The organism is Kitasatospora sp. MBT66, from assembly GCF_000710405.2.
Classification (GTDB): Bacteria; Actinomycetota; Actinomycetes; order Streptomycetales; family Streptomycetaceae; genus Kitasatospora; species Kitasatospora purpeofusca.
In genome coordinates, this window is sequence record NZ_JAIY01000008.1 from 519963 (window position 1) to 575468 (window position 55506).

The following is a 55506-nucleotide window of genomic DNA, read 5'->3' on the forward strand; positions in this document are numbered from 1 at the left end:
GACGGCGAGGACGGCGCCGTGCCGGGCGCGGGCACCCCGGGAGCGACCGGGGCCGGCACCACCGGGACCACCCGCTCGGGCACCGGCGAAGGCACCGTCGCGGGCGCCGACGCGGACGTGGTCACGGACGTCGTCGCGGGCGCCGTACGGGCCCGCAGCGCGAGCCCCGCACCCGCCGCACGCTCCCGCTCGGCGCGCTCCGCCTCCCGCCGGGCCTCCCGCTCCCGCTGCGCCTCCGCCTGCGCCGCCCGCCGCTCCAGCTGCCGCAGGACGGCCCCGGCGCGGACGAAGGCGGCCGGACTGGCCGGGTACTTGGGTCGGCTCGCGGCGAGGGCCCGCTGGGTCGCCTCGGCCTCCTTGAGCGCCTGCTCGGCGACCATCACGGCCCGCTCCTTGAGCAGCCGGGCGATCTCCGTCTCGGCCTTCGCCAGCCGGGACTTCTCGGCGGTCAGCCGCCGCCCGAACCTGGTCGCCCGCTCCTCGGCCACCTCGGCCGCGTACTCCGCCTCGGCGAGCTGCTCCTCGAACCGCTCCTCGGCCCGGAGCCGCTGCGCCGCCGAGACCTCGGCCGCCGCCCGGGCGGCCCGGTCGCGCTGCCGCAGCAGCACGGCGAAGCCGAGCGTGGCGAGCACCGCGGCGGCTCCCACCGAGCGCACCAGCACGGTGTCCTGACTGAACAGCAGCGCTCCCAGCGCGGCGACGAGGAGCACGCCGGCGGCGGTGGGGGGGAAGACCCGGCCGAGGACGGAGGAATGACGGTGGCGTCCGCGAGACATGCCAAGAAACTAGCGTGCGAATTGGGGCCGTGTCAGCCCAGGGTCGGCTTCGGCCCTTGACACCGTGCCGGACCGACCGGACGTGTCCGGGAAATCACTCAAGATCACCGGAACGGGGCCGGTCAGCGGGGGGTGGGCGCGGGCCCGTGCCCACCCGGGTCGTCGTGGTTCTCCGGCAGCCGGCAGACGTGCTGCAGCCAGAGCGCCGCCGCGATCACGGCCACGCCCGCCAGCACCGCGAGACCGGCGGTGATCGCCTGGTCCTTGCGGGCCGGCACGTCGAGTTCGCCCAGCAGCTGGATCCCGGCACCCGCGTAGATCCCGGTGACCACCGCCGACACCAGCGCGCTGGCCTGGGCGAGCACCACCGCGCGGGCCGCGCCCAGCGGGTCCACCCGCTTCGCGCCGGGCTGCCGCTCGCGTGCCGCCTTGAGCCGCGAGCGCAGCGAGATCGCGGTCGCCAGCAGGATCACCGCCACCGCGGCCAGCACCACCGGCGCCGCGCCCGGCACCGCGGGCAGGGTGTCCAGGGACGCCCAGAGCTTGGCACCGGCCCAGGACAGCGCCGTCGTGACGACGGTGATGCCGACCAGCAGACGGAGGCGAAGCAGCTTCACTCGGACGGGGTCCTTTCCCGGACGGCGGGCGACGGGCGACACGTGGCGGGCGACGACGGAGCCGCCCGCCCCGGGGCTCCGGTGCGACGGCGTCAGGCCACCGTACCGGGCCCGGCCCGGAGGGGTCCCCGGGCCGGGGCCGACACCATGGGTACGCCCGACGGCCCCGTGCGAGTTCCCCGGCCCCTCCGGCCCGTCGCGGCCGAGGAGCCCCGCCCGCGGCACGGACCCGGACCCGGCCCGGCGCCGACCTACTCCGGCAGGGTCAGCCGGATGTCCTCGCGACGGCGGACACCCTGGGCGTCCGGGCCGCCGAGGGCCGCCAGCAGCGCGCCGACCGGCCCGTGCCCGGGCACCTCGGCCTCCGGCTGGGCGTCCAGCCAGGGGGCGAGCACGAAGGCGCGCTCGTGCGAGCGCGGGTGCGGCAGCAGCAGCTCCGGGTCCTCGCTGACGACGCCCTCGTAGGCCAGGATGTCGACGTCCAGGGTGCGCGGTCCCCAGTGGACGGTGCGGACCCGGCCGAAGGCGTCCTCGATCGCGTTGCCGCGCTCCAGCAGGTCGCGGGGCGGCAGCGTGGTGCGGAGCACGACCACCGCGTTGTAGTACGCGGGCTGCTCCGAGGGGCCGCCCACGGCGTCCGTCTCGTACACGGCGGAGACGGCCTTGACGCTGAGCCCGGGCGTGTCCGCGAGGGCGTCCACGGCCCCCTGGAGGGTGTCCAGGCGGTTGCCGAGGTTGGAGCCGAGGGCGATCACCGCGCAGCGCTGGCTGTGCAGGGTGGTGTCGGCCGAGTCGACCCGCTGCTCCAGGTCGAAGGTGCTCGGCGCGGCGGTCGGGTCACTGGTGGTCATCGCACTTCCCCTAGGGCTGAGACGGGCCGCGCTGCGGCGGACACCGGGCAGGCGGTACGGGTCACCCGCGGGCCCGGTGGATGGTCACGGTCACGTCGTCGAACGGCACGGTGATCGGCGCGTCCGGCTTGTGCACGGTCACCTCGACCTCCTGCACCGGCTCGTGCTTCAGGCACTGGTCCGCGATCCGCTGGGCCAGGGTCTCGATCAGCTCGACCGGCTCGCCGGCGATGATCCCGGTGACCTCCTCGGCCACGATGCCGTAGTGCGCCGTGCGGGTCAGGTCGTCGCCGGCGGCGGCGGGACGGGTGTCCAGGAACAGCACCAGGTCGACCACGAAGGTCTGGCCCTCGGCCCGCTCACGCTCGAAAACACCGTGGTGGCCGCGGGCACGCAGGCCCCGCAGAGTGACGCGGTCCAGCAAACGAATCACTGCTCCAAGTCGGACGGGCCCCACCCGGACGAGAACGGCGGGCAGGGCGGAGACGGGCGTCGCGCCCGCCGCTGACCTTTTCGAATCTACCCGCGCGCGCCGACAACACCCGACCGTCCTACCCGGCACGAACCGTCGCCACGCACGCCGCATTGGCGATTGACGTGAACGTTAGGTGACCTGCCGGGAATTCCCCGGCCACCGGCCGGGGCCGTTTCCCCCGGATTTCCGCCCGGATCCCGGAATCAGTCCTCGTCGTCCTCGTCGGCGCTGGTCAGAACGGGTGAACCGTGGTGCGACCACAGTTTCCACCCGGCCGGAGTGCGCCGGAAGAGATTGGTCGACACGACCTTTCCGCCGACCAGCGGACCGAGCTCGCCCTCCTCCTCCGCCTCGCCGCCGGAAAGGATGTTCTCGGTGCACGTGACAAGGGCCACATCGCCCTGCACCTCCACCTCCTCGTCGGTGAGGATGAACTGGATGTACTCGGTGTTCGCCATGATCAGCATGTAGGAGCGGGTCACCTGGGCCCGCCCGCGCAGCACCGGCCACCCCGGGTGGACGCAGACGACGCCCCCCTTGTCGTCCGCCTCGCCGGCGCCCAGCCAGGCATCCTCGACCGCCTCCTGGTCGCCGTTCTCCAGTGCCTCGTAGAGCGCGCGGTTGGCCTCCAGGACCGCCTCGCGGTCCGCCTCGGTGGACCGTCGGCCCGCTGTCTCCCCGCTCAACCTGCCGTCACCTGCCATGACCCTCCCGTCTTCGCCAAGCGATCACCCCTGCCGGGCCGCGCGCTGCCAGGCCGCGACCACGCGGACGGCGTCCGCCGTCCCGGACACGTCGTGCACCCGCACCGCCCAGGCCCCGGCTCCCGCCGACAGCACCGACACCGCGGCGGTGGCGTCGTCGCGCTCCCGGGCCGGGCGCAGTTCCCCGGTTTCCGGGTCGGCCAGCAGCGTACCCAGGAACCGCTTGCGCGATGCGGCGACCAGGACGGGACGGCGGAGCGCGGTGAGGGCGTCGAGCCGGCCGAGCAGCGCCCAGTTGTGCTCGGCGGTCTTCGCGAAGCCGAGCCCCGGGTCGAGGATCAGCTGCCGCTCGTCGATCCCGGCGGCGACCAGCGCCTCCACCCGGGCGGTGAGCTCGCCGACCACGTCGGCGACCACGTCGTCGTAGACGGCCAGCCGGTCCATGTCGGCGGACTGCCCGCGCCAGTGCATCACCACGAAGGGCACGCCGGTAGCGGCCACCACCCGGGCCATCGCGGGGTCGGCCAGTCCCCCGGAGACGTCGTTGACGAGCAGCGCGCCGGCCTCCACCGCCCGCTCGGCCACCGAGGCCCGCATGGTGTCGACGGAGACCGCGACCCCGGCGGCGGCGAGTTCCCGCACCACCGGGACGACCCGGCGCAGTTCTTCCTCCTCCGGCACCCGCTGCGATCCCGGCCGGGTGGACTCGCCGCCCACGTCGACCAGGTCGGCGCCCCGGGCGCGCAGCGCGAGGCCGTGGGCGATCGCCTTGGCCGGGTCGTGCCACAGCCCGCCGTCCGAGAAGGAGTCGGGGGTCACGTTGACCACGCCCATGACCGCGCAGCGGTCCAGCCGCGGCAGTCCGGAGGGCAGCGAGTAGGGCACCGAATTGCTCATGCCCCCATTATCCGGTGGCCCGGACCGGGCCACCCGGCACCCGCCCCCGGCCCGGAGCGCACCCGTCCCGGGCCCGGGCCGCCGCTGTCCCGGACAACGGTCCGGCCCCCGCCGAGGAGGTCCTCGGCGGGGGCCGGCGGCCGTGCGCCCGGCTCAGGCGGCCTCGGTGACCTCCGGCCTGGCCCCCGCCGGCAGCAGCCCCTGGCGCCGCGGCCTGCGGCCGAAGCGCGGCATGCCGAGGGTGATGAAGGCCTCCGCCTGCATCGCCGCGAAGCCGATCCTGGGCAGGTCCCTGGTGTTCGGGAAGACCAGGAAGCGCGGCTCCCACTCCGGCTGGAACTTCGCGTTGAACTTGTACAGCGACTCGATCTGGAACCAGCGCGACAGGAACACCAGCAGCCCGCGCCAGGCGCGCAGCACCGGCCCGGCGCCGATCCGCTCGCCGCGAGCGAGCGCCGAGCGGAACATCGCGAAGTTCAGCGACACCCGGCGCACCCCCATCGCCGGGACGGCCTGGAGCGCGGCGACGATCAGCAGCTCGTTCAGGCCCGGGTCGGCAGCCCGGTCACGGCGCATCAGCTCCAGCGAGATGCCGTCCTCGCCCCAGGGGACGAAGTGCAGCACCGCCTTGAGGTCGTCGCCGCTCTCGCCCTCCTCCGGCGCCTTGTGGGCGGTGACCACCACGCAGGCGTCGTCGCCCGGCTCGCCGAACCGGCCGAGCGCCATCGAGAAGCCGCGCTCGGTGTCGGTGCCGCGCCAGCGGGCCGCCGCGTCGGCGATCCGCTCCCGCTCCTCCCAGCCGAGCTCGGAGACCCGGCGGACCTGGCAGGAGTAGCCGTTGCGCTCGATCCGCTTGACCATCTGGCGGACGTTGCGCATGGCCCGCCCGGAGAGCGAGAAGGAGGCGGTGTCGACGATCGCCTCGTCGCCCAGCTCCAGCGCGTCCAGCCCCGCCTCCCGGGTCCAGACCTCGCCGCCGACCTCGCTGCAGCCCATCACGGCCGGCACCCAGGCGTGCTCGCGGGCCTCGGCCATGAACACCTTGATCGCGCCCGGCCAGGCCTCGACGTCACCGACCGGGTCGCCGGAGGCCAGCATCACGCCGGACACCACCCGGTAGGAGATCGCCGCCTTGCCGGTGGGCGAGAACAGCACGCTCTTGTCCCGGCGCAGCGCGAAGTAGCCGAGCGAGTCCCGCTCGCCGTGCCGGTCCAGCAGGGCCCGGACCCGCACCTCGTCCTCGGCGGTCAGCTCCGGCTTCGGCTTCTCCGGCCGCAGCGCGAGGTAGGTGGTGGTGAGGGCGGTGATCAGACCCATCGCGCCGAGCAGGTAGCCGACCAGGTCCTCCATCCGGTCCGAGTTGTAGTGCACCGGCCCCTCGAAGCCGAACAGCCCGTAGAGCACGTGCTCCAGCCGCTGGTCCAGGCCCGGGTGCCCCAGCTCGTACTTGGTCCGGGTACTGACGATCAGCAGGCCGATCAGCACGCTCACGGCGCCCAGGACGACCAGGTTGACCACCGCGCGCCAGCGGGTGCGCGGGTCGGCCTTGGCGTAGAACTCGCGCCGGTGGACCAGCATGACCACGAACAGCACCAGCGAGATGACCGCCGGGCCGAGCTGGTGCCAGCGCAGCAGGTGCAGCGCCGCGCCCACCGGCAGCAGCACGCACACCACCCGCCAGGCCCGCCGCTTGCGCCGGCGCAGCGCGTGCGCGAGCAGCACCAGGAGCAGGCCGATCATCAGGGTGCCGGCCGCGGCCAGCGTCGTGGTGCCGCCCGGCAGCTGCCCGGCGAAGGTGTGCACCTTGGTGTGCCGGAGCTTGGGGAACACCGCGCTGGCGATGTCGACCAGTCCGATCAGCAGACAGGCGTAGCCGACCGCACCGGGGAGCCAGGCCCTCGGAACGGCGGCCGCTTGGGTACGAAGCGTCTGCAGGCCGCGACGGCGCTGCGGCTGCTCGGGGCTCGGCTCAACGGACACGGGAACGCTCATGGGAGTTCAGCGTAGAGGCTGTCGCGGGGTCTCCGGTCACTCCGGGGTGGGAGCCGTGATGGACCTTCATGCGTTTTCCTTCATCTGGCAAGACGCACACCAAGGAACCGGCAACGAAGGGTAAACCGGCGCCCCGGGGGCGCTGCGAAATTGAGCCGAGGGGTGGGTGCCGGGGGCCCCTCGCCGCGTGGCGCGACGAGCCCCCGCGTACGTGCTACGTACGGTGGACGCCGCATTTTAGGGCGTCGGTTGCGCGCGAGCGCCACCGGGATCCCGGGCCCGTCCCGGCGTCCGGACAGCCTAGCCGCGGTGGCCCGGGCTGACGCACCGCCAGACGATGAAACCTGCACTGTCAGTGTCCCACCGGAAGGCCGACAGCATGGAACTGACCAGCGACGCGCTGATGAACTCGCTGCTTGCCCTGGGTTCGGCCGCGCTCGTGATCACCCTGTGGCTGTGGCCGCGGCTGGCCAGGCAGCGCCCACTCCCGGTACTCGGCCGGGTCGGCCTGTTGACGCTGACTCAGGTGGTGCTGGTGTCGGTACTGGCGCTCAGCGTCAACAACTCCTTCGGGTTCTACACCTCCTGGGACGACCTGCTCGGCTCCGGCGGCACCAAGCTCGCCCTCACCAGCAACGAGGCCCGCAAGGGCGGCGCGCCGGTCGGCGACGCGCTGGTCCAGCCGACCAACGAGGGCGGCATGGAGACGGTCGGGGACCTGCCCAAGGGGCCGCCCGAGGAGGTCGGCCGGGTCGAGTCGGTCCGGATCACCGGCAAGGAGACCGGACTGTCCGACCAGATGTTCGTCTATCTGCCGCCGGAGTACTTCGACCCCAAGCTCGCCCTGACCCGGTTCCCGGTGATGCTGGCGATCGCCGGCTACCCCGGCATCACGGTCAATCTGATGAAGGAGCTGCCGGTCGTCCAGCAGGCGGTGGAGCTCCAGCGGGCCGGCAAGATGCAGCCGACCATCGTGGTGCTGTCCCGCCCGACCCTGAACCCGCCGCGGAACACCGAGTGCGTGGACGTCGCCGGCGGGCCCCGCACCGAGACCTGGTTCACCAAGGACGTCCCCGAGGCGCTGCACTCCGCCTACCGGATCGGCCGCTCCCCCGCCTCCTGGGCCGTCTTCGGCTACTCGACCGGCGGCAGCTGCGCGTTCCGGCTGGCGATGCGCTTCCCGAACGTGTTCGGCGTCACCGCCGGACTGCACGGCGACGTCAAGGTCGTCGAGGACCAGTTCACCGGCGGCAGCCTGTTCGGCGGGGACCGGACGCTGACCGAGCAGAGCGACCTCACCTGGCGGCTGCAGAACCTGCCCGCCCCGCCACTGTCGATGCTGGTGGTCTCCACCCGCAAGGAGGCCGACTACCCGCAGACGGTCCAGTTCGTCGAGCTGGCCCAGCAGGTGGCCGCCGGCAATCCGCAGTTCCAGGTGGAGTCGATGTACCTGGACGACGGCGGCCACAACTTCGACAGCTGGATCCGCGAGCTGCCGGCCACCCTGGAGTGGGTGGGCAACCACCTCGGCTGACGCCCTGCCGCTAGGACACCTGAGTGATTACCGGCGGGTCGGGCGCAGCGCGCGCCGCCGCGGGGGACGTATCGCGACCGCCCCGGCCGACCGCCGGGGCGGTCCCCGATCCGGGCAGGAGGCCCCATGCTCAGTACCCGATCGCTCTTCGAGGAGATCTACCGGAACGACGAGGCCTACCAGTTGTTCTGCAGCATCGCCGCCGGCGGCGAGGACCAGGGCGGCTGGGAGAACGAGCGGATCACCGAACTCACCCGTGACCCGGTCCTCGCCCCGAAGATCGCCCGGCACGGCGCCGACGAGCGCAAGCACGGCCGGATCTTCACCCAACTGCTGCACAAGCGCGGCCTGCCCAAGGTCGACGTCCCCGCCGAGGCCGACTACTGCATGCTGCTGGAGCGGCAGGGCGTCGGCCTCGCCCACGAGCGGCTCACCACGGACATCCCGCTGACCGAGCGCGAGATCATCACCTATCTGGCGCACAGCCGGGTGACCGAGCAGCGGGCGGCCGAGCAGATGCGCCAGCTGGTCAAGGCGTACGGGGACAACCCCGACCTCGGCCGGGCGATGCGGATGATCTCGGCGGACGAGGACAACCACCTCGCCTACTGCCACGAGGAGCTGCTGCGGCTGTCCGCGGCGGGCCACGGGCCGTACATCCGGCACGTCCTGGAGACCTGCGCCCGGGGCGAGATCCGCACCCACCGGGACGTCGGGCTGGCGGTGACGTCCCGGATGGCCCGGATCCTCGCCTGGCCGCGCTGGCAGCTGGCCGTGGTCACGGCCGGCCTGCACATGCTCTACCTCTACGACCTGCTGTACGGCTGGCGGCGGATGGTGCGGCTGCGGATGCCCGCCCGGCGCGACGCGCTGGGCACCCCGGCCCCGCCGCACGCCGGGCCCGAGCCGCTCTGATCCCATCCACCCCGGCGGCCCCCCGGCCGCCCGTGCGGAGCCGTCGCGACCCGGTCAGCGCCCGATGATGAGGCTCATCGCCTCGGCCCGGGAGGCCGGGTCGCGCAGCTGTCCGCGCACGCAGGAGGTGATGGTCTTGGCGCCGGGCTTGCGGATGCCCCGCATCGACATGCACATGTGCTCGCACTCCACGACCACGATCGCGCCGCGCGGCTCCAGGATCCGCATCAGCGCGTCGGCGACCTGGCTGGTGAGCCGCTCCTGCACCTGCGGCCGGCGGGCGTAGACGTCGACCAGCCGGGCCAGCTTGGACAGGCCGGTGATCTTGCCGCTGGGGGACGGGATGTACCCGACGTGCGCGACACCCCGGAACGGCACCAGGTGGTGCTCGCAGACGGAGGTCAGCTCGATGTCCTTGACCAGCACCATCTCGTCGTGACCGAGGTCGAAGGTGGTGGTCAGGACGTCCTCGGGCTCCTGCCAGAGGCCCGCGAATATCTCCTTGTAGGCCCGCGCCACCCGGGCGGGGGTGTCCAGCAGGCCCTCGCGGTCCGGGTCCTCACCGACCGCGAGCAGGAGTTCACGGATCGCGTTCTCGGCCCGCTTCTGGTCGAACGTGCCGACGGTGGGGGGACCGTCGAGCGTCACCGGGTCGATCATGCGGGCCTCGCTAACTCGTTGGCGAACACGGGGTTGAACAGCACGGATGCCGCGCCTCCAGGGTACAAACCCTAGTGACGCGGCATCCATTCCGGCCATGCGCGCAGTTGAGCGGTTGATCAGCCCTCGGTGGGCGGCTCGACCGGCAGCTGCGGGAGCTTGACCACGTCGGCCGGAGCGGCCTCGGTGGCGCTGGCGCCGTTGGTGAGCGCCAGCTCCTTGGGCGACTGCACCGGCGGGCGGGTGGACGGCGTCCGACGGGCGGAGCCGGTCCAGGCCGGACGGGTCGGGCGCTTGACGATCGGCGCGAAGATCTCGGCGATCTGCTCCTTGTTGAGGGTCTCCTTCTCGAGGAGCTCCAGGACCAGGTTGTCGAGCACGTCGCGGTTCTCGACCAGGATCTCCCAGGCCTCGTTGTGCGCGCTCTCGATGAGCTTCTTGACCTCTTCGTCGACCAGCCCGGCGACCTCTTCCGAGTAGTCGCGCTGGTGGCCCATCTCACGGCCCAGGAACGGCTCCGAGGCGTCGCTGCCGAACTTGATGGCACCGAGGCGCTCGGTCATGCCGTACTGGGTGACCATGGCCCGCGCGGTGGCGGTGGCCTTCTCGATGTCGTTCGAGGCACCGGTGGTCGGGTCGTGGAAGACCAGCTCCTCCGCCGCGCGCCCGCCCAGCATGTAGGCCAGCTGGTCGAGCATCTCGTTGCGGGTGGTGGAGTACTTGTCCTCCTCCGGCAGCACCATGGTGTAGCCGAGGGCCCGGCCGCGGGACAGGATCGTGATCTTGTGCACCGGGTCGCTGTACTGGCAGGCCGCCGCGACCAGGGCGTGACCGCCCTCGTGGTACGCGGTGATCTTCTTCTCCCGGTCGGACATGATCCGCGTGCGCTTCTGCGGACCCGCCACGACGCGGTCGATGGCCTCGTCCAGGATGTTGTTGTCGATCAGCTTCTTGTCCGAGCGGGCGGTCAGCAGCGCCGCCTCGTTCAGGACGTTCGACAGATCGGCACCGGTGAAGCCGGGGGTGCGCTTGGCGACGGCCGAGAGGTCGACGTCGGGCGCGATCGGCTTGCCCTTCTGGTGCACCTTGAGGATGTCCAGACGGCCCTGGAGGTCGGGGCGCTCGACCGCGATCTGACGGTCGAAGCGGCCCGGGCGCAGCAGCGCCGGGTCCAGGATGTCCGGGCGGTTGGTGGCGGCGATCAGGATGACGCCGCCCTTGACGTCGAAGCCGTCCATCTCGACCAGCAGCTGGTTGAGGGTCTGCTCGCGCTCGTCGTGGCCGCCGCCGAGACCCGCACCGCGGTGCCGGCCGACGGCGTCGATCTCGTCGACGAAGACGATCGCCGGGGCGTTCGCCTTGGCCTGCTCGAAGAGGTCGCGGACCCGGCTGGCGCCGACACCGACGAACATCTCGACGAAGTCGGAACCGGAGATCGAGTAGAACGGCACCCCGGCCTCGCCCGCGACGGCGCGCGCCAGCAGGGTCTTGCCGGTCCCGGGCGGGCCGTAGAGCAGCACACCCTTGGGGATCTTGGCGCCGACGGCCTGGAACTTGGCCGGCTCCTGGAGGAACTCCTTGATCTCGTGGAGCTCCTCGACCGCCTCGTCCGCGCCAGCGACGTCGGAGAAGGTGGTCTTCGGGGTGTCCTTGGTGAGCAGCTTCGCCTTGGACTTGCCGAACTGCATGACGCGCGAGCCGCCGCCCTGCATCTGGTTCATCAGGAACAGGAAGACCAGCACGATGATCACGATCGGCAGCATCGACAGCAGGAGGCTGACGAGGGTGCTCTGCTTCTCGGGGCTGACGGTGTAGCCCTCGGTCAGCGTGCTCTGGTCGTTGTCGTTGATCTGCGCCTGCAGCTTGTCGGCGATGCCGACGCCCTGGTCCCCGATGTAGGAGGCCTGGAACTTGCTGCCGGACTGCGGCTTGCCGGTGCCCACGGCGGGCAGCTTCGCGCCGTCCTTGAGCTGAATCTTGATCGTGTTCGAGTCACCCGTGGTGATCTGCGCCGACTTGACCTGCTTCGCGTCGATCGCTGCGACGACCTGCCCGGTGTCCACCGTCTTGTAGCCGTTCGAATCCGAAACGACCTGCATCAGCACGATGACGGCGAGGACGGCCAGCACGATCCACATGATCGGCGCACGGAAGTATCGCTTAACGTCCATCCATGCGGGGCGTTGCCGCCCCGTCCCTCCTGCCACTCAACGGCGCCGCGGGGCTGTGGGCCACCGGCGCATTCGGTCAGTCAGTGCTCATGTGAAGAGCGGTTTTATTGGACCGTACCGCAGTACGCCCCCCACGTGGCGGGAGCACGGCGATACGACGTTCTTCTATGGTCCCCCGATCCAACGGGCGGGAACAGGATCCTGTTCCCGCCCGTCGTCCGAACGGGTTCTCAGCCGCCGTAGACGTGCGGGGCGAGGGTGCCGATGAAGGGGAGGTTGCGGAGCTTCTCCGCGTAGTCGAGACCGTAGCCGACCACGAACTCGTTGGGGATGTCGAAGCCGACGTACTTGACGTCGATCTCGACCTTGGCCGCGTCCGGCTTGCGCAGCAGGGTGCAGACCTCCAGCGAGGCCGGGCCGCGCGAGCCCAGGTTGCCGAGCAGCCAGGACAGCGTCAGGCCGGAGTCGATGATGTCCTCGACGATCAGCACGTCGCGGCCGGCGATGTCGGTGTCCAGGTCCTTCAGGATCCGGACCACACCGGAGGACTTGGTGCCCATCCCGTAGGAGGAGACCGCCATCCAGTCCATGGTCACCTGCGAGTGCAGGGCACGGGCGAGGTCGGCCATGACCATCACGGCCCCCTTGAGGACGCCGACGATCAGCAGGTCCTTGCCTGCGTAGTCCCGGTCGATGCGCTCGGCCAGCTCCAGGAGCTTCGCGTCGATCTCGTCCTTGCTGATGAGCACCTTCGCGAGGTCAGCGCCCATGTCGTTCTGGTCCACCGGGGATACGTCCTCAAACGTGTCGGGGTCTGGATGGCCGGTGGCCGGCTCCCCCGGGCATACCCGCCCGTCAGTCGCCCTGCCGCCGAAAGACCAGCGTGCCACACCGCCGGGTGGCTTCGACGCCCCCGGGTAGGTGCAGGGGTCCCTGACCCCGCCATCCGGTGACCAGCAGGTCGATCGTCTCCAGGTGCCGGGCGAAGAGGTCCCCGGCCGGACAGCCCGCCCGCAGCGCGGCCCGGCGCAGCACCCGGCGGCGTACGGCGGGGGGCAGCTCGGAGAGTTTCCCGGCGTCCAGGGTGCCTTCGCCCGTACGGATGTCGCGCTCGGCCAGCGCGGCCCACTGGTCCAGGGCGTCGGCGTCGTCGCGGAACAGCCGGGCGGTGCGGGCGAGGGCCTCGACCACGCCGCCGCCCAGGTGCTTCTCCAGCACCGGCAGCACCTCGTGGCGGACCCGGGAGCGGGTGTAGGCCGGGTCGCAGTTGTGCGGGTCGTCCCAGACCTGGATCGCCTGGGCGGAGCAGGCCTGCCGGGTGGCGGCCCGGTCGAGCTCCAGCAGCGGGCGGCGGTAGCGGCCCTTCTGGGCCGGCATGCCGGCCAGCGAGCGGGCGCCGGACCCCCGGGCCAGGCCCAGCAGGACGGTCTCGGCCTGGTCGTCGCGGGTGTGGCCGAGCAGGACGGCGACCGCGCGGTGGCGCTCGGCGGCCGCGTCCAGGGCCGCGTACCGGGCGTCCCTGGCGGCGGCCTCGGGGCCGCCCTCGCGGCCGACCCGGACGGCGACCGCCTCGACCGGGTCGAGGCCGAGCTCGCGCAGCCGGTCGGCGACCTGGCCGGCCCGCTCGGCGGAGCCCGACTGGAGGCCGTGGTCGACGGTGACGGCGCCGACCCGCAGACCGATCTTGGGGGCCTCGAAGGCGGCGGCGATGGCGAGCGCCATGGAGTCCGCGCCGCCGCTGACGGCGACCAGGACCAGCGGCGAGCCGGGCGCGGCGGGGGTGCGGGGCAGCCCGGAGGGGTGGCGGTGGGCGTTGCCGATCAGCGTGGTGCCGACGGCGGCCGACAGCGCGGCGGCGGCCACCGGCACGCCGGGGACGCGCTCGCGCGGCTCGCGGGCCGGCGCGGTGAAGGTGGAGCCGGCCTCGGCGGCGAGGTCGGCGAGGGTGCGGCGTACGGCCAGGCGTATCGCGGCTACAGCGGGGTGTGGGCCCACGGCGGACGACTCCTCGACGGAGGGGGGACAGGACTGCGGTGGGCGCGGCGGGGACCGCGCTTCCATGAGCACCCTGTTACCGGGCGCTCACAGATGGTGGCAGAAAGGAGGCACCCGCTACGCCACCCGCGCCACCGGTACGACCACCGTCCCACGTTCGGGTGAATGAAGAAACGTATCTTCACCCGCCATGTGCACGACTGGACCACTCGTGCGAACGGATCCGACCGCCTCCCGGCCCCGCCTCCCGGTCCCGCCCGGACGGGGCCGTCAGCGGCCCACCCGGGCGACCCAGGCGGCGGGGTCGTGGATCTCGTCCTTGGTCGGCAGGGTGTTCGGCGAGGTCCAGACCCGGTTGAAGCCCTCCATGCCGACCCGCTCGACCACACCCCGGACGAAGACCGCCCCGTCCTGGTACTGGCGGAGCTTGGCGTCCATCCCGAGCAGTCGGCGCAGCACCAGGTCCAGCCGGTTGGCGCCGCGGTCCCGGCGCTGCTGGAACTTCTCCCGGATCTCGGCGACGCTCGGCACCACGGCCGGGCCCACGCCGTCCATCACCACGTCCGCGTGCCCCTCCAGCAGGGACATCACGGCGGTCAGCCGGCCGAGGATCTCCCGCTGGGCCGGCGACTGGACGATCTCCAGCAGGCCGGCCGACGGGGCGTCGCCGCCGCGGCCGCCGAGGCCGGGCAGACCGGCGCCGAGCGAGCCGGCCGCGTCCCGCAGCCGCTCCACCAGCGCACCGGGGTCGACGTCCGTCTCGGCCAGGAAGGACTGCACCTCGGACTGGATGTGGTCGCGCAGCCAGGGCACCGCGGTGAACTGGGTGCGGTGGGTCTCCTCGTGCAGGCAGACCCAGAGCCGGAAGTCGGCCGGGTCGACGTCCAGCTCCCGCTCGACGTGGACGATGTTGGGCGCCACCAGCAGCAGCCGGCCCGGACCGGGGCCCTCGGGGCCCAGCCGGGGCTTGTCGAACAGCGCGGCCGGGCTGTCCGGCGCCTCCAGCGAGGGCTCGGCCGGGGCGAAGGTCTCGTACTGGCCGAGCACCTTGGTCGAGAGGAAGGCCAGCAGCGCGCCGACCTCGATACCGGTGGCCTTCTCCCCCACCGTGCCGAGCACGGCGGAGGCCGAACCGCCCGTCCGGCGCGCCTGGAGCTTCTCCACCAGCGGCTGGACGATGGTGCGGAAGCCCGCCACATTGGCCCGCACCCAGCCGGGGCGGTCCACGATCAGCACCGGGGTCGCGGCGGCCTCGGCCAGGCTGCTGGACCGCATGCCGGTGAACTCCCGGACGTGCTCCTCCGCCGCCAGGGCGTGCCGGCGCAGTTCGGCGACCACCGCGGCCGCCTCGGCCCGGCTCACCTCCGGCCCCGGCCGCACCAGCCTGGTCGCGGTCGCGACCGCGAGATTCCAGTCGACCATGTCGGCCCCGCCGCTCGCGCTCGTCATGCCCTTTACCGTACGTGCTCCCGTGCGCCTGGGGGAGCCGGAACGGGCGGTCAATGGCGGCCCGGTGGCCGACCCGTGGCCGCTCAGTGGCAGCCGCAGGCCGCCAGCCTGGCCACCACCCGGTCCATCGCGGCGCGGGCGGTGTCGACGGGGGCGCCGGTCCGGGTCATCAGGGCGAAGGCGAGCAGCCGCCCCTCGGCGTCCACCACGGTGCCCGCCAGGGTGTTGACGCCGCTGAGGCTGCCGGTCTTGGCGCGGACCAGACCGGCCGCGTCGGCCGCCCCGGAGCCGGCGCCGAAGCGCTTGCCGAGGGTGCCGGTGAAACCGGCGATCGGCAGGCCCGTCAGCACCGGACGCAGCGTCGGGTGCTGCGCCGAGGCGGCCAGGGCGAGCAGCTTGACCAGGACCGCCGGCGGGATCGCGTTGCCGGGGTGCAGACCGCTGCCGTCGTTGAGCACCACGCCGGTCATCGGCACGCCGAGCCGGGCGAGCTCCTGGGTGACGGCGGTGGCGGCGCCATCGAAGGCGGCCGGCTGGTGGGCCGCGATCGCGGCCTGGCGGGCGATCGCCTCGGCGAGGGTGTTGTCGGAGGTGGTCAGCATCCGCTCGACCAGCCGGGCCATGGTGGGCGAGTCCACCCGGCCGAGCACGGGGGCGTCGGCGGCGGCCGGGGCGGTGGCGGCCTTCGCCTTGCCCTGGACGGTGACGCCCTGGGCCTTGAGCAGACTGGCGAAGGACTCGGCGGCCGCGCCGGCCGGGTCGGTGACCCGGGCGGGGGCGTCGGCGAGGCTCTTCGGGTCGGTCTTGCCCTCGTCCACCATCAGCGGCGTCACCGCGGCGATGTTCTCGCCGTCGTGGTTCTTGTGCAGCAGCGGGCCGGAGTAGAGCGAGACGTCGTAGTCGAGCGCGACGGTGGTGGTGCCGGCGGCCTTGAGGGCGGCGGCGGTCTGCCGGGCCAGTGCGTCCAGCGAGGCGGGGGCGGTGTCCGGGTCGGCGGGGACGCCTGCGACCTGCACCTGGTCGGCGGGGAGCGCGGTCAGCGTCGGGTCACCACCACCCACGAGGGTGATCCCGCCCGTCGCCGCGTTCTTGACGACCCGGGTGGCCAGCCGGGTGTCCCCCGGGATCAGCGAGAGGGCCGCGACCGAGGTGGCCAGCTTGGTGGTGGAGGCGGGGGTGGCGGCGGTGTTCTCCCCCTTGCCGTAGAGGAGTTGGCCGTCGGCGGCGTCCGCGACGGCGAGGCCGACGGTGCCGAGGTTCTGGTCGGTGAGCACGGTGGCGAGCGCCTGCTGGAGGCCTTGCGCGGTGGGCAGTCCGGCACCCGGACCGGCCTCGGCGGCGGTCAGCACGGCACCGGCCGGGGCGGGGCGGGCGACGGCAGAGGGCTTGGCGGACGCGGGGGCGGAGGTGGAGGCAGATGCGGACGCGGAGGCGGGCGAGGAGGCGGGCGGGGTGGAGGCGGCGGTGGACGGCGGGGTGGTGGTGGGGCGGCCGGAGGTACTGGCCGGGCTCCCGGGCCGACCGGACTCCTCGCCGCGGTCCCCCTTGTCCCCCTTGTCGCCCCGGTCGCCCTTGTCCCCCCGGTTCTCCTTGTCGTCCCTCCGGCCGTTGCTCTCGTCCTGGTCGCCCCGGGTGCCGCCGGCCCCCGGTCCGCCCGGCGAGGCCGATCCGGACGGCGGCGCGGACGGCAGCGCGGACGCGCCTCCCGCCCCCAGTACCGTCGCGGCGACCAGCAACGACGCCCCGAACAGCCCAGCGGCCGTCCCCCCGCGCCGGCGCCCCGACACAGCCCCTGCTCGCACCGACCCGGCCCCTTTCCTGAGCACTCACTCCCGTAGGAGACACTTGGATTCTGTCAGTCCCTACCTTGGAGGAACCGTTGGAGTTCGACGTCCTTATCGAAATCCCTAAGGGCTCTCGTAACAAGTACGAGGTCGACCACGAGACCGGTCGCCTTCGGCTCGACCGGATGCTCTTCACCTCGACCCGCTACCCGGCCGACTACGGCTACGTCGAGGGCACCCTGGCGGACGACGGTGACCCGCTGGACGCCCTGGTCATCCTGGACGAGCCGACCTTCCCCGGTTGCCTGATCAAGTGCCGTGTCATCGGCATGTTCAAGATGACGGACGAGGCCGGCGGCGACGACAAGCTGCTCTGCGTCCCGGCGACGGACCCGCGCTGGGAGCACCTGCAGGACATCCACCACGTGTCGGAGTTCGACCGTCTGGAGATCCAGCACTTCTTCGAGGTCTACAAGGACCTGGAGCCCGGCAAGTCCGTCGAGGGCGCCAACTGGGTCGGCCGCGCCGAGGCCGAGGCCGAGGTCACCGCGTCGATCAAGCGCCTGGCGGAGCAGGGCGGCCACTGAGCCGTCCGCCCGTCTCGTGCGTCCGGCGGTCCGTCCGCCCGGGCGCTTCGAGGTAGGCGAGGCAGTCGAAGGCCGGGGTTCGCGGAGTGATTCCGCGGGCCCCGGCCTTCGCCGTTCCCGGGACCGGGTGAGGATGGGTTCCCGACACCCTGTCGGTATAACGCGGCCTTAGGTTAGGCTAACCAAAGCAATCGGGGACGTACTCGACCACTGGAGGCCCGCATGCCCACTCCCGAGCAGCCCGTAGTCCCGTTCTCCACCGTGCTGCGCACCGCGAGCAGCGCCGAGCACGAGGCCGCCGAACAGTCCTCGTTCATGAGCCGCCTGCTCGGCGGGCACCTCGGGATCGAGGCCTACGCCGACCTCACCGGCCAGCTCTGGTTCGTCTACCGCGCCCTGGAGGAGCGGGCCGAGGAGCTCGCGGAGCACCCGGTGGCCGGGCCGTTCGTGGACAGCACGATCCTGCGCACCGCCGCCATCGAGCGCGACCTCGCCCACCTGCGGGGGCCGGACTGGCGCGAGGGCCTCGTCCCGCTGCCGGCCACCGCCGCGTACGTCGCCCGGCTGGAGGAGCTGGCTCGCGAGTGGCCGGCCGGCTGGATAGCGCACCACTACACCCGCTACCTCGGCGACCTCTCGGGCGGTCAGATCATCCGCGGCATCGCCGAGAAGACCTGGGGCTTCGAGCGCAAGGGCGACGGCGTGCGGTTCTACGTCTTCGAGCAGGTGGAGAACCCGGCCGCGTTCAAGCGCGACTACCGGGCCAAGCTGGACGCCGCCGGACTGGCGCTGGACGAGATCGAGCTCCGCCGGGTAGTCGAGGAGTGCAAGCGCGCCTTCCAGCTGAACGGCGCGCTCTTCCAGGACCTGGACACCCGGTACCCGCTGAGCGCCTGAGCACCCGGAAGATCGAACGCCTCGAACGCCTCGGAGCAGGAAGTCGGTCCGGCCGACTTCCTGCTCCGAGGCGTTTCGTCGTGTGCTCCCGGGGCTCCGACAGGTGTGCGACGAGGGTGCTTCCTGGTACTGATGGGGCGTGCGCTTTGACAACGTCCCGATACCGCCGTCCATCGATGCCAGGCCCCGCGATGTGCGCGGCTACCCCGTTCCGGCGATCACGCCGTGGGAGGGCGACCAACCCCAGTTCGCGCTGACGGACTACGGCCGCAGCGCCGACTGCGCGCGCGGGCGGCTCTGTTCGGTCTGCAACCGGCTGATGCCCAAGGGGCCGGTGTGGCGGGTGGTCGGCGAGACCGAGAGCGCCGCGATCGCCGAGGCGCTGGCGGCCGGGCGGCCCTACCGCAACCTCACCCCGACCCTGGAGGGCCCCGGCCACCGCGCGTGCATGCTCTACGCCTCGATGGTCTGCCCGTACCTGGCCCGGCCCAACGCGCGGCGCAGGCAGTCGGCCGAGCAGCCGGACAGCCTGACCGAGCACGTGGTCCGGGGTGCGGTCCGGGGCACGACGGGCGCCGTGGTGGGCTTCGGCGACTACGAGTACGGGATCACCGACACCCGGGTGCTGTTCCGCTTCCTCGACGTGGTGGAGTTCCTGCCCCACGACAACGCGGACGAGCATCTCGCGGACCTGAGAACGGAGTTGGACCGCCTGGCCGGTGACTGACCCGGCCGGGCGGTCCAACGGTTCTCAGGCGGGCGGCACGCTGCCCGTCGGCATCAGCCGCGGTAGGCCGGCAGGCCGACCCGGCTGGTGACCACGGTGGGCTTGGCGGCGCCGCTCACCGGGAGGGTGACGATGCCCTTGGGCGTGCGGGCGGCGATGGTCCGGCCGTCCGGCGAGAAGGTCGGCTGGGTGTAGTCGGTGGTGGCCTTGGGGGTGAGGTCCTTGGCGGTCTTGTCGTGCACGCCCTGCACGAACAGGTGGTCGTGGCCCTGCACCGAGCGGACGAAGACGACGTCCTCGCCGTCGGGCGAGAGCGCGGGCTGCGAGCCCTTGGTCAGCACGTCGCTCTGCGAACGCAGGTAGTCGTCGTGGATGTAGACGGTGCCGGTGCCGGGGTTGGCGTAGACGGCGGTGCCCGCCTTGCTGCTCGCGTTCGGCCAGATGTTGCCCGTCTCCGGCAGCTCGGGACCGTCGAAGCCGCCCGAGACGGACAGGTCGGTCGGCTGGCCCTGGACAGCGTTGGCGGGAATGGTCTCCAGGCGGGAGACGCCGTTCTTCCGGGCGACGAAGACGATGTTGTTCCGGGAGAGCAGCCCGCCCTCGGCGTAGCCCGGGATCGTCTGCCAGGTGGGGTGGTTCCAGTTCTGGCCGCCGGGGTTCTTGGCCACGGTGACCCGGTTGCTGCCGTCCGCGTCGGAGATGACGAGGTTGCTCGAACCGTCGATGAAGACGGCCTTGTTGCCGTCCGGGGACCAGGAGAGGTCCCGCACGACGGTGCGGAAGTCGACCGTCTTGCCGTCGATCTGCACGTAGCGGGTGCCGTTGCTGACGGTCAGCACGTTGTGCTTCAGCCCCTTCGCACCCGCGGCACCGAGCGAGGCGGCCTGGGCGGCCGGGCTGACGGTGGCCACGAGGCCGAGCGTCAGGGCGGCGACGGCGGCGAACTTCGCGGCGCGGGACGAGGACTTGCGGAACGAAAGGGCCTTGCTCATGATCTGTTCCCCCTGGAACGACGTGATGATCCGGTGCTGCGCCAGAGCTTCGTCCGCCACCCCGGCGGACTGTCGTCCGCTTGTTCGGCCCCTCGCTGCTCTGTGCGATGAGAGAAGCCTGTCAGCCGTCCTTCGCTGATCTGTGCGCCAACCGTCACGGATGTGAAACAGCGTCACTCGAACCACACAAATGCGACGGAGCAGGAAGTCGGAGCGCCCGACTTCCTGCTCCGAGGCGTTTCATCGAGCCTGGTCGGGGGTGCCGTCCGTGGGGGTGCGGGGCCTCCGGCAGCCGTGGCAGGTGATCGGCGGCGGGGGCGGGCCGATCCTGAGGGCCGCGACGACGCCGGTGATCACGGTGGCGATGGCGAGGGCGAGGAGGGCGGCGAAGGCGGCGCCGATGAGGAAGGTGCTCATGCCGGCCCGGCTTCGCGGAGGAGGGTGAGGAGGTTGAGGAGGGTGGCGACGGAGGTGTCGCCGAAGTCGACGAGGAGGCGGCCGTCGACGGTGGCGCCGTTGACGGCGGCGGAGCCCCACAGGATGCCGAAGGGCCTGCCCCGCTCGTGGAGTTCGCGGAGGAGGGAGGTCACTTCGGGCTCGGTGTAGGTGCGGAGGTAGGGGTCGTGCGATTCGAGGGGGGTGTTCACGCGGCGGCGTCCAGCTCGAACCAGGCGACCTTGCCGGTCTTGACGGGGTCGACGCCGAAGCGGTGGGTGAGGGCGCGCACGAGGTGGAGCCCGCGCCCGGAGAGCGAGTAGAGGTCGGCGCCCCCAGAGGGTTCGGGCAGGTCCGGGCAGTCGTCGCACACCGAGACCCTGAGCACGGCGGGCCGGAGGCAGACGAGCACGGAGGGCGCCTGGCAGCCCCCGTGCTGCCAGGCGTTCACGAAGAGCTCGTGAAAAGCGAGTTCAGCGTCGTCGATGATGTCCGGCGGCCAGCCGGCGGAGGAAAGGGCGGCCCGGAGTTCGGCACGGGCGAGGGAGCAGTCGGGCGGGTTGAGGGCACGCATGACAGACCTCCGAGGGAGAGGCGGGGGGAGAAGAAAGAGAAGAGGCATCAATGGGCCGAACGGGCATAGTGCACCCAAAGCCTCACAGGCGGACACTTGCTGACGATCTATCCGATCCTTGTGAGGTAGACCATACGGCACATCGACTTAATTTTAGGTAGTTCTCTGAGAGATTCCCCCTCCCGGGGGACAGATGGCCTCGCCCTCAAGCTTCACGGCACACTGTGAGCACAGGACATCGAGAGGACGCCATGCCGGGCCGTCTGAACCCCACGCTTCGCCAGCGCCGCCTGGGTACCGAACTGCGAAGAATGCGCGAGCAGGCAGGACTCCGAGGCAGCGAACTCGCCCGCTCGCTGGGCGTAAGCGCAGCCCAGGTGACACAGATGGAGAACGGAAAGACCAGCGTCAACGCAGACCGACTGCGCACGATCGCGGCGGCATGCAAGTGCGCCAACGAGCCGCTCATCGAAGCTCTGATCGACTTCACCGTGCCACGCTCGAAGGGCTGGTGGGAGCGGTACCAGGGAAAGCTGTCGACGGGCTTCCTTGAGGTTGCGGAGATGGAAGCCCATGCCTTGAAGATCTACACCTGGGCCACCACATACGTTCCGGGCCTTCAGCAGACTGGCGCCTACGCTTCTGCAGTCTTCGGTCGCATCTCGCCCCCGCTGCCTCAGCGCGACATCGACACCAGGACGGCGTTCCGAGCTCAACGCCAGCAAGCTCTCCGATCCAGCGGAACGGCACACGTGTCCTTCATCCACGAAGCAGCTCTGAGAATGCAGTTCGGCGGCCGGAAGGTCCTTGCCGAGCAGCTCGACAGCCTGGTCAAGGACTCCGAGGCCGGGACCAGCTCAGTGAGAGTGGTCCCGTTCGACATGGACACCTTCCCCGGTGCAGGGGAGAACATCATGTTCGCCGAAGGACCGGTCCCGGAGCTCGCAACGCTTCAAATGGACACAGCCCAGGGCGTTCTGTTTTTCGACGCTCCAGCGGACCTGGCCAGCCACCGAGCAACCTTTGCTCGCCTGAGCGCTCTTGCGCTGTCCGACGACGAGTCGCGAACTTTCATTCGATCCATCAGGGGCCAACATGAGTAAGTCCATATGGCAGAAGTCCAGCTTCAGCGGCGCGTCCAATGAGTGCATCGAAGTACGGGTCTCGGATGAACTGGTCGAACTCCGGGAGTCCGACGACGGCGGCGTCATCCTCCACACCACCCCGCCCTCTTTCGCCGCCCTCCTCGGCACCATCAAGACCGGCGAACTCGACCACGCATAACCTCGGCCTCATCAACTTCCCCTTGGCGCAGGAAGTCGGCCGATCCGACTTCCTGCGCCAAGCGCTGTGGCCCTCGCTCGGATCGAGCGAGGGCCACAGCATTTAGCCCCGGTCACGAAGTGGCGACGATGAGAACGCAGCCGATGCCGCCGTCGGTCCCCTTCGCGCCGATCTGCCCGTCGGCCCGTCCTCTCTCGCCGCCTCTACCGCCGTTGCCCCCGCTTCCGCCGTTGCCGGTCCCGGCGGCGCAGCTGCTGGTGACGGCGGGCGGCAGGGAGATGCTCCCACCGGCGCTGCCGGTCCGGCTGTCGGTCACCGTGCCACCGGCGGTGCCGGTGTAGACGACGGGTGTGGCGTTCACGCCGCCGATGGTGGCTGCGCAGATCGGGTCGGCACCCGCCTGACCGCCGGTGGCCCGGGCGAAGCCGCCTGATCCACCGGCACCGCCGCCCTGGCCCGCCGGGCTGCCGGCGGTTCCGTCACCACCTGCGGGTTGGCTGGCGGAGCCGTGGCCGCCGGCCCCGCCGCCCCCGCCGGGCGCGAGTACCGCGACTCCGCCGGGGCCGGTAATGGACGCGGCCTGGCCGCCCTGGCCACCGTCGCCGGGGTGGCCTGCGGTGGTGGTGCTGTAGCCGCCTCCGCCGCGTCCGCCCGCCCCGCCGGGCGTGGTGAAGGGCACCGTGATGTCCAGGACGGTGCCCGCCTGGAGCCCGGTGAACGTGCAGGTGAGGGCTGCCGCTGCGCCACCGCCCGTGCTGCCCTGGCCGTCGGCGCCGTCGCCGTAGATGATGCTGGCGCCCTGACCGCCGCCACCGCCGCCGCCACTACCCGCGGCGCCCACGGCCGTGACGGTCAGCGTGCTGGTCCGGGCGGGGACCGTGTACTGCGCGAGGCCGGGGGCGCAGACGGAAGCGGACCCGTCGGAAGGGCAGGACAGGACGGGAGTGATCAGGACACACCCCGGCCGACCATTGCCGAATCCGAGGTCACCCAGGTCGCCCAGGCCGCCCAGGCCGAGCAGACCGCCAAGACCGCCCGGGCCGCCCGGGCCGCCCGGGCCGCCGAAGCCAGCCTCGGGGCACTGGGGTGCGAAACCGTCAGGAGAGATCGTCCCGCCGCTGCCACCTACCAATCCGGATCGCCCGGCGGTGCTGGTGGCGGCCGGACCCGTGACAGCCGTCAGCCCGTTGCCGGACGCGGTACAGGTCGGTGAGGTAGCCGGCTGGCCGCCGGTCTCCTCCGGAGAGCCGTTCGCCATGCCGCCCGCACCCCCGCCGCTGCCGCCACCGGCACTGCCGTCGACGCCACCGAGGTTGCCGAGGTCGACGACGCTGCCGGCGCCGCCTCCACCACCGGCGGCGGAGATGACCAGACCAGAAGCGGTGACGGAGGCGGCCTGGCCGCCTCCGGCAGGACTCAGGGCCTGCGAGCCCTGCAACGGTCCACCGGCTTTCCCGCCGTCGGGCACCGTCACCGCCAGCGCCGTGCCCGGTGCCAGGCCGGTGACGGTGCAGACGATCGCGGCACCGGCTCCACCCCCGGCACCGGAGAGCCCGCCGCCCCCGCCGCCACCCCCGCCGACGACAGTGAACCGGACCTGCCGCGCGTTCTCCGGCACGGTGTAGGTGAAGGAGCCGACGGTGTCGCAGACCGTCGTACCGTTCGCCACCGAACACGCGTCCGCAGCCACGGCCGCGTCAACCGCCACCGCGGCGACTGCCACAGGCGGTGGCAGAAGCGCACCCCCGCTCAGCGCCATGGCGCCCACCGACGCGAGCGCGCTCAGCAGACGGCGTCCTCGCCCCTCGCCACCGCCTTCCCCCGGAATCCGTCGTCCCAGCACGTTCTCTCGGCCTCCCATGCAGGTCGTCTCAGGTGGGAACGCGACGGATCCGAACCGTGCGCTCACGGCAAGTGTCAGCACGGACACTCTGGGTACGCAACGGCGATGGCTCCACCTGCGCCGACTTCCTGCACAAAGCGCTGTGGCCCTCGCTCGAATCGAGCGAGGGCCACAGCATTCACCAACCGAAGAATCAGGCGCTGAGGGACGCGCGGCGGCGGCGGGCCAGGGTGGTGGCTCCACCACCCATGAGCAGCAGGCCGGCGGCGGTCGCCAGCAGCGGTATCACGGGGGTGTCGGAACCGGTCGAGGCCAGCGCGCCGGAGCCGCCGATCGACGAGGTGCCGCTACCGGTGGTGGTGAGGGACGCACCACCCACCGTGCTGCCCGTGCCCGAACCGGTACCCGTGCCGGTACCGCTACCGGTCCCACCGGCCGTACCGCCGGTGGTCGTGCCCGTGCCGCCGGCCGAGCTACCGGTCGGCAGCTGGGCGTTCTTGTCGAAGGCCAGCGACACAGTCACCGGGTCGAGCGCCTCACCCGCCTTGTAGTTGGCGAAGGCCGGCACACCCTCCGCAGTCAGCTTGGCCGGGACGGCGTTGAGCGTCACCACACCGTTGACCGGGGCGAGGCTCGCCTTGGAGAGGTCCAGCTCGGCGATCCGCGCACCGGACAGCGTGCTCGTCTTCCCGTCCAGGGACTTGGCGTTGACGTCGGCGGTCAGGAACGCGCCGTCCTTGTCGATGCTCAGGCCCAGCTTGGAGAAGGTGGTGTCCAGCTGGTAGCCCCCACCCTCACTCGGGTGGCCGAGGAAGCGCACCGAGCCGGCGAAGCCCGCCGAGAGCGCGTGGGTCTTGGTGTTGTACGCACCCTTGGCACCACCGAACCGGTAGTCGGCCGCGCCGCCCGCGAACTCGACCTTGCCGTTGGCCACCGGGCTCTGCAGGTACTTGCGGAAGCTCTCCTTGACCTGCCAGTCCAGGGTGCCGTTGACGACCGCGAGTTCACCGGTGCTCGGCGCGGTGGACGGACTGCCGGTCGCGGTGGGCGACTTGGTCGCGCTCGGCGAACCGGTGGCGGTCGGCGAGGCGGTGGCGGTCGGGCTGCCCGTCGCGGTGGGCGAGGACGTGGCCGTCGGCGAAGCGGTAGCGGTCGGCGACGCCGTGGCGGTCGGCGAGGCGGTGGCCGTCGGGCTGCCGGTGGCGGTCGGCGTGGCGGTGGCCGTAGGCGTCTGGGTCGGCGTCGGCGTGGCGGTCGGGGACGGCGTGGCCGGGCTCTGCTTGAGCAGCAGCGACAGCGGGTCCACGTCCGACCCGGCCGCGTAGAAGCCGGCGAAGGCCTTGGCGCCCTCCTCGGTCAGCTTCGCCGCCGTCGGCACGCCGTTGGTGGTGTCCCGGCCGACCGTGAAGGTCACCAGCGGGACGTCGTCGCGCCGGGTGACGTCCGGCGCGCCCACGACCTCCTTGGACGCGGTGTCGGCGGTGAGCGTGCCGACCGTCCCGGCGGTGGTGATCTTCAGGTCGCTCAGACCCACGTCCAGCGCGCCGTGGTGGGCGGTGAACCGCACCCCGCCGGTGAAGGCGGAGGTCAGCGCGTGGCTGCCCATGTCGTAGCTCGCGCTCGCCAGCCCGAAGTGGAAGCTGCCGTCGGCGTTGGTGGTCGCGCCGCCGCTCAGCTCCACCGCGCCCTGGCCGACCGGCCCGGTGACGTAGCTCCGGAAGCTGGCCTTGACCCCCCAGTCCAGCGAGCCGGTGTCGTAGGTGACACTGCTCGGCGCGCCGGCGCCGAAGGCCAGGACCGGGGCGCCGAAGGCGGTCAGGCCGAGGCCGGCGGTGACGGCGGCCAGGGCGGCCATCCGGGTGCGGTTGCGGGACATGGGGGTCTCCGTTCGGTGAGCGGGGAAGTGGAAGGGGTTCAGGCCGCGTCGGCGGGGGTGGTACGACGGCGGCGGAGGACGAACAGACCTGCGGTCACGGCCACTGCGACGACGAGCAGGCCGCCGCCGACCAGGGCCGCCGTCGGGACGCCGTCCGAGTCACCGGCGTCCGCGGCGACCGGCGCCGCGGCGGGTGTGCTCGGCGGAGCGGTGGTGGCCGACGGGGTCGGCGCGACGGCCGGGACGCTGCCGAGGTCCGGCAGCGGCGGGAGCGCGGCCGCCGGGTCGAGCGCGACCGCGAAGCTCAGCGGGTCCATCGCGGTGCCAGCCGGGTAGAGGCCGCCGAAAGCCTTCCCGCCCGACTCCGTGAGCATGAGCGGGAGTTCGACGGCCTTGAGCAGGCCGCCCTCGGTGGTCAGCCCGGCCGGGTCGAAGGTGCCCAGCTCGACACCGGTGAGCTGCTGGGTGGCACCGTCCGGGGTGCGGCCGGAGACGTCGGCGCGCAGCACGCCCTTGCCCTCGGCCACGGTGACGGCGGTGCTGGAGAGGGTGAGGTCCAGGCCGTAACTGTCGCCGCTCTTCAGCCCGGTGAAGCGGACGCTGCCGGTGAAGGCGGCGGTGAGCGCGCCGGTGGCCGCGTCGTAGCTGCCCTTGGCGGGCGTCCAGCGGTAGAACGCGCCGCCGTCTGCCGCGCCGCCGGACAGCTCCCAGCGGCCCTGGGCGATGGTGCCGGTGACGTAGTCGCGGAAGGTCCGGCGCACGCCCCAGTCGAGCGCGCCGTTGGCGAACTCGGTGGCGGGCGCGGCCTGCGGAGTGGCGGCCGGGCTGGTCGGGACCGTCGGAGCGGTCGGAGCCGTCGTGCTGGGTACGGGCGCCGGGGCCGACGCGGACGGGGCCGCGGCGGTCGGCGAGGCCGGAGCCGTCGCCGTCGGTGCGGCCTGCGCCGCCGGGAGGTTGACCGAGAGGCTGACCGGGTCGAGGGCCGTCCCGGCGGTGTAGAAGCCGCCGAAGGCCTTGGCCCCCGCGTCGGTCAGGGTCGCCGGGACGTTGCTGAGGGTCAGGGTCCCGGCCGCGCCGCGCAGGTCGACACCGGCCAGCGAGAGCTCGGCCAGCTTGGCCTGGCTCGCGTTGCTGACCTGCCCGGTCTCCCGGGACTTGCTGCTGACGTCCGCGTACAGCCCGGCCGCGCCGCCCGCGGCGGCCCGGAAGGTGAGCCGGCCGATGCTCAGGTCGAGCGCGTTCGCGCCGTTCTCCTGGTGCCCGGTGAACCGGACCCCGCCCGAGAACGCGGCCGTCAGCGCGCCGTTCGCCGGGTCGTACGAGCCGGTGGCCGAGTGGAACCGGAAGCCGCTGCCCGACACCGTGGCGGCTCCCCCGGTGAGCGCCCAAGTGCCCTGGGCGATGGGGCCGGTGACGTAGGTCAGGAAGGACTGCTTGATCCCCCAGTCCAGCCGCCCGCCGGACACCTTGCCCTCGGCCGCCACCGCCTGGCCGGGGAGGACCAGAACGGTCAGCAGGGCCGCCAGGGCGGTCACCAGGGCGGCGGCCATGCGGCGGAGCCGATGGGGCAGAGGCACGCGGATCACTCCTCGGCGGGACGGGAAGGCAGGCCGGAATCGGGGTCGGCGCAGCCCAGACCCCCTTGCGAACTTTAGGTAAGGCTAACCTAATATATGAGTCAAGAGCCCCGTCGACCGCCCCCGCACCCCCACTCCCGGCGGCGTCAACTCCCATCGAAGGGAACGACCTTGAGCAGCAGTACCCCCCGAACCAGGGCCGCCCGCGGGCCCGCGATCCTGCTGCTGCTCCTCGGCCTGCTGCTCGCCCTGACCGCCTGCGGCTCGGCCTCCGGCGGCGCCGGCGCGGCCGCCGGGGCAGGCACCTCACGCGCCCCGGACACGGTCGAACCGCTGCCCGAAGCGCCGGTCCCCGCGCTCCCGGCCACCGCGACCTCGGCCGACGGCCGGGCCGTCACCGTCGCCAGCGCCGAGCGGATCATCCCGCTCAACGGCAGCCTGGCCGAGATCGTCTTCAGCCTCGGCCTCGGCCCCGAGGTCGTCGCCCGGGACGTCTCCACGACCTTCCAGCAGGCCACCGCCCTGCCCGTGATCACCCAGGCGCACGACGTCTCCGCCGAGGGCGTGCTCTCGCTGCACCCGACCGTCGTCCTCGCCGACCGCTCCACCGGCCCGGCCGAGGCGATCGCCCAGATCCGCGCGGCGGGCGTCCCCCTGCTCGTGCTCGACGACGCCAAGCGGCTGGAGGACGTCGGCCCGCGCATCGACACCGTCGCCGCCGCGCTCGGGGTCCCGGACGCCGGCAAGCAGTTGAAGGAGCGCACCGAGCAGCGGATCACCGCCGCCAGGGCCGCCCTGCCCGCCGTCGACCGCCACCCCAAGGTCGCCTTCCTCTACCTGCGCGGCAGCGCCTCGGTCTACCTGCTCGGCGGCCCGGCCTCCGGCGCCGGCTCGCTGATCACGGCGGTCGGCGGCGAGGACGCCGGCACCGCCGCCGGCCTCACCGGCGACTTCACCCCGCTCACCAGCGAGGCCCTGGTCAAGGCCGCCCCCGACGCGATCCTGGTGATGAGCAAGGGACTCGACTCCGTCGGCGGCGTCGACGGCCTGCTCAAGCTGCCCGGCGTCGCCCAGACCCCGGCCGGCCTGGACCGCCGGATCGTCTCGATCGAGGACGGCCAACTGCTCAGCTACGGCCCGCGCACCCCCCAGGTGATCAACGAGATCGCCGAACAGCTCTACCCCAAGGCCGCCAAGTGACCGCCACCGCGACCGGCGGCAGCGCCGCCACGACCGTGCGACGGCCCGGCCGGACCACCCTGCTCACCGCCGGCCTCGCCGTCGCCCTGGTGGTCTGCGCCGTGCTCGCGGCCGGCACCGGCGCCTACCGGATCCCGCTCGGCGACATCCTCGCCTCCTTCGGCCACCGGCTCGGCCTCGGCGGCCACGAACTCGACCGCGTCCCCGAGTCGGTGCTCTGGAACGTCCGGCTGCCCCGGGTCGTGCTGGCCCTGCTGGTCGGCGGCTCGCTCGGCTGCGCGGGCGCCCTGATGCAGGGCGTGTTCGGCAACCCGCTCGCCGAACCGGCCGTCATCGGCGTCTCCTCCGGCGGCGCGGTCGGCGCCGTCGGCTGCATCGTGCTCGGCCTGGATGCGCTCGGCACCTGGACGGTCACCGCCTCCGCCTTCGTCACCGGCCTGTTGACGGTCTTCGCGGTGTACGCGATGTCCCGCTCCGGCGGCCGCTCCGAAGTGGTCACCCTGATCCTCACCGGCGTCGCGGTGAACGCCTTCTGCGGCGCCCTGATCGGCCTGTTCCTGTTCACCGCCGACACCGCCGCGATCAGCCAGGTCACCTTCTGGCAGCTCGGCTCGCTCTCCCAGGCCACCTGGGGCAAGGTCCTCGGCGTGCTCCCGTTCGCGCTCGTCGGCCTCGCCGTCGCACCCCGCTACGCCCGCTCGCTGGACCTGCTGGCGCTCGGCGAACGGCCCGCCCGGCACCTCGGCGTGGACGTCGAGCGGATGCGGCTGGTGCTGATCACCGTCGTCGCCCTGCTCACCGCCGCCGCGGTCGCGGTCAGCGGCATCATCGGCTTCGTCGGCCTGGTCGTCCCGCACCTGCTGCGGATGCTCGCCGGCCCCGGCCACCGCTTCCTGCTGCCCGCCTCCGCGCTCGCCGGCGCGCTCGTCCTGGTCGCCGCCGACCTCGCCGCCCGCACCCTGGCCGAACCGGCCGAACTCCCGCTCGGCGTACTCACCGCGCTGATCGGCAGCCCGTTCTTCTTCTGGCTGCTGCGCCGCACCCGGACCAAGCAGGGAGGCTGGGCATGAGGCTCGGACTGCGCAACCGCCCCGAGGCGCCCGAACGCCCCGCGCCGGGCAGCGAACTGCTCACCGCGAAGGCCGTCCGGCTGAGCCTCGGCGGCCGCGAACTGCTGGCCGGCGCGGACGTCCGGGTCACGGCCGGCGAAGTGGTGGCCCTGCTCGGACCGAACGGCGCCGGCAAGTCCACCCTGCTCTCCGTCCTGGCCGGCGACCTCGTCCCGAGCGCGGGCGAAGTCCGCCTGGACGGCCGCCCGCTGGCCGACTACCGGCCCCTCGACCTGGCCCGGCGGCGCGCGCTGCTCCCGCAGGCGGCCGCGCTGTCCTTCCCGTTCCCGGCCGACGAGGTGGTCCGGATGGGCCGCGCCCCCTGGGCCGGCACCACCGCCGCCGAGGAGGACGAACGGGTGGTGGCCGAGGCGATGGCCATCACCGAGTCCGCCGCGTTCACCGGACGGCCGTTCACCGCCCTCTCCGGCGGCGAACGGGCCCGGGTCGCGCTGGCCCGGGTGCTCGCCCAGCGCGCTGCCCTGCTGCTGCTGGACGAACCCACCGCCGCGCTCGACCTGCGGCACCAGGAACTCGTGCTGCGGCTCGCCCGGACCCGGGCCGCCGCCGGGGACGGCGTGGTCGTCGTCCTGCACGACCTGTCGCTGGCGGCGGCCTACGCGGACCGCGTGGTGCTGCTGGCCGACGGCGCCACCGTCGCCGACGGGCCGGTGGCGGAGGTGCTGCGGGCGCCGCTGCTCAGCGAGGTGTACAGGCACCCGGTCGAGGTGCTGCCGCACCCGCGGACGGGTGTGCCGCTGGTGCTGCCCGAGCGCGGGTAGACGCGCGCCGCCCTCAGCCCTCGTCGTCCAGCCGGAAGCCGATCTTCAGGCCGACCTGGAAGTGCTGGATCCCCCCGTCCGCGAGATGGCCCCGGACCTGCGTCACCTCGAACCAGTCGAGGTTGCGCAGGGTCCGGGAGGCCCGTTCCACGCCGTTGCGGATCGCGGCGTCGATGCTCTCGGTCGAGGACCCGACGATCTCGGTCACCCGGTACACGTGCTCGCTCATGGCGGACTCCCTCAGCTGTGCGACGGCCCCCGATCCACCGTGCACCGGGCCCCGCCCGTCCGCACTCCGGCAACCGCCGGACGGAGCGGGGCCGCAGGGTCCCGGAGCGGGCGCACCCGCCCCGGGACCCACTCGCCCGCCCGCCCCGGGACCCAACCGCCCGCCCGCCCCGAGCCGAAGGGGCGCGCCGGTGCCGAAAGGGAGGCGCGAGGGAGCGACGAAGGAGCGAGGGAGCAACGACCGTCGGCACCGGACAAAAGCGCCCCGGAGGCGAGCGGGCGACTATCAGAACGCCGCGCGGACCTCGCCGACCGGGATGCCGCCGCCCAGCAGCGGCGCGGCGGCGATCCGGTCGATCGTGCCGTCCTCGGTGGTGACCCCGAGCCGGCGCAGGGCCGCGGCGAGGACCGGGCCGCGGGCCCGCTCCGCGCCGTCCTCGATCTTGAAGGCGAGCGCCCGGCCGTCCGGCAGCGCGACCACCTGGACGGCCTCGGCGCCCATCTTGGCGAGCGCGCCCGGCACCGCCCGCATCAGCCGGGTGTCGGCGCGGCGGGTGCCGGCCACGTACTCGGGGTGCGCCCGCATCGCGTCGGCGACCCGGCGCTGCGGGGTGCCGGGCTCGGCCAGCACCAGGGAGCGGTAGCCGCGGGCCAGGCCGGTCAGGCTGACGGCCAGCAGCGGCGCGCCGCAGCCGTCCACCCCGGCGTGCGCGGAGGTCTCGCCGACGGCCTCCTCCAGCGCCTCCCGGGCCAGCCGCTGGATCGGGTGCGCCGGGTCGAGGTAGCTGTCGGTGGGCCAGTCGTTGGCCACGCAGGCGGCCAGCCAGCCGGCGTGCTTGCCGGAGCAGTCCATCAGCACGGGCTCGTGGTCACCGCCCCAGCGCAGGTGGAGTTCGGCCTCCATCCCGTCCAGCGGAAGGTCGGCCGGGGTGCGCAGCGCGCTCTCGTCGAGGCCGGCGTCGGCGAGTATCCGCCGCACACCGGCGAGGTGGAACGATTCTGCGGAGTGGCTGGACGCCGCCAGCGCCAGCTGCTCGCCCTCCAGCGCCAGCCCGGCCCGCAGGGTGGCCACCGCCTGGAAGGGCTTGGCGCAGGAGCGGGGGAACACCGGGGCGTCCGGCGCGCCGAGGGCGAACTCGACCGAGCCGTCGGCGGCGAGCAGGACCAGCGAGCCGTGGTGCCGGCCCTCGACGAAGCCCGAACGGACGACCTCGGCGAGCACGGGCAGGGCAGGATTGGACATGGCGAAGAGCCTTCCGGAGGTGAGGGTGGGCCGGGGGCGAGCCGGGCCCGTCCCCACCCCGGGTGCCTCGTCCGATCAGAGCGGGCCGCCTGCGAGCAGGTCGTCGACCCGTGCTTCCCCATCACGGTACCTGCGGGTGATTTCGGCACTGCATCCGTCCGCCGTCCGCATCAGCCGCTTCCGTCGCCCGGACACCTCGCGCTCGTGCGCGCGCAGCCGTTCCAGCGCCGCCAGCAGCTCCGTCGCCGGGTGCGCGGACAGGTCGGCCAGCTGCACGTCCCCCATCAGGGTGTCCGCCTCCAGCTGGGACTGCTGCCCCCGCGGCGGCCCCAGGGTGACGTGCCGGGCCGAGCGGCGGACGGTCGGCGCCGCGTCCGTGAGGATGGCGGGCAGCCGCTCCAGCAGCGCGCCGGCCGGCTCCGCCGGGTCCGCCGGACGGGCCGCGCCGCCGTCGGGCCGGCGGTCCAGCTCGGCCAGCAGGATGTCCATCCGGCCGTGCAGCAGCCGCCGCAGGTAGGAGAGGTCCTCCTCCTGCTCCAGGGTCTCCCGGCGCAGGATCCGCAACTGGTCCAGGCCCAGCCCCCCGAGGTCCGGTTCGGAGCCGGGGTCCTCCGGCGCCCGCTCGTACCGGTCCTGTGCCGTGCCGATCGCGTCCATCAACCAACCCACCTGCCGTCGTCCCGATCCCGCCCGCTCGCGGCACCCCGTCGCCTGCCGCCGGTCCGGCCCGTCACCGCCGCGCGCGCCGTCGGCGCGTGTTCCCGTCCGGAGGCACGCCCGGACGCCCGCGATGGTTCCCTCCCCCGGCCGTGGCCACCCACCAGGGCGACACGACCAGAACGCCTGACCTACCGGCTCGACCGCCCGGCCGAACCGGGCCCGGCGCGGCGGACCTTCGGCGCCCCGGACCACGGACGTGCCCGGCCTCCCCCGCATGACGCGGCGGACGGCCGGCTCCGCCCTTGTACGGTCCCCCAGCGTGCCACCCCGCCCGCCGCCGCCGCACCGCCCGTGCACCCGAACGGCCCCCTGGCGAAGAGGGGTGGCTGATACGACCGAAGCTTTTCGCAGCAGGAGCGGCGCCAAGGAGCGCGCAGGCGCACGCTACCCGGCGCACGCCAGGCCGACAGGCGCCCCTGGGGGGCCTGCTCGCGCCCCCACCGCCTCCGGCAGAATGACCGCATGCGAGCAGTGGTGCAGCGAGTGAGCGAGGCCCGGGTGACGGTGGCCGGCGAGACCGTCGGCGCGATCGAGGGGCCGGGGCTCTGCGCCCTGGTCGGCGTCACCCACGACGACACCCCCGCCAAGGCGGCCCAGCTCGCCCGCAAGCTCTGGACCCTGCGGCTGCTGCCCGCCGACGGGGACGGCGTCGAGCGGTCCTGCTCGGACATCGCGGCGCCACTGCTGGTCATCAGCCAGTTCACGCTCTACGGCGACGCCCGCAAGGGCCGCCGCCCCACCTGGAACGCCGCCGCACCCGGCCCGGTCGCCGAGCCGCTGGTGGACGAGGTGGTCGCCCAGCTGCGCGCGCTCGGCGCCGAGGTCGAGACCGGCCGCTTCGGCGCCGACATGAAGGTGGCGCTGGTGAACGACGGCCCGTTCACCGTCCTGGTCGAGGTCTGACCCCGCTTCGGGATCCGCCGCGCCGGACCTCCGCTACTGCGGGACGATCACGTCCTGCGTGCCCGGCACCGTGCCGGCCAGCAGCACCGCGTCCACCGGCACGTTCCGCTTCACGACGGCCAGCGCGACCGGCCCGAGCTCGTGGTGGCGCGCCGAGGAGGTCACGAAGCCGAGCGAGCGCCCCTGCGGGTCCGAGGCGAGCCGCACCTCCGTCCCGTGCGGGGGCAGCACCTCCTCGGTGCCGTCCAGGTGCAGGAAGACCAGCCGGCGCGGCGGCCGCCCCAGGTTGTGCACCCGGGCCACCGTCTCCTGTCCCCGGTAGCAGCCCTTCTGCAGGTGGACGGCGGTGGTCAGCCAGTCCACCTCGTGCGGGATGGTCCGGTGGTCGGTCTCGAAGCCGAGCCGCGGCCGGTGGCCCTCGATCCGCAGCGCCTCGTAGGCCCAGACGCCGGCCGCCGGGCCGTAGCCCGAGGTCAGCGCGGCGAGTTCGGCGCGCGGCAGGAAGAGGTCCCGCCCGTAGGTCAGCTCGCGGACGGCGGCCGCGCCCTCGGCGGAGACGGTCGAGCCGGCCGGCAGGTGGACCACCGCGAAGTCGGCGGTCGCGTCGGCCACCTCGACCCGGTAGAAGAACTTCATGCTCTCCAGGTAGCCGATCAGCGCCTGCTGGGTGCCCGGCTCGACGTGCGCCCAGGTGGTGGTGCCGTCGTCGACCAGGTAGAGGGCGTGCTCGACGTGCCCGTTCGGGGAGAGCACCAGCGCCTCGGTGGCCTGCCCCGACGGCAGTGCGCTGACGTGCTGGGTGAGCAGCAGGTGCAGCCAGCTCAGCCGGTCGTCGCCGGTGACGGTGAGCACCCCGCGGTGCGAGAGGTCGACGAAGCCGGACCCCTGGGCGAGGCTCCGTTGCTCGCGGAAGATGTCGCCGTAGTGGGCGGCGACGCCCTCGTCGGCGCCCTCGGCGGGGACGGCTCCGGGCAGCGCAAGCAGCGGGCTCTTCAGACCGGTCATACCGGCAAGCTTACGACCGCTCGGCGGCGCGCTTCGCGGAGCAGTCGGCGCAGCGGCCGAAGATGGCGAAATGCTTGAGGTCGGTGTCGAAACCGTGCTGCGCACGCAGGCTGTCGATCAGCGGCTGGGCGATCTCGGTGCCGGTCTCGGTGACCTTCTCGCAGTCCCGGCAGACCAGGTGCAGATGGTGGTGGCGGCCGGCCAGGTGGTAGGTCGGGGCGCCGTGGCCGAGGTGGGCGTGCGAGACCAGGCCGAGCTCCTCCAGCAGCTCCAGGGTCCGGTAGACGGTGGAGATGTTGACGCCGCTGGCGGTCTGCCGGACGTGGCCGAGGATCTCGTCCGGGGTGGCGTGGTCGAGCGCGTCGACCGCCTCCAGCACGAGCTGGCGCTGCGGGGTGAGCCGGTAGCCGCGCTCGCGCAGGTCGGCCTTCCAGTCTCCGGAGAGCTGCCAGTCGGTGGTGCCGGTGTCCGCCACGGTCCTGTTCCCTGCCAAACGTCGGGGGTCCTGAAGCAAGTGTAGGGACCGGCCGACGGGCCGGTCCCTGCACCTGTGCGCCTCGGCGGACGTCGCGTGCTTCCTACTTGAAGAACGCGATGCCGTCGTCCGGCAGGTCGTTGATGTCCTTGATCAGCTGGGCCGGCGAGAGCACCTTCTTCAGCTGGGCGGACATGTACGGGCGCAGCGGGACGTTCGGGGCGGCCTTCTCGCCGACCCAGAGCAGTTCCTCGTTGACGAAGCCGTAGAGCCGCTTGCCGCCCGAGTACTCCGGGGAGCCCTCGATCCGGGCCACCGCGTCGGTGGAGACGTCGATCTGCGGCTTGCCGTCGGCCAGCTCGCCGTACCAGATCTCCACCGTGCCGTCGTCGCGGACGGAGGAGATCTCGATCCCGCGGGCACCGCTGGCGCCGTGCTGGTTGCTGGTCACGCGCCAGAAGGCGTGCTCGTTCTCCAGCGGACGGACCTTCTCGCCCTCGCTGTCCAGCACCCAGGTGCGGGAGCGGAACTCCAGGAAGGGCCGTCCGTCGTGACGGATGACGATCTCCTGGCCGAAGTTGCACTTCTCGGTGTCCTGGCCCTCCGAGCCCGGCAGGGGGGCGTAGACGCCCGCGCCCTCCCAGGTGCCGAGGAGGAAGGCCAGCGGGACGACGTCCTTGTGGAGGTCAGAGGGGATCTCGATCATGTTCCTGGTCGCTGTCGTCGGTGCGGGATCACTTCAACCGTACGGCAGTCGCTCAGCGCTGGCCCTGGTACAGCTTCATCACCGAGAAGACGGCGAACCAGGTGATCAGCACGGCCATGAGGGCCAGCAGACCGTCGAAGAAGATTTCCAGACCGGACACGGGGGGCTCCCAGGGCGGCGACAGTGTGTGGATTTTGCTGCCGCTCACTCTATCCGGACGGTGCCGACGGGTCTCGGTGAGCCCCACCACGACGGCGATCTACTGTGTCCGCATGTCGTCTCAGAAGAAGCTCGTCATCAAGGTCACCGCCGGAGCGGACGCGCCGGAGCGGTGCTCGCAGGCGTTCACGGTGGCGGCGGTCGCCGTCGCCAGCGGGGTCGAGGTCTCGCTCTGGCTGACCGGGGAGTCGTCCTGGTTCGCGCTGCCCGGGCGCGCGGCCGAGTTCGAGCTGCCGCACGCGGCCCCGCTGCCGGACCTGCTGGAGTCGGTCCTGGCGGCCGGCACGGTCACCCTCTGCACCCAGTGTGCGGTGCGGCGCGGGATCGAGCAGAAGGACACCGTCGAGGGCGTCCGGATCGCGGGCGCGCAGGTCTTCGTCAGCGAGATCATGGCCGACGGCGTGCAGGCGCTCGTCTACTGATCCCGGCGGTCCGGGCGGTCGGGGCGGTCCCGGTCGTGGCCGGGCTCGTCCCACTTCGGGTCCTCCCAGCGCGGGTCGTTCCACCAGTCGTCCTCGGGGTCCCGCTTGTTGGCGAAGACCGCGGCGGCGGGCGGGATCACCATCGCGACCACGCACATGGCGATCGCGGCCGGGACGGACCAGAACCGGACCACGCCCCAGGCCAGCACGAACAGCCCGAGGCAGACGCCCATCATGGCGAAGTAGTAGCGGTGTCGCCGACGTGCCTGCACACGTCCACGGTATGCCCGAGGGCCCCCGCACGGCAGGGGCCCTCGGTGACGCCGATCCGTCGTGGACGGTCAGACCGCGATCGCGACCTCGGTCAGGTTGCCCTGGGAGGCGACCACCTGGCGGTCCACGGTCTGGCCCGGGATGAGCGCCCGCAGGGTCCACTTGCCCGGGCGGGCGAAGAACCGGAACTGGCCGGTCGCCGAGGTGGGCACCTCAGCCGTGAACTCGCCGCCCTCGTCGAGCAGTCGGACGTAGCCGTTGACCGGCTCGCCGTCGCGGGTCACGGAACCCTGGATGATCGTCTCGTTCGCCACGTCAACTCCTGCCAGGTCAGGCCCACCGGCCTTCGCACCGCACATGTCTTGTCTTCCCTTCAGCCTTACGGGTGGAGCAGGCGGCTCAGTTGCCGAGCTCGATCGGCACGCCGACGAGGCTGCCGTACTCGGTCCAGGAACCGTCGTAGTTCTTCACGTTCTCCTGGCCGAGCAGCTCGTGCAGGACGAACCAGGTGAGCGCGGAGCGCTCGCCGATGCGGCAGTAGGCGATGGTGTCCTTCGCCAGGTCGATGCCCTCGGCCTCGTAGAGGGCCTTGAGCTCGTCGTCGCTCTTGAAGGTGCCGTCGTCGTTGGCGTTCTTCGCCCACGGGATGTTGCGCGCGGAGGGCACGTGGCCGGGGCGCTGCGACTGCTCCTGCGGGAGGTGGGCCGGGGCGAGCAGCTTGCCGGAGAACTCGTCGGGCGAGCGGACGTCGACCAGGTTGAGGGTGCCGATGGCGGCGATCACGTCGTCGCGGAAGGCGCGGATCGAGGAGTCGACGGCCTGCGCCGTGTACTCGGTCGCGGCGCGCTGCGGCACCTCGGCGACCAGGTCGCGGGAGTCGAGCTCCCACTTCTTGCGGCCGCCGTCGAGCAGGCGGACGTCACCGTGGCCGTACAGCTTGAAGTACCAGTAGGCGTAGGAGGCGAACCAGTTGTTGTTGCCGCCGTAGAGCACGACGGTGTCGTCGTTGGCGATGCCCTTGGCGCTGAGCAGCGCCTCGAAGCCGGCCTGGTCGATGAAGTCGCGGCGGACCGGGTCCTGGAGGTCGGACTTCCAGTCGATCCGGACGGCGTTGCGGATGTGGTTCTTGTCGTAGGCGGAGGTGTCCTCGTCGACCTCGACGATGACAACCTTCGGGTCGTCCAGGCGGGCCTGGACCCAGTCGGCGTCGACCAGGACGTCGCTGCGGCTCATGGTGTTGTTCTCCATCCGGGGGCGGTTTGCGGAAGGTGGTGCTGCTGGTGGCTGCTTCGGGTGCTGCGACGCAGCGGGGGTGCGGTCGCCCGTCGGAGGCCGGTCCGAATTCCTGTCCGAATAGTGGGACATACGGCGGCGTGCGGTACGAGCGGGCGAGAGGTGCGGAGCAGGGCGGCCGCGCCCGGCCCCAGGGGCTGGCACAGGTCACCGGAGAAATCGGCGGCGGGCGGCAACTGCCCTGCCAGGACGCCGAGTCAGCGCATTCGACACAGACAGGCGGCCACGCGGCACAGGTCTACCGCCCGCCGCTTCGTGAGGTCCGTCTGTCGCTTCATGCCGACGATGCTAGGGACACCCGAGGCCCGCTGTCATCAGCGTATCGAATACCGAGACCAGATCGCTCGGATGCTGGGATTTGACCCTTCCATGGGCATCGGGAACCGGCCACGGCCCGGCCGACACGGCCCCGGGGGCCGGTCCTGGGGTGGGAACAGCACCGCTCCGCGGCCGGCGCTGGACAGCGCGTCTCGCGGAGCGGAACGGTGGACGGCGGGGTCGGGCCGGCCGGCGGTCAGCCGATGAGCTTGACGTCCTTGCCCTCGAAGGCCAGCCGGAAGCCGTCCTCCTGCGGAGTCACCGAGGCGAGGTTCAGCCCGGCGGGCAGCGCGGCGAGGGTGAAGCTGATCGGGGCGATGGCCTGGTCGGACACCCCGGCGAGCAGCGAGGCCATCGCGCTGATCCGGAAGCCGTCCACCGTCACGGTGTTCCCCTTGTTGTGCACCGAGGCCTCACCGACCGGGAGCGGCCCGAGCGAGGCCTTGACCTTGCCGGGCCCGCCGTAGGAGAGGCTCAGCCTGGTGCCGCCGCCGAGCGAGAGCCGGCCCGCGTTCGGCACCAGCTCCGAGGCCGGCGGCAGCAGCCGCGACAGGTCCGCGTAGTCGATCAGACCGGAGCCGGAACCGGTGGCCACGGTGGCGCTGCTCATGTTGTCGCTCACCTCGACACCGGAAAGTCTGGCCGAGAAGGAGTGCAGCGCGACCTTGTCCTTGCCCTCGCCGACGGTCAGCCCGTCCGCGGAGATCCGCACATCGTCCAGCTTCTGCGAGACGACCTGGGTCAGGAACGGGAAGCCCTCGATCGACACGTGCGGCTTCTGGCTCATCCGGCCGCTCTTCAGGATCTGGTCGGCCGCCTCGTCCTCGGCGACCCCCACGGCTATCCGGTCGGCGCCCACCAGTACCCCCGAGAGCACCACCAGGCCGATCGTCGCCTTCAGCCAGCCGCGCATCGCTCTCCCCCGTCGTCGCCGGTCGCTGTTCGCTGTCGTTCGCTGTCGTTCGCTGTCGTTCGCTGTCGCCACGTGTCGTTCGCCGCGGTCGGTCCTCGCGGCGGCGGACCCGGGAACTCCGGTACGGCCGCTCCGCACGACCGTACGACGTCCCGCCCCGGAGCATGGTTCCGGGGCGGGACGTCGTGGGGAAGGCCGCCTCGGCGGCGGCGGTCAGCCGAGCAGGGTCGTGGCGATCCACACCAGCGGCGACGCGACCGCGAGCGGCAGCGCCACGCCCGCCGTCATGTGCACGAACCGGGACGGGAAGTCGTACCCCGCCACCCGGCGGCCGATCAGCGCGCCGAGACCGGCCGCCGCGCCCAGCGCCGGCGGGGCGCCGACCGCGAGACCCAGCCCGACCGCCGCGAGCAACCCCAGCAACGGGCCCAGCCACTTCGGCCCGGGCAGCGGCGCGGCCGCCAGCAGCGTCGCCAGCGCGACCGCCCCGACCGCCGCCGGCACCCAGTCCGACAGCAGCAGCGCCGTGCAGAGCACCGTCACCACGGTGGCCGAACCGAGCACGGTCAGCGCGTAGAACCGCTCCTTGGGATCGGCCGGGCGGAACGTCTGCAGCACCAGGACCAGCAGGAAGAACCCGCCGAGCGTGCCGACCACGGCCGCCGTGCCGCCGTCCTCGTCGGCCAGCAGCACCGCCACGTCGGCCACCACGCCGGACAGCGCGGCCAGCGCGATGCCCTGCCGGGCCGGCCACATGCCGTTCAGCCGGAACCAGCCGGCCGCCGTCAGACCCTGGAGCAGCACGAGCACCAGCGCCAGCCCGACCTGGCCGAGCGCCGCACCACCGGCCAGCAGGGCGGCGGCACCGGCGGTGATCAGCGCCGGCTGGAGGCCGGGGTCGTTGATCGGCGAACCGGTCCGGACGGCGGGCGCCGCCGGGGCCGGGGCGTGGACGGGAGCCGGAGCCGGGACCGGCACCGGCGCCGACGGCGGAGCGGTGAACGGCGCGGCCGGAGCCGCGGGGGCACCGTGGCCGCAGGGGTCGGACGGGGACCGGGGGTCGCGCTGGGGCGCGGACCCGGGGTCGGAGCACCCGGCTTGGGTGCGCCCGCGGCCGAACCGGCCGAGGGCTGGGGCGCCGCGGGCTTCCGCGGGCCCGGCTTGGCAGCAGAGCCACCACCGGTGGGGGCAACGCCAAGCGCGTCAGTCAACTTGCGCACGACCGGCGCCTCGATCGTCGAGGACGCCGAACGGACGAACTCGCCCAGCTCGGTGAGCTTGGCCATCACGGCCTTGCTCTCCAAACCAAGCTCCTTGGCGAGCTCGTAAACCCGGACCTTAGCCACTTCACTCCTGTTCATGAGTCCGGGGGTCTCGTCCGCCGGACTGTCGCTACTTCATGGGCGTACCCATCGCGTACTCATCGCGTACTCATCGAGTGCTCATCGCAATCTCGACCTACTTCCACATCGCGAGGTACCTGACTGGTGGCACGACGTACGGCTGCCCGTGCGCCGTGCTTGTTGCGGTGGTTCTCCGCCGCGCGAGCGGCGCGCTGTCACGGGGAGCTGTCGCTCACCCGCTCCTCGATGAACCCGCGGAGCCGCTCGGTGTCGAGCGCGCCCTGGAGCCGGAAGGCCCGGGGGAACGCCCGTCGGCGGACCGCGAGGTCGAGACAGGCCGGTTCAGGGTGCAGATGCGCTCCCCGGCCCGGCAGTGCGCCACGTGGATCAGGGACGCAGACGCCCTCGACCGCCGTGACACGCAACAGCTGGTGCTTGGCCGCGCGCTTGCGGCAGCCCACGCAGGTGCGTTCCGGGCGTGCTCGGACATGCGTCCGGCCAGACGAAGGCAAGTCTACCCCTCCGAAGGGACATGGCGCCGCCCCGCCGGTTCCGGGGGGAACGGCGGGGGGCTCCGACAACAACGACTACTCGGCCGGGGACTCCGGCTCGGCGCCCTCGGTGTCCGGTCGGATGTCGATCCGCCAGCCGGTCAGACGGGCGGCCAGGCGGGCGTTCTGCCCCTCCTTGCCGATCGCCAGCGACAGCTGGTAGTCCGGCACGATCACCCGTGCGGAGCGCTGCGCCAGGTCGACGATCTCCACACTCGTCACCCGCGCGGGGGACAGCGCCGCGGCGACCATCTCGCGCGGGTCCTCCGACCAGTCGACGATGTCGATCTTCTCGCCGTGCAGCTCGCCCATCACCGCGCGCACCCGGGCACCCATCGGGCCGATGCAGGCGCCCTTGGCGTTCAGGCCCTGGCGGCGTGACCAGACCGCGATCTTCGTCCGGTGGCCGGCCTCACGGGCGATCGCGGCGATCTCGACGCTGCCGTCCGCGATCTCCGGGACCTCCAGCGCGAACAGCTTGCGGACCAGGTTGGGGTGGGTGCGCGACAGCGTCACCGACGCCCCGCGGACGCCCCGACGCACGGCCACGACGTAGCACTTCAGCCGGGTGCCGTGCCGGTAGTCCTCGCCCGGGACCTGCTCCTGCGGCGGCAGGATGGCCTCCAGCTTGCCGATGTCGACCAGCACGTTCTTCGGGTCGTTGCCCTGCTGGACGACACCGGTGACGATGTCGCCCTCCTTGCCCGCGTACTCGCCGAAGGTCTGGTCGTCGGCGGCGTCGCGCAGCCGCTGCATCATGACCTGCATGCCGATGCTGGAGGCGATCCGGCCGAAGCCGCTAGGGGTGTCGTCGAACTCCTTCGGCTCGACGCCCTCGTCCAGCTCCGACGCGTCCTCGGTGGCCCAGACCGTCACGTGGCCGGACTGGCGGTCCAGCTCGACCCGGGCGCGGCGGCGCGAGCCCTCGGTGCGGTGGTACGCGGTGAGGAGGGCCGACTCGATCGACTCGACCACGAGGCCGAAGGGGATGTTCTTCTCGCTGACCAGCGTGCGCAGGGCACTCATGTCGATGTCCACGGCTACGCCTCCTCGTCTTTCGTCACGTTCTTCATGGTGCGGTCGGTGCGCAGGTCGTCACTCCGCACCGTCGTCCCCCTCTTCGAGCAGCTCGTCGAGCTGCTCGTCGTCCTTGCGGTTGAACTCCACCTGGACGCGAGCACGGTCGACCTCGGCGTACTCCAGCCGGCGCTCCTTGGCCCGTCCGCGGCCCTTGACCGGCTGCACCTCGACCAGCGCGCCGTCCTCGTCGGCCGCCAGCACCCGGGCGACGATCTCCCCGCCGTCGACCAGGTGGATCTTGGCCAGCCGGCCCTCGGCGCGGATCCAGTGCCGGGGAAGGTCCAGCGGACGCTCCGCACCCGGTGATCCGACCTCCAGCACGTACGCGCCGGAACCCATCACGTCCGACTCGTCCAGGGCCTCGCCGACCAGCCGGCTGAACTCGGCAACGGTGTCCAGGTCCACGCCGCCGTCGGCGTCCACGTCGATCTGCACCTGGCGGCGGCTGCCCGCCTGGGTGACCTTGACGTCCTCCAGGTCCAGGCCCGACTGCGCGGCCAGCGGCTCCAGCAACGCACGCAGCCGGTCGATGTGGGTGGTGCTCATCCGGGTGGACTCCTCGGCCGCGTCTGCTGTTGTCGGAAGGTCGCACCGCACCCACCGGCGCCGTTCCGGCGCGCGGCCGGGTCGCGGCAGCTCGGCCCAAAGCCTAGCCGGTGAACCGCCCAACCACCGATTCCGCCCCCGGCAGCGCCAGCCCCTCCCGGCCCGGTGCGAGCAAGCTCACACGGGCCGCCCGCGCCCGCCGGGAGGGCAATCCACGCCCGCACAGGTGAGGATTCTGTAATTATTCACGCCAGCGAGGGCAGGCCGTCCTCCCGTACCCGCCCCCGGAGTGACACCCATGCAGCCGCCCAGCCGCCGGACCTTCCTGGCCCTCGGGCTGCTCCTCACCGGCGGAGCGCTGACCGCCTGCACCGACTCGCCCCACCAGGACCCGGGCCGCCCGGCCGGCGACCACAGCCGCCCCGACCCCGACGAGCCGGTCCGCCGCCGCGCCCTGGACGCCACCGACGCCCTGCTGGCCGCCTACGACGCCCTGCTCCCGCAGGCTCCCCAGCTGCAGCCGCTGCGCGAGGACGTCGCCCGCCACCGCGCGGCCCTGGACACCGCCACCCCGACGCCGACGCCCTCCACCGGCACCGGCACCCCCGGCGCCACCGCGTCGGGCACCACCGCGTCCGGCAGTACCCCCGGTGCCACCGCCTCCACCACGGCCGCCACCGTGCCCACCACCGCCGCGCTGGCCTCCCTCGAACGCCAGACCGCCCAGGCCCGGCTGGCCGACCTGGGCGCCGCCTCCCCGCCGCTGGCCCGCCTGCTGGCCTCGGTCTCCGCGGCCGGCGTCCTGCACGCCGTGGCCCTCGGTGACGCCGCCCCGGCCGCTGCCGCCGCCCCGGCACCGTCCGCCTCGCCGTCCGCCTCCACCAGCGCGTCCACGACCGCCTCCGCAGGCGGCACGGCCGCCCCGTTCCAGGACGCCCTCGGCGCCGAGCACGCCGCCGTCTACGGCTACGGCGTGGTCGGCGCCCGCGTCACCGACGACGGGCAGCGCACCGCGGCCCGCACCGCCCTGGCCGCCCACCAGGCCCGCCGCGACGCCTGGCAGCGCCTCCTCTCCGGCGCCGGCGCCACCCCCGACCCCGCGGCCGCCGGCTACCAGCTGCCCTTCCCGGTCACCGACGCGGCCTCCGCCGGCCGCCTCGCCGCCCACCTGGAGACCCGGCTGACCGGCGTCTACGCCGACCTGGTCGCCGCCGTCCCCACCCCCCAACGGCCGCTGGCCGCCGACGCCCTGCGCGAGTCCGCGCTCCGCGCCCGCCAGTGGGGTGCCGCCCCCACAGCCTTCCCCGGCATCGCCGACACCCCCGCCGGGACGAGTACCCCCACCCCGTAACGGAGCGCGGCCCGCGCTCCGCCCCAGCGGGCCCCGGCCCTCCCATCACCGACAATGGAGGCGTACCACCACGGGGGAACCGCTACCGAAAGGCCGGCATGTCGGCAGCAGCACCAGGGCAGATCACCGTCCCCGAGCGGCTCGCGCGCAACGTCAACGCCGTCCGCCCCGAGGAGGCGGAGCGCTGGCTGGCCGCGCTCCCCGCCCTCGTCACCGCCGAACTCGCCCGACTGCGCCTCACCCTGGACCGCGTCCTGGACCCCGGCGGCTCGCTCGCCCTGGTCGCCTACGTCCACCGCGACGACGACCTCGCCCCGGCCGTGCTCAAGGTCTCCCTCCGCACCCCCGGCACCGCCCACGAGGCCGAGGCCCTCAGCGCCTGGGCCGGCCGCGGCGCCGTGCTGCTCCTGGACACGGCGGCCCCCGACCCCGGGACGACCGTCCTCCTCCTGGAGCGCCTGCACGGCGAGATCCCGCTGCGCTCCCTCGCCGAGCCCAAGGCGATGCTGGAGGCCACCAGCCTGCTGCACCGGCTCTGGACCCCCGTCCCCCCGGGGCACGCGTTCCCCGGCCCGCCCGCCCCGGCGCCCGCCGCCACCGCCCCGGAGCTCCCGGCCGAGGCCGGCCCCCTCCTCGCCGAGGCCCGGGAGGCCGCCGCCGACCTCGCCGCCTCCGCGACCGAGGAGTTCCTGCTGCACGGCGACTTCCACCACGGCCATGTGCTCGCCGCCGACCGCGCCCCCTGGCTGGCGATCGGCCCCCGGCCGCTGGTCGGCGAACGCGCCTACGACCTGGCCCGCCTCACCCTGGACCGCGCCGACACCCTGGTCGGCTCCCCCGGCCTCCCGGCCGCCGTCCGCCGCCGGCTGCACCAGCTCGCCGAAGCCCTGGAGGTGGACCGCGACCGCCTGCGCGGCTGGACCCTGGTCCGCGCCGTGGACCTCGCCGGCGCCGCCCTCGCCGCGGGCCGGCGCCCCGACGCCGAGCTCTACCTGGAGTTCGCCGGCGCGCTCTGAACCACGTCCGCGCCGCCCGCCCCGCGCAACGGCAGCGGAGCGCCCATCACCGCGTAGCGCCGCTCGGTGTTCGGGAAGTGCACGGCCCGCGCGAGGTCCCGGTAGCCCAGCGAGCGGTAGAGCCGCCGGGCCGGCGTCTCCGCGTCGATCGCGGAGAGGATGCTGCGGTCCGCCCCCGACCGCGCGGTGAGGGTCCGGATCAGCGCCGAGCCGACGCCGCGCCCCTGGAACTCCGGCAGCACATGCAGTTCGGTGACGGCGAAGACGCCGTCCAGCCAGGCCCCGTACCCCCGGGCGACCAGATAGGGCTCGATCACGGTGCTCCACCAGTGGTCGCGCCGGTTCGGCATCCCGTAGCCGAAGCCGACCAGCCGGCCGCCGCTGACCGCCCCGAGCGCGATCACCCCGGGCTGCTGGGCGTGCCGTCCGACGATGTGGAGCCGGACCATGACCTCCTCGGGCGTGAGCCCGAAGGCCACCGCCTGGACGTCGAGCGCCTGCGGAGCCCATGCCGCGAGGTCGATGGCCTCGATCCGCACCCCGGCCGGCCCAGTCACCCCGGTCACCCAGACATCACCCCAGTCACCCGTTCCATGCCCCGGACGTTACCCCCCGGCCACCCGCCGCGCGGCCCGCACCGGCAACCCGGCCGGCGGCGGCCGGTCCGCCCTCAGAACAGCACGCTCATGAACGCCCCGACCTCGCGGAACCCCACTCGCCGATAGGAGGCCCGCGCCCGCAGGTTGTAGTCGTTGACGTACAGCGACACCACCGGCGCGACCTCGCGCAGCGCGACCTCCAGCACTGCGGCCATCCCGGTCTCGGACAGCCCCTGGCCCCGGTGCTCGGGCGCGACCCAGACCCCCTGGATCTGGCAGGCGCCCTCGGTGACGGCCCCGATCTCGGCCTTGAACACGACCTCGCCGTCCTCGCCGAAGCGGGCGAACGAGCGTCCGGTGGTGACGAGTTCGGCGACCCGGGCCTGGTACAGCAGCCCGCCGTCACCGGCCAGCGGCGAGACGCCGACCTCCTCGGTGAACATCGCCACGCAGGCCGGCATCAGGATGTCGACCTCGTCCCGCCGCACCCGCCGCACCAGCGGGTCCGGGGCGATCTCGGCGGACGGCACCGTGGTGGCGAGCAGCGGCTGGTGCGCCCTGACCTCACGGGCGGGCCCCCAACTGCGCTCCAGCAGCGCCCACAGGGCCGAGGTGGGACCGGCCGGGCCCACGATGGAGGAGCAGCGGCGCCCCTGTCTGCGGGCGCGTTCGGCGAAGGCCTGGACGGCCTGCGGGCCGGCGTCCACCAGGACGAGATTGGCCCCGGCGTAGCAGAGCGCGTCGAGTTCGCCGTGCTCGTCGTACCAGCCCCACATCTCGCCGCCGAGCCGCCAGGGGTCGAGGCCGACGGCCTCCACCCGGGTGGCCACGAAGGCGTTGGCGACGGGGTCGCGGTGGAGCACGGCGAGGGCGTCGGCGAGGTCCGGCGGTTCCAGCACGCGGGTGGTCGCCAGGGCGCGGGCGGCCTGGAACGAGCTGGGGAGCATCACACCTCGATCGAGCATCGAGACAGCACCTTACTGAGACGACTGTGGCCGCACCCTACTCCCTGCCCCCACCCGGACACGGCCGCGGGGCCGTCCGCGAACGGACGGCCCCGCTTCCGGAAGTACAGCGCGGACCTACCCGGCACCGGGGTGGGTCACTCGCCGGCGGTGACGGTCGGCGCGCCGGACTCGACGCCCTCCGACTCCATCTGCTCGGCGATCTTGAACGCCTCCTCGATCAGGGTCTCCACGATCTTGGACTCGGGGACGGTCTTGATGACCTCGCCCTTGACGAAGATCTGGCCCTTGCCGTTGCCGGAGGCAACACCGAGGTCGGCCTCGCGGGCCTCGCCCGGGCCGTTGACGACGCAGCCCATGACCGCGACGCGCAGCGGCACGTTCATGCCCTCCAGGCCGGCCGTGACCTCCTCGGCGAGCTTGTAGACGTCCACCTGGGCGCGGCCGCAGGACGGGCAGGAGACGATCTCCAGACCGCGCTGGCGCAGGCCGAGCGACTCCAGGATCTGGTTGCCGACCTTGATCTCCTCGGCCGGCGGGGCGCTCAGCGAGACCCGGATGGTGTCGCCGATGCCCTCGGCCAGCAGCGCGCCGAAGGCGACCGCGGACTTGATGGTGCCCTGGAAGGCGGGGCCGGCCTCGGTGACACCGAGGTGCAGCGGGTAGTCGCAGGCGGCGGCGAGCTGGCGGTAGGCGTTGATCATCACGACCGGGTCGTTGTGCTTGACCGAGATCTTGATGTCGCGGAAGTCGTGCTCCTCGAACAGCGAGCACTCCCAGAGCGCGGACTCGACCAGCGCCTCGGGGGTCGCCCGGCCGTACTTCTCCAGCAGGCGCTTGTCGAGCGAGCCGGCGTTGACGCCGATCCGGATCGGCACGCCGGCGCCCTTGGCGGCCTTGGCGATCTCGCCGACCTTGTCGTCGAAGGCCTTGATGTTGCCCGGGTTGACCCGGACCGCGGCGCAGCCGGCGTCGATCGCGGCGAAGACGTACTTCGGCTGGAAGTGGATGTCGGCGATCACCGGGATCTGCGACTTCTTCGCGATGATCGGCAGCGCGTCCGCGTCGTCCTGGGACGGGACGGCGACCCGCACGATCTGGCAGCCGGACGCGGTGAGCTCCGCGATCTGCTGCAGCGTGGCGTTGATGTCCGAGGTCAGCGTGGTGGTCATGGACTGCACCGAGACGGGCGCGTCGCCGCCGACCGGCACGTTGCCGACCATGATCTGACGGGAGACCCGGCGCTTGGCGAGCGGCTTGAGCGGCAGAGACGGAATACCGAGCGAGATCGCGGTCATGTGCGCAGGGTTCCCCGGGGTCGATGTGTGGTCGGCCCGGCCGCTGGGACGACCGAACCCGGGCGCGCCGACGATCGCACGCCCGGGCTCCAACGGTACGCCACGGGAACGGGCGCCCGCGCACCCACCGGCCCGCCGCTCTAACTGATCTTGACCGGGTTCACCAGGTCGGCCACCAGCACCAGCAGGGTGAAGCCGATGAACACGCTGGCCACCACGTACGCGAGCGGCATCAGCCGGGCCACGTCGAACGGACCGGGGTCCGGGCGGCGGAACATCCGTGCGAACCGGCGGCGCACCGACTCCCAGACCGCGCCCGCGATGTGACCGCCGTCCAGCGGCAGCAGCGGCAGCATGTTGAAGAGGAACAGCGAGAGGTTGATCCCGGCGAGCAGGTTGACGAAGTAGGCGACCCGCTGGCTGCCCGGGATGTCCAGCGAGAACACCTCGCCGCTCACCCGGGCCGCCCCGACCATGCCGATCGGGGAGTCCACCTCGCGCGGGGCGCCGTCGACCACCGAGTGCCACAGCCCGGGGATCTTGCCGGGCAGCGCGGCCAGCGACTCCACGCCGTTCTCCGCCATGTCGTACATCCGGTCCACCGACTGCCCGAGGCCGAGCCGGACCACGCCCGTGGTCGGGGTGAAGCCGAGGAAGCCCGCCCGCACCGTCTCGCCCTTGACCGGCAGGCCCTGGTCGTCGTACTTCTGCACGTCGTTGACGGCGATCGTCGGTTCGAGGGTCAGTCGCTGACCGTCGCGCTCGACCACCAGCTCGACCTTCTTGCCGGCCGACTTCCGGATGTCGCCCTGCAGCTGCTCGTAGTTGCCGATCCGGTCGCCGTCGAAGGACACCACCCGGTCGCCCGGGCGCAGCCCGGCCTGGAAGGCGGGCGCCGCCGGGGCGTCCGCCGGGCAGGTGTCGGTCGCCTGGCCGGCCTTGACCACGCACTCCGAGACGGTGCCGATGGTCGGCACCGCCATCGAGACGCCGAAGCCCATCATCACGGTCAGGAAGAGCCCGAACGAGAGCAGCAGGTTCATGAACGGCCCGGCGAACATGACGATCACGCGCTTCCACGGCTTGCGCGTGTAGAACAGCCGGGACTCGTCGCCCTCCTTCACCTCCTCGTAGGAGGCTTCCCGGGCGTCCTCGATCATGGACCGCCAGGGCGAGGTCGAACGCTGGGTGATCCGCCCGTCCGCACCGGGCGGGAACATCCCGATCATCCGGATGTACCCGCCCAGGGGAACGGCCTTGAGGCCGTACTCGGTGTCGCCCTTCTTCCGCGACCAGATCGTCGGCCCGAAGCCGACCATGTACTGCGGCACCCGAATGCCGAACAGCTTGGCCGTGGAGAGGTGGCCGAGCTCGTGCCAGGCGATCGAGAAGAGCAGTCCCAGTACGAAGACCAGGATGCCGACCACCGTCATCACCGTTGCCACCGCTGCGCCTCCGTCATTCCGCTCCGATCGTCCTGTCGTCGTACCGGTCCGCCGGGCGGCGCCGTCCGGCGGACCCGCCCCGGTGGCACTGCCCGTCCGGGCGGACCGTCAGCCCGCCGCCAGCTCGCGGGCCCGGGCGCGCGCCCAGTCCTCCGCGTGCAGGACGTCCTCCACCGTCAGCGAAGTTCCCCCGGCCGGGGCACCGTGCTCGGCCACGACCTTCGCAACAGTGTCCACGATCCCGGTGAAGGCGAGGCGGCCCTTCAGGAAGGCCTCCACGCACTCCTCGTTCGCGGCGTTGAACACGGCCGGGCAGGTACCGCCCAGGGTGCCGACCTCGCGGGCCAGCTGGACGGCCGGGAAGGCCTCGTCGTCCAGCGGGAAGAACTCCCAGGTCGCGGCCTTCGTCCAGTCGCAGCCCGGGGCCGCGTCCGGGACCCGGTCCGGCCAGCCCAGGCCGAGCGCGATCGGCATCCGCATGTCCGGCGGACTCGCCTGCGCCAGGGTGGAACCGTCCGTGAACTCCACCATCGAGTGCACGACCGACTGCGGATGGACCACGACCTCGATCCGGTCGAACGGCACGTCGTACAGCAGGTGCGCCTCGATCACCTCCAGGCCCTTGTTCACCAGGGTGGCCGAATTGATCGTGACGACCGGGCCCATCGCCCAGGTCGGGTGCGCCAGCGCGTCCTCGGGGGTCACCCCGGCCAGCTCCGCCCGGCCGCGGCCGCGGAACGGGCCACCGCTCGCGGTCACCACCAGCTTGCGGACCTCGGCCCGGGTGCCGCCGGCCAGCGCCTGGAACAGCGCGGCGTGCTCGGAGTCCACCGGGACGATCTGCCCCGGCCGCGCCACCGCCTTCACCAGCGGGCCGCCGACGATCAGCGACTCCTTGTTGGCCAGCACCAGCACCCGGCCGGCCCGCAGGGCCGCCAGCGTCGGGCCCAGACCGATCGACCCGGTGATGCCGTTCAGCACCGAGTGGCACTCCGTCGCCGCCAGCTCGGTCGCCGCGTCCGGACCCGCCAGCACGGTCGGCAGCGGCCCGCCCGCGGCCTTCGCCGCCAGCGCCTCGCGCAGCGCCGGCTCCGCCGCCGGATCGGCCACCGCCACGGTGCGCACACCCAGCCGGACCGCCTGCTCGGCGAGCAGTTCCACCCGGCCGCCGGCCGCCGACAGGGCCACCACCCGGAACCGGTCCGGATTGCGGAGCACCACGTCGACGGCCTGGGTACCGATCGAACCGGTCGATCCGAGGATCACCAACTCCCGGGGGCCGGAGGGGTCGGTCACCTCGGGGGTGAACCGCAGCTGCGGGTGGGCGAGCGAAGTCATGCGCCCATTGTGGCCTGCCCGACACCCTCCCCCGCACCACGGGTTCCCCCGATCCACCGCGGCGGTCGCGCGGACCCGCCGCACCGGTTCCCCAGGACGGCGCCCGCGCCCCGGGCTACCGTCGGAGCCATGCGCATCGTCATCGCCGGGGGCCACGGACAGATCGCCCTCCGACTGGAACGGCTGCTCGCCGACCGGGGCGACCGGCCCGCCGGAATCGTCCGCCGCCCCGAACACTCCGAGGACCTCGCCGCCGCCGGCGCCGAACCGCTGCTGCTCGACCTGGAGGCCGCCACCGCGCCGGAACTCGCCCGGCTGCTCGACGGCGCCGACGCCGTGGTGTTCGCCGCCGGCGCCGGACCGGGCAGCGGCGCCGCCCGCAAGCTCACCGTCGACCGGGACGCCGCCGTCCTGCTCGCCGACGCCGCCGAACTCGCCGGCGTCCGCCGCTACCTGATCGTCTCCTCGATGGGCGCCGACGCCCGGGCCGAGTACCCCGCCGACGAGGGCTTCCAGACCTATCTGCGGGCCAAGGGCGCCGCCGACGACGCCGTCCGCTCCCGCCCCGGCCTGGACTGGACGGTGCTGCGCCCCGGCCGCCTCACCGACGGACCCGGCACCGGACTGGTCCGGCTCGCCCCCGGCCTCCCGCGCGGCGCCGTCGACCGGCAGGACGTCGCCGCCGTGCTGGCCGCCCTGCTGCACGAGCCCGGCACCGCCGGGAAGACCCTGGACCTGCTCTCCGGCGACGCCACCGTCGCCGAGGCCGTCGCGGCCGCCGCCGGCCGGGACTGAGCGCTCCCCCGGCACGCCGGGCACGCCGAAGGGCCCGACCGCACCGCGGCCGGGCCCTTCGTCAGCACCTGTCTCAGAGGTCCAGGCCGCTGAGGACCATGACCTTCTCGACGGTGTAGTCGTCCATCGCGTACTTGACGCCCTCACGGCCGACGCCGGAGTCCTTGACGCCGCCGTACGGCATCTGGTCGGCGCGGTAGGACGGCGCGTCGCCGATGATCACACCGCCGACCTCCAGCTCCCGGTGGGCGCGGAAGGCGGTCTGCAGGTCGTGCGTGAACACGCCCGCCTGCAGGCCGAACGGCGAGTTGTTGACGGCGGCGAAGGCCTCGTCCACACCGTCCACCCGGTGCAGCGACAGCACCGGGCCGAACACCTCGCAGGTCGCCAGGATCGCGTCCGCCGGCAGCTCGGCCAGCACGGTCGGGGCGTAGGTCGCGCCCTCGCGGGTGCCGCCGGCGAGCAGCTTCGCGCCCTTGGCCACCGCGTCGTCCACCCAGGACTCGACCCGCTTCGCCGCGTTCTCGTCGACCAGCGGGCCGACGTCCGTGGCGTCGTCGTTCGGGTCACCGGTGACCTGGTCGGCGACCTTGGCGACGACCTTCTCCACCAGCGCGTCGTAGACCGAGGCGTCGGCGATCACACGCTGCACCGAGATGCAGGACTGGCCGCCCTGGTAGTTGGCGAACATCGCGATCCGGGTGGCCGCCCAGTCCAGGTCCGCCTCGGAGGACCAGTCGGCGAGCACCACGGCCGCGGCGTTGCCGCCCAGCTCCAGGGTGGTGTGCTTGCGCGGCACCGAGTCCATGATCTGGTAGCCGACCTTGTCCGAACCGGTGAAGGAGATCACCGGCAGCCGCGGGTCCTGCACCAGGGCCGGCATCCGGTCGTTCGGGACCGGCAGCACGCTCCAGGAACCGGCCGGCAGGTCGGTCTCGGCCAGGATCTCGCCCAGCACCATGGCCGACAGCGGGGTCGCCGGGGCCGGCTTGAGGATGATCGGCGCGCCGACCGCGATCGCCGGGGCGACCTTGTGCGCGACCAGGTTCAGCGGGAAGTTGAACGGGGCGATGCCCAGCACCACGCCGCGCGGGAAGCGGCGCACCAGCGCGAAACGGCCCACGCCGCCCGGGTCGGTGTCCAGCCGCATGGTCTCGCCGTTGGTCCGGCGGGCCTCCTCGGCGGCCCAGCGGAACACCGAGACGGCACGGCCGACCTCGCCGCGGGCCCACTTGATCGGCTTGCCGTTCTCCGCGGTGATCAGCTGGGCGATCTCCTCGGTGCGCTCGGCCAGCCGCCGGGCCACGTGGTCCAGGGCGGCGGAACGCACGTGCGCCGGGGTCGCGGCGAACACCGGCAGCGCGGCGACGGCGGCCTCCAGGGCCTCCTCGACCTGCGCCTCGGTGGGGATGCTCACCTTGCCGACCAGGCGGCCGTCCCAGCTGTTGTGCACCTCGAAGTCGGCGTCGCCGCTCGCCCGGCGGCCGGCCAGCCAGAAATCGTACGTGGTGGTCACCGTGGTACCGGCCTCTCCTCGTCGTCGTCAGGACCCCACGGACGTGGAGCCGCAATCGAGGGTAGGGCGGCCGACGCGCCGACCGGGTTGGACACGGAGTAGCGTTCGCCCGCGCGGCCACTCCACCGCGTCCAGCGGGCCGACCGCTGCGGCTACTCCTCGCCCGAGCGCAGCGCCAGCCACAGCTCCATCCGGACGTCCGTGTCGTCCAGCGACCGGCCCAGCAGCTCCTCGACCCGCCGCATCCGGTACCGCAGGGTGTGCCGGTGCACCCCGAGATCGGCCGCCGCCGCGTCCCACTGCCCGTGCCGCGACAGCCACGCCCGCAACGAGGCCACCAGATCGCCGCGCGCCGTCCGGTCGTGCTCCCGCAGCGGCCGCAGCAGCCCCTCGGCGAAGGCCGTCACGGCGTCCTCCCCGAGCAGCGGCAGCAGCGAGCCCGCGCCGACCTCCTCGTGGTCCACCGATCGGCGCCCACCGCGCAGCGCCACCGCCAGCGCCCGCTCGGCCTGCGCGTGCGCCGTCCCGGCGTCCTCCAGCGCGGCCGGCGCCGACACGCCCAGCGACAGACCCTCGTGCTCCTCCACCACACCCAGGCAGGCCCGGTGCACCGCGCCGTTGTCCAGCGCCAGCACCATCAGCCGCGGCCCGTGCGCGCCGTCCTCCCGCGCCACCAGCAGCTTCTCGCCGACCCGCGAACCCGCCTGCTCGGCCCGGTCGCCCAGCTCGCCCAGCGACTCCCCGGCGTCCACCCCCTGGCCGGCCCCGGCCACCAGCACCCGGACCGTGCCCTCCGGCAGCCCGCCGAACAGGCCCGCCGCCACCAGCCGCGCCGTCGCCACCTCCCCGGCCAGCACCATCCGCAACAGCGCCGCGCCCATCCGCTCCTCGGCCTGCCGCAGCTCCCGCGACCGCTCCAGGGTCAGCGTCAGCAGCGCCACCGCCGCGTTCAGCACATACCGCTCGGTCGGCGTGATCCGGTCCTCGGTGCCCACCGCCAGGAACCCGCGCGCCCGCCGGTCCGCCCCCAGCGACTGGACCACCACGTAGTCCTCGTCCGCCGTGTCTATCCCGGGCGCCCGGCCCTGCAGCGCGGCACTCGACGGCGCCGGACGCCGCCGCAGCCGGTCCACCTCCGCCGCCAGCCGACCGGCCCGCCGCGCCGCCCAGTCCGGCGCCACCACCGACAGCGCGCCCGAACCGTCGTACAACGCCGCCCAGCCGCCCAGCCGGGCCGCCAGCCGACGCACCACCGCCGTGGTGCCGTCCTTGCCCAGCGCGGCCCGGGTCAGCTCCTCCTGCGCCTCGAAGCTGGTCGTCACCGCCTCGTACTGCTCGGCCGCCAGCGCCGCCGACACCACCTTGCTGATCGCGATGAACGGCGTCGGCTCCGGCACCCGCAGCAGCGGCAGCCCGCGCTGCGCCGCCGCGTCCACCAGCGGCTGCGGCACCTCCGTGTGCGACAGCCCAACCCCGAGCCCCAGCCCGACCACCCCCGCGTCGGCCAGCCGGTGCACGTACGCCTGCAGCCGGGCGGCCGTGCGGCCCAGCTTGATACCGGTGGTGAGCAGCAGCTCACCGCCTTCGAGGAAGGGCGTCGGGTCGTCCAGCTCACTGGTGTGCACCCAGCGGACCGGCCGCTCCAGGTGGTCCGCACCGGCGAGGACCGTCAGATGGAGCGAGGTGTTGCGGACGACGGAGGCAAGTGTGGGGGGCATGGCACCTTCGGGGGAGCGACGCGACCGCGCCGTTGCGGCCGGGCGGGGGGAGAGCCGGGAGTCCAGGGGGATCCCCACTTCTCATTATGGACGCTCCGGACAACCGGCACTGCCGAATCCACCTCCGAGGCGAGCTTCGGGGCCCGCCTCAGCCCCGGAGGTCCACCAGCAGCGGCGGCACCTGCTCCCCCGACACCGCCGTCAGCGACACCACCGCGTGCCCCGCCGGCAGGGCGTGCGCCAGGTCCGAGGGCGACCAGCGCAGCCGCTCCACCTCCCGGGTGGTCACCGACTCCGTCTGCGCCGTCGTCCCCGACAGCGCCTTGCGCCCCAGCCGCCCGGCCCGCCGCACGATGCCGCCCGAGGTGTCCGGGGCCAGCGTCACCGCCGTCTCGCGGACCAGATGGGTGCCCCAGGCCTCCGAGAACAGCTTCCCGTCCCACGGCGCGATGCCCGGGAACGCCGCCCGGCAGCCCACCGCCCCGAACAGCGGAGCCCGCAGCGCCTCCGGCAGGTCCACCAGC

General features: G+C 73.2%; 59 protein-coding genes (1 of these 59 cut by a window edge). 15 read left to right on the forward strand and 44 right to left on the reverse strand.

Going from position 1 to position 55506, the window contains the following annotated elements; all coding sequences use genetic code 11:
- The 7 genes from BI06_RS51100 to BI06_RS23830 form a co-directional block, all read right to left on the reverse strand.
- A partial coding sequence (locus tag BI06_RS51100) for a hypothetical protein (protein WP_051741669.1) occupies window positions 1-776 on the reverse strand: 776 nt, incomplete at its 3' end.
- A 122-nt stretch (window positions 777-898) separates the two neighbouring features.
- Complete coding sequence (locus BI06_RS23805; RefSeq protein WP_030397577.1) at window positions 899-1393, reverse strand: DUF3180 domain-containing protein; 495 nt, start codon at window positions 1391-1393, stop codon at window positions 899-901.
- A 251-nt stretch (window positions 1394-1644) separates the two neighbouring features.
- On the reverse strand, window positions 1645-2244 hold the full coding sequence (gene folK, locus BI06_RS23810) for a 2-amino-4-hydroxy-6-hydroxymethyldihydropteridine diphosphokinase (RefSeq protein WP_043471236.1): 600 nt from the start codon (window positions 2242-2244) through the stop codon (window positions 1645-1647).
- A gap of 61 nt (window positions 2245-2305) precedes the next feature.
- Entirely contained in the window at window positions 2306-2665 is a 360-nt protein-coding gene (gene folB, locus BI06_RS23815; protein ID WP_030397575.1) for a dihydroneopterin aldolase, read from the reverse strand.
- Between the two features lie 257 nt (window positions 2666-2922).
- On the reverse strand, window positions 2923-3423 hold the full coding sequence (locus tag BI06_RS23820) for a nuclear transport factor 2 family protein (protein WP_051741671.1): 501 nt from the start codon (window positions 3421-3423) through the stop codon (window positions 2923-2925).
- A gap of 24 nt (window positions 3424-3447) precedes the next feature.
- Complete coding sequence (gene folP, locus BI06_RS23825) at window positions 3448-4320, reverse strand: dihydropteroate synthase (protein WP_030397573.1); 873 nt, start codon at window positions 4318-4320, stop codon at window positions 3448-3450.
- Between the two features lie 153 nt (window positions 4321-4473).
- Window positions 4474-6312, reverse strand: a complete 1839-nt coding sequence (locus BI06_RS23830) for a phosphatidylglycerol lysyltransferase domain-containing protein (protein WP_082558632.1) — start codon at window positions 6310-6312, stop codon at window positions 4474-4476.
- A 379-nt stretch (window positions 6313-6691) separates the two neighbouring features.
- Here BI06_RS23830 and BI06_RS23835 point away from each other — a divergent pair, with 379 nt between their 5' ends.
- Window positions 6692-7846: an esterase family protein gene (locus BI06_RS23835; RefSeq protein WP_030397571.1), complete on the forward strand. Its 1155-nt coding sequence runs from the start codon at window positions 6692-6694 to the stop codon at window positions 7844-7846.
- 126 nt (window positions 7847-7972) lie between these two features.
- Window positions 7973-8761 (forward strand): ferritin-like domain-containing protein, encoded by a 789-nt coding sequence (locus tag BI06_RS23840; RefSeq protein WP_043471239.1) that lies wholly within the window; start codon window positions 7973-7975, stop codon window positions 8759-8761.
- A 54-nt stretch (window positions 8762-8815) separates the two neighbouring features.
- On the opposite strand, the gene folE is transcribed toward BI06_RS23840, so the two are convergent.
- The 6 genes from folE to dacB all read right to left on the reverse strand — a co-directional run bounded on the left by folE (window position 8816) and on the right by dacB (window position 16772).
- Window positions 8816-9421, reverse strand: a complete 606-nt coding sequence (gene folE / locus BI06_RS23845) for a GTP cyclohydrolase I FolE (RefSeq protein WP_030397569.1) — start codon at window positions 9419-9421, stop codon at window positions 8816-8818.
- A gap of 119 nt (window positions 9422-9540) precedes the next feature.
- On the reverse strand, window positions 9541-11592 hold the full coding sequence (gene ftsH / locus BI06_RS23850; protein WP_030397568.1) for an ATP-dependent zinc metalloprotease FtsH: 2052 nt from the start codon (window positions 11590-11592) through the stop codon (window positions 9541-9543).
- Window positions 11593-11822: 230 nt separating this feature from the next.
- Entirely contained in the window at window positions 11823-12377 is a 555-nt protein-coding gene (hpt, locus tag BI06_RS23855; RefSeq protein ID WP_030059589.1) for a hypoxanthine phosphoribosyltransferase, read from the reverse strand.
- A 70-nt stretch (window positions 12378-12447) separates the two neighbouring features.
- A complete protein-coding gene (gene tilS, locus BI06_RS23860) occupies window positions 12448-13587 on the reverse strand; it encodes a tRNA lysidine(34) synthetase TilS (protein ID WP_030397567.1) in 1140 nt (379 codons plus the stop codon).
- Between the two features lie 270 nt (window positions 13588-13857).
- Window positions 13858-15036, reverse strand: a complete 1179-nt coding sequence (locus tag BI06_RS23865; RefSeq protein ID WP_030397566.1) for a zinc-dependent metalloprotease — start codon at window positions 15034-15036, stop codon at window positions 13858-13860.
- A gap of 83 nt (window positions 15037-15119) precedes the next feature.
- On the reverse strand, window positions 15120-16772 hold the full coding sequence (gene dacB / locus BI06_RS23870) for a D-alanyl-D-alanine carboxypeptidase/D-alanyl-D-alanine-endopeptidase (RefSeq protein ID WP_051741676.1): 1653 nt from the start codon (window positions 16770-16772) through the stop codon (window positions 15120-15122).
- A 143-nt stretch (window positions 16773-16915) separates the two neighbouring features.
- Between dacB and BI06_RS23875 the strand changes: the two genes are divergently transcribed.
- The 3 genes from BI06_RS23875 to BI06_RS23885 all read left to right on the forward strand — a co-directional run bounded on the left by BI06_RS23875 (window position 16916) and on the right by BI06_RS23885 (window position 19031).
- Window positions 16916-17407: an inorganic diphosphatase gene (locus tag BI06_RS23875; protein WP_030397564.1), complete on the forward strand. Its 492-nt coding sequence runs from the start codon at window positions 16916-16918 to the stop codon at window positions 17405-17407.
- Window positions 17408-17629: 222 nt separating this feature from the next.
- The gene (locus BI06_RS23880; RefSeq protein WP_043471240.1) at window positions 17630-18304 is read left to right on the forward strand and encodes a heme oxygenase (biliverdin-producing); all 675 of its coding nucleotides are present in this window, start codon (window positions 17630-17632) and stop codon (window positions 18302-18304) included.
- A 139-nt stretch (window positions 18305-18443) separates the two neighbouring features.
- Window positions 18444-19031: a hypothetical protein gene (locus tag BI06_RS23885; RefSeq protein ID WP_043471243.1), complete on the forward strand. Its 588-nt coding sequence runs from the start codon at window positions 18444-18446 to the stop codon at window positions 19029-19031.
- A gap of 53 nt (window positions 19032-19084) precedes the next feature.
- Here the strand turns inward: BI06_RS23885 and BI06_RS23890 are convergent, their stop codons facing one another.
- The 4 genes from BI06_RS23890 to BI06_RS23900 form a co-directional block, all read right to left on the reverse strand.
- Window positions 19085-20023, reverse strand: a complete 939-nt coding sequence (locus tag BI06_RS23890; protein WP_149030456.1) for a PD40 domain-containing protein — start codon at window positions 20021-20023, stop codon at window positions 19085-19087.
- A 240-nt stretch (window positions 20024-20263) separates the two neighbouring features.
- A complete protein-coding gene (locus tag BI06_RS51105) occupies window positions 20264-20440 on the reverse strand; it encodes a hypothetical protein (RefSeq protein WP_158516460.1) in 177 nt (58 codons plus the stop codon).
- The gene (locus tag BI06_RS23895) at window positions 20437-20670 is read right to left on the reverse strand and encodes a hypothetical protein (protein ID WP_043471250.1); all 234 of its coding nucleotides are present in this window, start codon (window positions 20668-20670) and stop codon (window positions 20437-20439) included. Before BI06_RS23895 ends, BI06_RS51105 begins: the two co-directional genes overlap by 4 nt.
- Entirely contained in the window at window positions 20667-21032 is a 366-nt protein-coding gene (locus BI06_RS23900) for an ATP-binding protein (protein ID WP_051741679.1), read from the reverse strand. The genes BI06_RS23895 and BI06_RS23900 overlap by 4 nt, the downstream gene beginning before the upstream one ends.
- Window positions 21033-21283: 251 nt before the next feature.
- Here BI06_RS23900 and BI06_RS23905 point away from each other — a divergent pair, with 251 nt between their 5' ends.
- Together BI06_RS23905 and BI06_RS23910 are read left to right on the forward strand one after the other, a co-directional pair.
- Window positions 21284-22135, forward strand: a complete 852-nt coding sequence (locus tag BI06_RS23905) for a helix-turn-helix transcriptional regulator (protein WP_082558635.1) — start codon at window positions 21284-21286, stop codon at window positions 22133-22135.
- Entirely contained in the window at window positions 22128-22316 is a 189-nt protein-coding gene (locus BI06_RS23910) for a DUF397 domain-containing protein (RefSeq protein ID WP_043471256.1), read from the forward strand. Before BI06_RS23905 ends, BI06_RS23910 begins: the two co-directional genes overlap by 8 nt.
- A 112-nt stretch (window positions 22317-22428) precedes the next feature.
- Here BI06_RS23910 and BI06_RS23915 read toward each other — a convergent pair whose 3' ends face one another.
- The 3 genes from BI06_RS23915 to BI06_RS23925 form a co-directional block, all read right to left on the reverse strand.
- Window positions 22429-23985: a hypothetical protein gene (locus BI06_RS23915; protein WP_043471259.1), complete on the reverse strand. Its 1557-nt coding sequence runs from the start codon at window positions 23983-23985 to the stop codon at window positions 22429-22431.
- 367 nt (window positions 23986-24352) lie between these two features.
- The gene (locus BI06_RS23920; RefSeq protein WP_051741683.1) at window positions 24353-26035 is read right to left on the reverse strand and encodes an HtaA domain-containing protein; all 1683 of its coding nucleotides are present in this window, start codon (window positions 26033-26035) and stop codon (window positions 24353-24355) included.
- 38 nt (window positions 26036-26073) lie between these two features.
- A complete protein-coding gene (locus tag BI06_RS23925; RefSeq protein WP_233290267.1) occupies window positions 26074-27612 on the reverse strand; it encodes an HtaA domain-containing protein in 1539 nt (512 codons plus the stop codon).
- Between the two features lie 171 nt (window positions 27613-27783).
- Between BI06_RS23925 and BI06_RS23930 the strand changes: the two genes are divergently transcribed.
- Genes BI06_RS23930 through BI06_RS23940 form a run of 3 tightly spaced genes read left to right on the forward strand, consistent with a single transcriptional unit; the run spans window position 27784 to window position 30703 of the window.
- Window positions 27784-28812, forward strand: a complete 1029-nt coding sequence (locus BI06_RS23930; protein ID WP_043471265.1) for a hemin ABC transporter substrate-binding protein — start codon at window positions 27784-27786, stop codon at window positions 28810-28812.
- Window positions 28809-29882, forward strand: a complete 1074-nt coding sequence (locus tag BI06_RS23935; protein WP_043471267.1) for an iron ABC transporter permease — start codon at window positions 28809-28811, stop codon at window positions 29880-29882. Before BI06_RS23930 ends, BI06_RS23935 begins: the two co-directional genes overlap by 4 nt.
- Window positions 29879-30703 carry a heme ABC transporter ATP-binding protein gene (locus BI06_RS23940; protein ID WP_043471269.1) on the forward strand — a complete coding sequence of 275 codons (825 nt, stop codon included), beginning with the start codon at window positions 29879-29881 and terminating at the stop codon, window positions 30701-30703. The genes BI06_RS23935 and BI06_RS23940 overlap by 4 nt, the downstream gene beginning before the upstream one ends.
- 13 nt (window positions 30704-30716) lie before the next feature.
- On the opposite strand, the gene BI06_RS23945 is transcribed toward BI06_RS23940, so the two are convergent.
- The 3 genes from BI06_RS23945 to BI06_RS23955 all read right to left on the reverse strand — a co-directional run bounded on the left by BI06_RS23945 (window position 30717) and on the right by BI06_RS23955 (window position 32831).
- A complete protein-coding gene (locus BI06_RS23945; RefSeq protein ID WP_030397551.1) occupies window positions 30717-30932 on the reverse strand; it encodes a dodecin in 216 nt (71 codons plus the stop codon).
- A gap of 285 nt (window positions 30933-31217) precedes the next feature.
- On the reverse strand, window positions 31218-32174 hold the full coding sequence (locus tag BI06_RS23950; RefSeq protein ID WP_043471272.1) for an asparaginase: 957 nt from the start codon (window positions 32172-32174) through the stop codon (window positions 31218-31220).
- 75 nt (window positions 32175-32249) lie between these two features.
- Window positions 32250-32831 carry a hypothetical protein gene (locus tag BI06_RS23955; RefSeq protein WP_051741685.1) on the reverse strand — a complete coding sequence of 194 codons (582 nt, stop codon included), beginning with the start codon at window positions 32829-32831 and terminating at the stop codon, window positions 32250-32252.
- A gap of 525 nt (window positions 32832-33356) precedes the next feature.
- On the opposite strand from BI06_RS23955, the gene dtd reads away from it, so the two are divergent.
- Window positions 33357-33797 (forward strand): D-aminoacyl-tRNA deacylase, encoded by a 441-nt coding sequence (gene dtd / locus BI06_RS23960; RefSeq protein ID WP_030397548.1) that lies wholly within the window; start codon window positions 33357-33359, stop codon window positions 33795-33797.
- A 33-nt stretch (window positions 33798-33830) separates the two neighbouring features.
- Here dtd and BI06_RS23965 read toward each other — a convergent pair whose 3' ends face one another.
- The 3 genes from BI06_RS23965 to BI06_RS23975 form a co-directional block, all read right to left on the reverse strand.
- Window positions 33831-34793, reverse strand: coding sequence for a folate-binding protein YgfZ (locus BI06_RS23965; RefSeq protein ID WP_030397547.1), 963 nt, complete (start codon window positions 34791-34793; stop codon window positions 33831-33833).
- 19 nt (window positions 34794-34812) lie between these two features.
- Window positions 34813-35277: a Fur family transcriptional regulator gene (locus BI06_RS23970; protein WP_030397546.1), complete on the reverse strand. Its 465-nt coding sequence runs from the start codon at window positions 35275-35277 to the stop codon at window positions 34813-34815.
- Between the two features lie 103 nt (window positions 35278-35380).
- On the reverse strand, window positions 35381-35983 hold the full coding sequence (locus BI06_RS23975) for an FABP family protein (protein WP_030397545.1): 603 nt from the start codon (window positions 35981-35983) through the stop codon (window positions 35381-35383).
- A 272-nt stretch (window positions 35984-36255) separates the two neighbouring features.
- Between BI06_RS23975 and BI06_RS23980 the strand changes: the two genes are divergently transcribed.
- Window positions 36256-36624 (forward strand): DsrE family protein, encoded by a 369-nt coding sequence (locus BI06_RS23980; RefSeq protein WP_030397544.1) that lies wholly within the window; start codon window positions 36256-36258, stop codon window positions 36622-36624.
- Here the strand turns inward: BI06_RS23980 and BI06_RS23985 are convergent.
- From BI06_RS23985 to rimP, 10 genes are all read right to left on the reverse strand, one after another.
- Window positions 36618-36896, reverse strand: a complete 279-nt coding sequence (locus BI06_RS23985; RefSeq protein WP_030397543.1) for a DUF3099 domain-containing protein — start codon at window positions 36894-36896, stop codon at window positions 36618-36620. The two genes, BI06_RS23980 and BI06_RS23985, sit on opposite strands and share 7 nt — an antisense overlap.
- A gap of 69 nt (window positions 36897-36965) precedes the next feature.
- Entirely contained in the window at window positions 36966-37256 is a 291-nt protein-coding gene (locus tag BI06_RS23990; RefSeq protein ID WP_030397542.1) for a DUF1416 domain-containing protein, read from the reverse strand.
- A gap of 40 nt (window positions 37257-37296) precedes the next feature.
- Entirely contained in the window at window positions 37297-38130 is an 834-nt protein-coding gene (locus BI06_RS23995) for a sulfurtransferase (protein WP_030397541.1), read from the reverse strand.
- A gap of 257 nt (window positions 38131-38387) precedes the next feature.
- Window positions 38388-38468, reverse strand: coding sequence for an Ms5788A family Cys-rich leader peptide (locus BI06_RS55555; protein ID WP_350517234.1), 81 nt, complete (start codon window positions 38466-38468; stop codon window positions 38388-38390).
- Between the two features lie 236 nt (window positions 38469-38704).
- The gene (locus BI06_RS24000; RefSeq protein WP_030397540.1) at window positions 38705-39421 is read right to left on the reverse strand and encodes a DUF2993 domain-containing protein; all 717 of its coding nucleotides are present in this window, start codon (window positions 39419-39421) and stop codon (window positions 38705-38707) included.
- A 213-nt stretch (window positions 39422-39634) separates the two neighbouring features.
- Window positions 39635-40399 (reverse strand): hypothetical protein, encoded by a 765-nt coding sequence (locus BI06_RS24005; protein WP_051741695.1) that lies wholly within the window; start codon window positions 40397-40399, stop codon window positions 39635-39637.
- Window positions 40297-40782, reverse strand: coding sequence for a translation initiation factor IF-2 N-terminal domain-containing protein (locus BI06_RS53740; protein WP_369826209.1), 486 nt, complete (start codon window positions 40780-40782; stop codon window positions 40297-40299). The genes BI06_RS24005 and BI06_RS53740 overlap by 103 nt, the downstream gene beginning before the upstream one ends.
- 197 nt (window positions 40783-40979) lie before the next feature.
- On the reverse strand, window positions 40980-41225 hold the full coding sequence (locus BI06_RS24010) for a YlxR family protein (protein ID WP_043471274.1): 246 nt from the start codon (window positions 41223-41225) through the stop codon (window positions 40980-40982).
- 126 nt (window positions 41226-41351) lie between these two features.
- Complete coding sequence (nusA, locus tag BI06_RS24015) at window positions 41352-42353, reverse strand: transcription termination factor NusA (protein ID WP_030397733.1); 1002 nt, start codon at window positions 42351-42353, stop codon at window positions 41352-41354.
- A 57-nt stretch (window positions 42354-42410) separates the two neighbouring features.
- The gene (gene rimP, locus BI06_RS24020) at window positions 42411-42941 is read right to left on the reverse strand and encodes a ribosome maturation factor RimP (RefSeq protein WP_030397734.1); all 531 of its coding nucleotides are present in this window, start codon (window positions 42939-42941) and stop codon (window positions 42411-42413) included.
- Window positions 42942-43752: 811 nt separating this feature from the next.
- Between rimP and BI06_RS53745 the strand changes: the two genes are divergently transcribed.
- Window positions 43753-44292, forward strand: a complete 540-nt coding sequence (locus BI06_RS53745) for a ferritin-like domain-containing protein (RefSeq protein WP_082558649.1) — start codon at window positions 43753-43755, stop codon at window positions 44290-44292.
- 98 nt (window positions 44293-44390) lie between these two features.
- Window positions 44391-45308, forward strand: coding sequence for an aminoglycoside phosphotransferase family protein (locus tag BI06_RS24030; RefSeq protein ID WP_043471277.1), 918 nt, complete (start codon window positions 44391-44393; stop codon window positions 45306-45308).
- Here BI06_RS24030 and BI06_RS24035 read toward each other — a convergent pair.
- The 5 genes from BI06_RS24035 to dxr all read right to left on the reverse strand — a co-directional run bounded on the left by BI06_RS24035 (window position 45281) and on the right by dxr (window position 50953).
- Entirely contained in the window at window positions 45281-45874 is a 594-nt protein-coding gene (locus tag BI06_RS24035; protein ID WP_051741697.1) for a GNAT family N-acetyltransferase, read from the reverse strand. The two genes, BI06_RS24030 and BI06_RS24035, sit on opposite strands and share 28 nt — an antisense overlap.
- A 104-nt stretch (window positions 45875-45978) precedes the next feature.
- Window positions 45979-46854, reverse strand: coding sequence for a GNAT family N-acetyltransferase (locus tag BI06_RS24040; RefSeq protein WP_051741699.1), 876 nt, complete (start codon window positions 46852-46854; stop codon window positions 45979-45981).
- Between the two features lie 155 nt (window positions 46855-47009).
- On the reverse strand, window positions 47010-48170 hold the full coding sequence (gene ispG / locus BI06_RS24045; RefSeq protein WP_030397739.1) for a flavodoxin-dependent (E)-4-hydroxy-3-methylbut-2-enyl-diphosphate synthase: 1161 nt from the start codon (window positions 48168-48170) through the stop codon (window positions 47010-47012).
- A 140-nt stretch (window positions 48171-48310) separates the two neighbouring features.
- Window positions 48311-49615 carry an RIP metalloprotease gene (locus BI06_RS24050; RefSeq protein WP_037782398.1) on the reverse strand — a complete coding sequence of 435 codons (1305 nt, stop codon included), beginning with the start codon at window positions 49613-49615 and terminating at the stop codon, window positions 48311-48313.
- A gap of 108 nt (window positions 49616-49723) precedes the next feature.
- Entirely contained in the window at window positions 49724-50953 is a 1230-nt protein-coding gene (gene dxr, locus BI06_RS24055; protein ID WP_043471280.1) for a 1-deoxy-D-xylulose-5-phosphate reductoisomerase, read from the reverse strand.
- 129 nt (window positions 50954-51082) lie between these two features.
- On the opposite strand from dxr, the gene BI06_RS24060 reads away from it, so the two are divergent.
- Window positions 51083-51748, forward strand: a complete 666-nt coding sequence (locus BI06_RS24060) for an NAD(P)H-binding protein (protein WP_043471283.1) — start codon at window positions 51083-51085, stop codon at window positions 51746-51748.
- Window positions 51749-51821: 73 nt separating this feature from the next.
- Here the strand turns inward: BI06_RS24060 and BI06_RS24065 are convergent, their stop codons facing one another.
- The 3 genes from BI06_RS24065 to BI06_RS24075 all read right to left on the reverse strand — a co-directional run.
- Complete coding sequence (locus tag BI06_RS24065) at window positions 51822-53264, reverse strand: aldehyde dehydrogenase family protein (protein WP_030397743.1); 1443 nt, start codon at window positions 53262-53264, stop codon at window positions 51822-51824.
- A gap of 152 nt (window positions 53265-53416) precedes the next feature.
- A complete protein-coding gene (locus tag BI06_RS24070) occupies window positions 53417-54982 on the reverse strand; it encodes a PucR family transcriptional regulator (RefSeq protein WP_030397744.1) in 1566 nt (521 codons plus the stop codon).
- A gap of 148 nt (window positions 54983-55130) precedes the next feature.
- Window positions 55131-55506, reverse strand: the final stretch of a protein-coding gene (locus BI06_RS24075; RefSeq protein ID WP_051741701.1) for a hypothetical protein. Its footprint extends 1706 nt past the window's final position; the window shows 376 of its 2082 coding nt (coding positions 1707-2082); its start codon lies beyond the right edge, outside the window; it ends in the stop codon at window positions 55131-55133.

Bases quoted from the DNA above. Each gene is read 5' to 3' on its own strand.
- folK (WP_043471236.1), bottom strand. From the start codon at position 2,244: ATGACCACCAGTGACCCGACCGCCGCGCCGAGCACCTTCGACCTGGAG.
- BI06_RS23820 (WP_051741671.1), bottom strand. From the start codon at position 3,423: ATGGCAGGTGACGGCAGGTTGAGCGGGGAGACAGCGGGCCGACGGTCC.
- folP (WP_030397573.1), bottom strand. From the start codon at position 4,320: ATGAGCAATTCGGTGCCCTACTCGCTGCCCTCCGGACTGCCGCGGCTG.
- BI06_RS23830 (WP_082558632.1), bottom strand. From the start codon at position 6,312: ATGAGCGTTCCCGTGTCCGTTGAGCCGAGCCCCGAGCAGCCGCAGCGC.
- BI06_RS23835 (WP_030397571.1), top strand. From the start codon at position 6,692: ATGGAACTGACCAGCGACGCGCTGATGAACTCGCTGCTTGCCCTGGGT.
- BI06_RS23840 (WP_043471239.1), top strand. From the start codon at position 7,973: ATGCTCAGTACCCGATCGCTCTTCGAGGAGATCTACCGGAACGACGAG.
- folE (WP_030397569.1), bottom strand. From the start codon at position 9,421: ATGATCGACCCGGTGACGCTCGACGGTCCCCCCACCGTCGGCACGTTC.
- ftsH (WP_030397568.1), bottom strand. From the start codon at position 11,592: ATGGACGTTAAGCGATACTTCCGTGCGCCGATCATGTGGATCGTGCTG.
- BI06_RS23865 (WP_030397566.1), bottom strand. From the start codon at position 15,036: ATGACGAGCGCGAGCGGCGGGGCCGACATGGTCGACTGGAATCTCGCG.
- BI06_RS23880 (WP_043471240.1), top strand. From the start codon at position 17,630: ATGCCCACTCCCGAGCAGCCCGTAGTCCCGTTCTCCACCGTGCTGCGC.
- BI06_RS23890 (WP_149030456.1), bottom strand. From the start codon at position 20,023: ATGAGCAAGGCCCTTTCGTTCCGCAAGTCCTCGTCCCGCGCCGCGAAG.
- BI06_RS51105 (WP_158516460.1), bottom strand. From the start codon at position 20,440: ATGAGCACCTTCCTCATCGGCGCCGCCTTCGCCGCCCTCCTCGCCCTC.
- BI06_RS23900 (WP_051741679.1), bottom strand. From the start codon at position 21,032: ATGCGTGCCCTCAACCCGCCCGACTGCTCCCTCGCCCGTGCCGAACTC.
- BI06_RS23905 (WP_082558635.1), top strand. From the start codon at position 21,284: ATGCCGGGCCGTCTGAACCCCACGCTTCGCCAGCGCCGCCTGGGTACC.
- BI06_RS23910 (WP_043471256.1), top strand. From the start codon at position 22,128: ATGAGTAAGTCCATATGGCAGAAGTCCAGCTTCAGCGGCGCGTCCAAT.
- BI06_RS23920 (WP_051741683.1), bottom strand. From the start codon at position 26,035: ATGTCCCGCAACCGCACCCGGATGGCCGCCCTGGCCGCCGTCACCGCC.
- BI06_RS23940 (WP_043471269.1), top strand. From the start codon at position 29,879: ATGAGGCTCGGACTGCGCAACCGCCCCGAGGCGCCCGAACGCCCCGCG.
- BI06_RS23945 (WP_030397551.1), bottom strand. From the start codon at position 30,932: ATGAGCGAGCACGTGTACCGGGTGACCGAGATCGTCGGGTCCTCGACC.
- BI06_RS23950 (WP_043471272.1), bottom strand. From the start codon at position 32,174: ATGTCCAATCCTGCCCTGCCCGTGCTCGCCGAGGTCGTCCGTTCGGGC.
- BI06_RS23955 (WP_051741685.1), bottom strand. From the start codon at position 32,831: ATGGACGCGATCGGCACGGCACAGGACCGGTACGAGCGGGCGCCGGAG.
- dtd (WP_030397548.1), top strand. From the start codon at position 33,357: ATGCGAGCAGTGGTGCAGCGAGTGAGCGAGGCCCGGGTGACGGTGGCC.
- BI06_RS23975 (WP_030397545.1), bottom strand. From the start codon at position 35,983: ATGATCGAGATCCCCTCTGACCTCCACAAGGACGTCGTCCCGCTGGCC.
- BI06_RS23980 (WP_030397544.1), top strand. From the start codon at position 36,256: ATGTCGTCTCAGAAGAAGCTCGTCATCAAGGTCACCGCCGGAGCGGAC.
- BI06_RS23990 (WP_030397542.1), bottom strand. From the start codon at position 37,256: ATGTGCGGTGCGAAGGCCGGTGGGCCTGACCTGGCAGGAGTTGACGTG.
- BI06_RS23995 (WP_030397541.1), bottom strand. From the start codon at position 38,130: ATGAGCCGCAGCGACGTCCTGGTCGACGCCGACTGGGTCCAGGCCCGC.
- BI06_RS55555 (WP_350517234.1), bottom strand. From the start codon at position 38,468: ATGAAGCGACAGACGGACCTCACGAAGCGGCGGGCGGTAGACCTGTGC.
- BI06_RS24000 (WP_030397540.1), bottom strand. From the start codon at position 39,421: ATGCGCGGCTGGCTGAAGGCGACGATCGGCCTGGTGGTGCTCTCGGGG.
- BI06_RS53740 (WP_369826209.1), bottom strand. From the start codon at position 40,782: ATGAACAGGAGTGAAGTGGCTAAGGTCCGGGTTTACGAGCTCGCCAAG.
- rimP (WP_030397734.1), bottom strand. From the start codon at position 42,941: ATGAGCACCACCCACATCGACCGGCTGCGTGCGTTGCTGGAGCCGCTG.
- BI06_RS24030 (WP_043471277.1), top strand. From the start codon at position 44,391: ATGTCGGCAGCAGCACCAGGGCAGATCACCGTCCCCGAGCGGCTCGCG.
- BI06_RS24040 (WP_051741699.1), bottom strand. From the start codon at position 46,854: ATGCTCCCCAGCTCGTTCCAGGCCGCCCGCGCCCTGGCGACCACCCGC.
- ispG (WP_030397739.1), bottom strand. From the start codon at position 48,170: ATGACCGCGATCTCGCTCGGTATTCCGTCTCTGCCGCTCAAGCCGCTC.
- dxr (WP_043471280.1), bottom strand. From the start codon at position 50,953: ATGACTTCGCTCGCCCACCCGCAGCTGCGGTTCACCCCCGAGGTGACC.
- BI06_RS24060 (WP_043471283.1), top strand. From the start codon at position 51,083: ATGCGCATCGTCATCGCCGGGGGCCACGGACAGATCGCCCTCCGACTG.
- BI06_RS24070 (WP_030397744.1), bottom strand. From the start codon at position 54,982: ATGCCCCCCACACTTGCCTCCGTCGTCCGCAACACCTCGCTCCATCTG.